This is a genomic window from Actimicrobium sp. CCI2.3, from assembly GCF_035019065.1.
Lineage (GTDB): Bacteria > Pseudomonadota > Gammaproteobacteria > Burkholderiales > Burkholderiaceae_D > Actimicrobium.
In genome coordinates this window covers 1-57,671 of record NZ_JASJWR010000016.1, presented here as the reverse complement: position 1 = coordinate 57,671, position 57,671 = coordinate 1, and the positions used below count along the sequence as shown (strand labels likewise).

The following is a 57,671-nucleotide window of genomic DNA, read 5'->3' as shown; positions in this document are numbered from 1 at the left end:
GACTTTGTCAGCGGCGGTCTGGGCGTGCAAAGTTACTGGACCGGAGCAGCCGACGACAAGGACGCCGCACTGATCAAGGTCGATCCGGTCATGGCACCGTTGCCTAAATATCTGAATGCGCTCGGCATGCCGGGCATGACGGCGTACTTTGGTCTGACCGAAGTTGGCCAGCCGAAGGCCGGCGAAACCGTGGTGGTATCGGGCGCTGCCGGTGCGGTAGGACAAACTGTCGGGCAAGTAGCCAAACATCTGGGATGCCGCGTGGTCGGCATCGCCGGCGGTGCCGAAAAATGTGCGTTTGTGGTGGATGAACTGGGCTTCGATGCCTGCATCGATTACAAGAACGGCTCGGTCCGGGATGGCCTGAAAGAGCACTGTCCGAAAGGCGTCGACGTGTATTTTGACAATGTCGGCGGCGAGATCCTCGACACGGTCTTGACCCGGATCAACCTGAAAGCCCGCATCGTCATTTGCGGCGCGATCTCGCAATACAACAACACGACCGCCGTCAAAGGGCCGGCCAATTACCTGTCGCTGCTGGTCAACCGCGCCCGCATGGAAGGCATCGTCGTCTTCGATTACGCGGACCGTTATCACAAGGGAGTCAAGGCCATGGCGCAATGGATGCAGGAAGGAACATTCAAGACGCGCGAAGACATCGTCGTCGGTCTCGAAAGATTCCCGGAAGCGCTGCTGATGCTGTTCACCGGCGGAAATTTTGGCAAGTTGATCCTGCAGGTGGCCGACGAGAACTAAGCCTCAAGGTGCATCGTCATTTCAAACGCGGCACCTCGAATAGTAGGCTGCCCCAGAAGCTATCCCAATCGACCTCGTCGGTCTCGGTCGCCGCGATCATGTGAACGGTGCTGATCATCCACGCTCCCGGATAGGGCAAGGTGTAAGTGACCTCGCCGTTGTTGTCGCTGATGGCGCGAATCGATAGGGTCTGGTCACCGTTGTGATGCCAGGCGCGCAATAGTGCGTCGGGCAGCGGCTTGCCATCAAACAGCAGCTGGAAGCGCAACGGTGACCCCGGTGGTAGCGCGAGCGGATTATTGAGCGGCACCAGTTCCAGCCGCTGCCCGGTCCGGATCGCGAAGGTCGCGTCGGACTTGCCACCGGCCTGCATCAGGGTTTTGGCATGGCGGCGGAAACGTTCGCGTCCTTCCCGCCCCAGCGTGCCGGCTGCCTCGCGCTCACGCACGATGCTGTCGAGCCCTTCGTCATGCAAGTAGGCATTGAACTTGTCAGCGGGCAGCGTGATCGTTGCGGTGTGGCTGTCGAACGCTACCAGGTGGGTGCCAGCGCGACCAATGCGTACCGGAACTTGACCGATCGGATTCACCGAGGGCACCAGACCCATCAGGTCCTCGCTGCCGGCGGCCGAATAATGACGCAGCACCGCAGAGTGACTGGTCAGAAAGCCAGCCTGTGTGCCTTCAAAATACTCGCCGAAATAAATGAACAGGTGCGCACGCGAACCAACCTGTGGCGCGAGCGGTTCGGCACGCATCCAGAATTCATGGGCACTGGCTCCGCCAGAAATCATCATGAACAAGGTTGCAAAAACAGAGGTGATCCAGTGGCGCATGCGAGCTCGATTCGAGAAGGTGACGAAGTGGCAGGACGGACGGACTACCGCGCCCTTACCTCCCTATACGCACGCTACAACGATACGGATGCATGATCTGCACGGCGAGCATGATAAACTTCAAAAACTCGCCGATCGAGGCGCATTCTGCGAAGCTCTCAAGCCTCGCAAGTACCACCCATGAAGCCCACTCCCAAAAAAAATCCTGCACCATTTTCCACCCCGCCAGAGGATGCATCCTTCCCTGAAACCACCGCCGAATCACGACTCGAGTTGGCCATCGAAGGCAGCGGCACCGGGGTCTGGGACCGTAATGTCGTCACAGGCCGGATTCATTATTCGCGCGGCTGGAAAGCCTTGCTGGGTTATGCAGAAACCGATCTCACCGACGGCATTGAAGAAAGCTATACCCGCATCCATCCGGATGACCTGACCTACGTGCAGACCGAAATGCAGTCCCATTTTGATCGCCATACCGACAGCTATGCCGTCGAACATCGACTCCGTTGCAAAGATGGCAGCTACAAATGGGTATGCAGTCGTGGCAAGGTCACCGAGCGGGACGAACTCGGCCATGCCTTGCGCATGACTGGTACCACGACCGACGTCAGCCAAATCCATGCTCTGGCAAACCGGCTGCAGCAAAGCATCAACCTGATCACCAACCTGACCAATGCCATTTCCGGCATGGCCTACCATTATTCTGTTGCGCTCGATGGCACCGCAGCGTACTGCTACGTCAGCAACGGCATTGACGAGATATATGAACTCACACCTGCGCAAGCCACCTCCACTGGCGCGCTGATCGATGCACGGTTGCACCCGGATGACCTGGCCGACTGGCAGAGCTCGTTACAAGCCTGCATCGCCAGCTTGCAGCCCTGGCATCACGACTACCGCGTGATTCTGCCGCGTAAAGGCCTGTGCTGGCGCAATGTCCATGCAAATCCGTCCCGGCAATCCGATGGCAGCACGCAGTGGCATGGATTCATCACCGATATCACCGAACGCAAGCGTCTCGATATCGAACTGCAGGAATTCGCCACCACCGATTTCCTGACGCGCCTGCCGAACCGCAGGCATTTCATGGCACGCATGCAGGAAGAACTCGCCCGCATTCATCGCGGCCAACCGGGCAGTGCGGTCCTGATGTGCGATCTCGATCACTTCAAGAAGATCAATGACACCCACGGGCACGCCGCTGGCGACATGGTGCTCAAGCACTTCGCCGGTGTCCTGCAGGAAGAATTACGCAAGAACGATATCGCCGGTCGCATCGGCGGCGAGGAATTTGCCGTGGTGCTGTCCGGCGCAACACTGGTTTCGGCCACGCTGTTTGCCGAGCGAATGCGTCAGCGCATGGTCAGCCAGACCCTGACGATAGCGGGCCAACCGCTTGCGGTCACCGTGAGCATTGGCATTGCCGTCATGCTGGCCAGCGATGCCCATGTCGAAGCCATCCTGTCGCGCAGTGATAGCGCGCTGTACCGAGCCAAAGACGCCGGCCGCAACTGCATCGAAACCCACTGTGGCTAGCCACCCGCCGGAAAGTCCACCGAGAACGTCGTACCCCGGCCATTCGGTCCGGCCGACAAGTGCATCTGCGCGTCATGCGCCAGCACGATATCGCGCACGATGGCCAAGCCGAGGCCGCTGCCGGCAACGGTTTCGTCGAGCCGATAGAAACGGTTGAAGATCAGTTCACGCTGCGCCTCGGCGATGCCAGGTCCGTCATCCTCGACCCGGAACAGCACCGCATCGGTCTGGCGGCAGCAACTCACCGTCACGGTACTGCCGTGGGGCGAATAGCGGATCGCGTTGTCGATCAGGTTATCGATCAGGTCACGCAACAAAAATGGATCGGCGCGCAGCCGGGCCGGCTGCAGTTCGAAGCCAAGGTCAATCTGCTTGCGCATCGCCTGCTCGACAAACACCTGCACCGTGTCTTCGATCAAACGCTGCAAATCAACTTCCTCGAAACGATCTTTTTCAAGCCGGCTTGGCTCGGCCCGCGCCAGGGCCAGCAGCTGGTTGGTATGGCGCACCATGCGCGCAGTGGCGGTCAGCATCAAGGTCGCCGATTGCGCGGTTTCATGTCCTTCCGGGTGACGCTGCTGCAACCACTCCAGCTGCATCTGCAACGCCGCCAGTGGCGTGCGCAACTGATGGGCGACGTTGGCCAGAAATGCCTGCTGCGCCGTAGCACCGGCCTGCACCTTGCCGAGCAGCGAGTTGATGGCATCCACCAGCGGTCGCAGCTCTTGCGGTAACTGCGCATCGCTGACCGGTGCCAGCGATGCCAGCGTAACGTGACTGCGTGCATTGAGGTCGTCCTGCATTTTTTTCAGCGGCAGCAAGCCGCGTGTCACGGCCAGCCACGTCAGCGCGATCGAGACGCCTGTCAGCAATCCCTCGAGCACGAACAGCGCCGCAAAAATCTCGGTCCGGATCAGGCTGCGCTTGCGCAGCGTTTCGCTGACGCTGATCGCCACGATCTGGGTGCCAACCTGTGCCTTGAGCACGATCATGCGCACTGCCTCGCCGCGCATCGTGCCGTAATAAGCTACCGGATCATTGAGTTTTTCCGGTGCCGGCACCGAGGGAAAATCCTGGTCGCCGGCAATCAGCTGTCCCGTTTGATTGCGCACAATGAAATAAATCGCATCGACATGATCGAGCCGCAATACCTGCTCGGCCTGCTGCGGCAAGTCGATCAGGATCGATCCATCGTTATCGCGCAGCCGTGGCACCAGCGCCCACGCCGCGTCGGCCAGGCTCTGGTCAAACGCCATTTGCGCCGGCACCCAGGCCAGCCGGTACGTCAGTGCGGCACCGATCAGGTTGATCGCCAGCAGCGGCACAATCAACCACTTGAGCAGGTTGATCCGCAGGCTGCTGACAGGACCTGTCACGATGCGACCGGTTCCAGCAAATAGCCAAAGCCGCGGATGGTACGGATGGCGATATTGGAGGGGGCGATTTTCAGGCGAATGCGCGAGACATAGACTTCGACTGCATTGAGCGTCAAGTCCTCGCCCCACGGCAGGATCGCGTCGATGATCTGCTGCTTGGAGACTACCCGCGAGGCTTGCTGCATCAGGTATTCGAGCACCGCCCATTCGCGTACCGAGAACTCGATCACCTGATTGCCGATGTGCGCGCGCCGGGTGAACGTGTCGAGCGTGAGACCACCGACATTGAGTTCAATCGGCTTGGGTGCGCTGCGACGCACCAGCGCTTTCAGGCGCGCCACCAGTTCCAGCGTCGAGAACGGTTTGACCAGGTAGTCATCGGCGCCGAGTTCAAAGCCGTGCACGCGATCCTGAATCGCATCGCGGGCTGTCAGCAATAGCACCGGGACTTGCATGCCGTGCAGTCGCAAGCGCCGCACCACTTCAAACCCGTCGATGCCGGGCAGACCGATATCGAGCACCAGCACGGCAATTTCCGCATGCTTGATGGCCAGTTCCACCGCGCTGCCATTGTCAACTACATCCACCACCATGCCATGCGAACGCAGCGCGCGCGCAATGCCATCGGCCAGTATCGAATCATCTTCCGCCAGCAAGACATGCATCGCCGTGTCACTTCAAAAAAAAAGGAATTGTCAGCTTGCCGTCAGCTTGCCGTCATGGTCCTGACAGGACCGGCCGCTAGTCTACGGCCATCAGTTATTTCATGCATTTTTTTATTTACGGCCCCCTGATTCAGGATTTCCATGCGCCCTGCCACGACCACTATCACCACCCTCACCGCAACGCTAATCGCCCTGTTGCTGACTGCTTGCGCAACACCGGTTCACCATGCGCCATCCGGGTTGTCACACCGGACCGTGTCAGGCACCGTCGTCAGCTTTTATTTTGCCGACACGCCGGCGCAGGAATTGCCGCCCTGCCTGGCGCGGCGCTCGCCGGCCGAGCGCGCCGCCCATCGCTATGTGCGCATCAGCACGCCACGTCTGGGCCAGATGCAGAGCACCGTGGCGGAATGGCCGGATGGCGTGCAACTGGTGCTGAACCAACCGGTTGATGTGTGGCCCGAGAACTGCGCTGCCGGACAGTTAGGCCGACTGGCGCGGGTGGTGCCGATGCTACCGATGCTGCCGGTGCAGCCATGAGCCAGTACCAGTGGAAGCGACGCGCCCTGCCCCGCGCTGCATTAAGTCTGCTGCTGGCACTGCTGCAAAGCAGCACCAGCTTTGCCAGTAACGGCAACCTGACGCTGGACGAAGCACTGCACACTGCACACAGACAAAATCACGACTTGCGTCTGGCCAGCATTGCCATCGCCAGCGCCCGTGCCGCCAGCGTGATGGCGGCTGCGGCACCCAATCCGATGCTGACTCTGCAAACTATGGGCATCAATCCGCATACCGGCATCGGTGCCGGTGGCCTGCGCGACAAGACCGTCGACAGTACCGTGCGCATTGATCAACTGATCGAGCGCGGCGACAAGCGTGCACTGCGCACGCAAAATGCACGGCAACTGGAAAGCGCTGCGCAACATGATCTCGACGACGTCCAGCGCCAGCTCGGCATCGCCGTCAGCCAGGCTTATTACGACGTGCTCGCCGCGCTGGAAAAACAGGCGATCACACGCCAGAGCGCCGCGCTATACGACGCCACCGTCGCCGCAGCACAAAAGCGTCTGAAAGCGGGTGACCTCGCCAGCGCCGATGTCGCACGCCTGCAGATCGATGCACTGCGTGCGCAAAACGACGTGCTCCAGAGCAGTGCCGAACTGAATCGTACGCGCGAGGTGCTGGTGCTACTGCTCGGTACTCGCGACGATCCGGCCGGCCTGATACCGACCGATCCGTGGCCAGCCATGCCGTTCGACGGCAGCCTGTCAGCGCAGGCGACGGACGCGCTGCTCGCACGCCGCGCCGATGTGCTGGCGGCGCAGGCACGACTCGATGCGGCCGTCACTGCGCACAAGCAGGCACTGGCCTTGCGTACCCGCGATGTCTCGGTCGGTGTCCAGTTTGAACACTATCCGGTCAGTGCCACCAATACACAAGGCAGCGGCAATACCGTCGGTATCGCGCTGCAGATCCCGCTGTTCGCCCGCTATCAGTACGACGGTGAAATCCGCATGGCCGACAGCCTGCGCGACAGCGCCGAAGAAAACCTGCTGCGCATCCGCGACCTGGCCCGCAGCGATCTGGCGCGTGCTCGCTCCGATGCGCAAGCCGCCTTCGAGCGCATCGCACGCTACGACAACGGCTTGCTGGCGGCGGCTCGCAAATCGGTCGACGCCACCGAATTCGCTTTTTCCCATGGCGCCCTCGGCGTGATGGATGTCCTCGATGCACGCCGGACCTGGCGCGCCACGCAGCTCGATGCGCTGGCGGCACGGGCCGACTATGCCAAATCTCTGGCGGCCTGGCAGGCTGTCACCAATGAAAGAACCGCACCATGATCCAGTCCAGCCACGTCATCAAGGCCGCAGTGTGTGCCGCCGCCATCGCTGCCGCCATCGCCGGATATCGCTATGTCAATGCCGCTGCGGAACCCGCGCCCGTTGCTGCACCAGTGCAGCAAAAAACGCCGGGCGTGATTGAACTCGGCGCGTCGGCACCGCAACTGTCGTCACTGCGCATCAGTACCGTCAATGCGGAAGCCTTGCCGCTGTCCGAACCGCTGACCGGACGCGTTACCTACAATGAAAACCACACCACCCGCGTCAGTTCGCCAGTGGCTGGCCGGGTCACCGGTCTGCATGCCGAGATTGGCGACACGGTCGCGCGCGGCGCTTTGCTGGCCACGCTTGATGCACCCGACCTGGCCACCGCCGACGCCGACTGGCGCAAAGCGCAAGCCGACGAACTGCGCAAGAAGCTCGCGCTCGACCGCGCCCGCACCTTGTTCGACGGTGAAGTCATCGCCCGCAAGGACGTCGAATCCGCACTGGCCGATCAACAGCAAGCCAGCGCCGAAACCCGTCGCGCCGGTTTGCGCATGAAAAGCCTGCATGCCACCGGCAGCGAAAATGGCCAGTTTCGTCTGACCGCAGCGCTGGCCGGTGTGGTCGCTGATCGCCAGATCACGCCGGGTCTTGAAGTGCGCCCCGATTTGCCGAACCCGCTGTTTGTCATCACCGATCTGAACCAGTTATGGGTCATCGTCGATGTCCCCGACCGCAGCGCCACCGGACTCACCCCGGGCCAGGCCGTCACGCTCGATACCGATGCCTGGCCGGGCCAGCACTTCGCTGCCCGTATCGATCGCGTCGGCCTGACGCTGGACCCGGGCACACGCCGCGTGCAAGTGCGCTGCACCGTGAGTAATCCGGACCACAAGCTCAAGCCGGAGATGTTTGTCCGGGTCGCCTTCCTGTCCGGCGATGGCGCGAAGCAAGCCATTCCGTTGCCCAACACCAGCCTGTTTGCCGATGGCGTGGCCAGTTACGTGTTCGTCGAAAAACAGCCTGGTACCTTCGAGAAGCGCCGCGTCAATGTGCAACTGCGTGGTCGCGATACCAGCTATGTCGATGGCGGTTTGACCAGCGGCGAGCGGGTCGTTACCGACGGTGCCTTCCTGCTCAATGCCGAAGGAGCCGGCGATGCTCGCTAAGCTGGTTGACTTCGTTCTGGCGCAGCGCGTGTTCGTGCTGATCCTGACGCTGGCACTGACGCTGTTCGGTTATCGGGCGCTGACCAATCTGCCGATCGAAGCGTTCCCGGACGTGCAGGATGTGCAGGTGCAGATCGTCACGCAATTTCCCGGACAGGCTCCGGAAGAAGTCGAACGCGCCATCACGTTGCCGATCGAACGCGAGATGAGCGGCGTGCCGCACCAGACCCAGTTGCGCTCGGTGACATTGACCGGCCTGTCGGTGGTGACACTGACTTTTGCCGATGGCACCGATGATTACTTTGCGCGACAGCAGGTGCTGGAGAAGCTCGGTAACGTGACACTACCGACCGGTATCCAGCCCAGCCTCGCCCCACTGACCACGGCGGTTGGCGAGATCTATCGCTACATCGTCGATGCCCCGGCCGACATGGATGCCAACGCGGTGCGCGCCTTGCAGGACTGGGTAATCCGGCCCGGTCTGCGCATCGTGCCGGGCGTCGCCGACGTGGTCAGTTTTGGCGGCACGGTCAAGGAATACCAGGTACAGATCGACCCGGCCGCGCTCAAGCGCTACAACGTCACGCTCGATCAGGTCAGTCAGGCACTGACCAACAACAGTGCCAATGTCGGCGGTGGACTGGTGCGACGTGGCGATGAAGCGCTGGTGGTGCGCGGTATCGGCATCTTCACGCGGCTCGATGACATCGGCCGCGTGATGGTCAGCGCAAAGAACGGCAACACGGTGCTGGTGTCGGATGTGGCCTCGGTCACCACCGGTTTCCGGCCGCGCTCCGGTGTGGTCGCGTACAACGATAACAACAGCGTGGTCGAAGGCATCGTGCAGATGACCAAGGGCAGCAATGCGGCCAAGGTGGTGGCCGACGTCAAGCTGCGCATCGCAGCGATCAACGCCAAGCTGCCACCGGGCGTGCGTCTGAAAACCATCTACGACCGCACCGAGCTGATCGATCATACGGTCAAGACCGTGGCCGAAAACCTGCTGGTCGGCGCGGGGCTGGTGATTGCCATCCTGATGCTCTTTCTCGGCAACTGGCGCGCCGCGCTGATCGTTGCGACCGTGATCCCGCTGTCGCTACTGTGCGCGTTCATCATGCTCGATGCACGCGGCATTCCGGCCAACCTGATCTCGCTGGGCGCAGTCGATTTCGGCATCATCATCGACAGCGCGGTGGTACTGGTCGAAGCCTTGATGGTGCGCCTCGCGCTGCAAACCTATGATCCGGCGAGCGGCCTGTCGGCCACCGCATGGCGCACCCGCACGCTCAAGGAAACCGTGGTCCAGCTGGGTCATCCGATCCTGTTTGCGAAGGCCATCATCATCCTTGCCTTCATCCCAATCTATACGTTCCAGCGGGTCGAGGGCAAGATCTTTTCGCCGGTCGCTTTCACGATCAGCTTTGCGATGGTCGGTGCCATCATCCTGACGATGACGCTGGTGCCGACGCTGCTGGCGTGGACCATGCAGCGCCATCCGATGGCCGAACAGCATAGCAACTGGATGGCGGCAATACAGGCCTGGTACCGGCGCATGCTGACTGGCGCACAGCAACGCCGCAAGCTGGTCTTCGGTAGTGCCGCCGCGGCGCTGGTGCTGACGATGGTGCTGGCACCGATGCTGGGCAGCGAGTTTCTGCCCAAGCTGGACGAAGGCAATATCTGGCTGACGATCAGCCTGCCGAACTCCAGTTCGCTGGAAAAAACCCGCGCCATGGAACAGCAGGTACGCGCCATCCTGAAGAGCTATCCGGAAGTCAATAACGTGCTCTCGCACATCGGCCGGCCCGACGACGGCACCGATCCGAAAGGGCCGAACAACATGGAAATCCTGGCCGACCTGAAACCGCATGCCACCTGGAACTTCAAGGACAAGGACGCGCTGGTGGCTGACATGACCGAAAAAATCCATCACCTGCCCGGTCTGCCGACCAATTTTTCGCAAGTCATACAGGACAACGTCGAAGAAGCGCTGTCTGGTGTGAAAGGCGAAATAGCGATCAAGATTTTTGGTCCGGATCTGGCCATCCTGGCGCAAAAGAGCGAGCAGATTGCGGCCATCCTGTCGACCATTCAGGGTGCGGCCGATGTGGCTGCGGTCAAGATCGGCGGCCAGAGCGAACTCGATATCGTGATGGACCGCGAACGCATGGCCCGGCTCGGCATTAATGTCGCCGATGTCAATACGGCGATCCAGACCGCGCTGGCGGGCAATGCCGTCAATGTCTATTTCGAAGGCGATCGCCGCTTCGATATCGTGATCCGCTTGCAGGAGAACGCGCGCAATTCTGTCGACGATATCGCTGCACTGCAGATCAGCTTGCCGGGTGCAACCGGTACCGTGGCGCTCGGTGATCTGGCGCGTATCGATATCCGTCAGGGACCGGCGCGTATCAGCCGTGAAGCCGGCGAACGCAATGCCTCGGTCAAAGCCAACTTGCTGGGACGCGATCAGGGCAGCTTCGTCGCCGAAGCGCAGCAGAAAGTCGCCGACCAGGTGCACTTGCCCCCCGGTTATCAAATCAGCTGGGGCGGCCAGTTCGAGAACCAGCAACGTGCTGTCAAGCGGCTCGAAGTGATCGTACCGATCACCGGCCTGCTGATTTTTTCATTGCTGTTCTGGGCGTTCAAGTCGGTACCAAAAGCCTTGCTGGTACTGGCCATCGTGCCGTTTGCACTGATCGGCGGCATCCTCGGACTGGCCCTGGCAGGATTGCATTTTTCAGTCTCGGCAGCGGTCGGCTTCATTGCCGTGGCCGGCATCTCGGTACAGAACGGCGTGATCATGGTCGAGCAGATTATCGAGAACGGACAGGCTGGCCAGAACGGACTGACCAGTTCGATCGAAGGTGCGGTCTCGCGCTTGCGACCGATCCTGATGACGGCGCTGATGGCTGGACTAGGTCTGCTACCGGCAGCCCTGTCGCACGGCATCGGCTCCGAAACCCAGCGGCCGTTTGCAGTGGTCATTGTCGGCGGCATTGTGTCGGCGACGTTCTTCACGCTGTTGCTCTTGCCGCTGGCGTACGCATGGTTTTCCAATAAACAAGGCCAACAAGCCAAGAAAGAAGTTTGATATGTCATTAATAAGCAGCGTTAATAGCAAGCAGGCAGCTCCATTTACCGGTGGTCTGTCATGCGTCTGACCCGTTACTCGGATATCGGACTGCGCGTCCTGATCTATCTCGCCCGCAGCGGCACGCGGGAAAGCCCGGTGACGGTAGCCGAAATCGCCGGGCAATTCGCGATTCCGATCAATCATCTGATCAAGGTGGCTGGTCACCTCGCGCGCACCGGCTGGGTCGATGCCACCCGCGGACGCAACGGCGGCCTGCGCCTGGCGGCCGATACGATGACGCTGCAGGTTGGCGTGATCCTGCTCGAACTGGAAGGCAATGACGAACTGATTGATTGCGAAGGACTGGCTTGCCACCTGCGCAATGATTGCATCTTGCGCGATGCGCTGAAGGCCGGCTTGCAGGCGTTTTACAGCACCATGAATACCTACACGCTGCACGACCTTTGCGCAGGCCAGACCGGTGAACAGATCGTCCGGATGCATCGGAGTTTTCTGTCTCAGTAATTGCTGTCGGCAGGATGTTGCTCTGCTGGTTTTTTTGACATCGCCCCTGCCGATTGCATTGGTGATGCCCGTCAAGAAAACGCGCAAAAAAAAACGCTGCCGGGAGGGCAGCGTTTTTTTTGCGTGCAAGCTGATTACAACTTGGTTGACTACAACTTAGCTGACTACAACTTGGTCGACTACAACTCAGTCGACTACAACTTAGTTGCGTACGATTTTCTTGTACTCGTTGGTCCGTGTGTCGAGCTCGATTACATCATCCTGGCTGACAAACAGCGGTACCTGAATCGTATGCTGATTGGCTTCGATGACGTTTTCCAGACGGGCTTCTTTCAGGACGTTGCCTGATGTGTTGCCCTTGACGGCTGGCTCGGCGTAAATGATCTGGCGTGCGATGGTGATCGGCAATTCAACCGAAATCGCCTTGCCTTCGTAAAAGACCGCTTCGCATTCCATGCCGTCTTTCAGGTAGTGCAATGCATCGCCCAGGTTCTCTTCTTCGATTTCATACTGGTTGTATTCCTCGTCCATGAAGACGAACAACGGATCAGCGAAGTACGAAAAGGTGACTGGCTTCTTGTCGAGGACAACGACTTCAAACTTGTCGTCACCGCGGAAAACGTTTTCCATCGGCGCGCCGGTCAGCAGATTCTTGGTTTTCCATTTGTAGGTGAAGCCGGTACGGCTCGACCCGTTGACATCAGAGCGAAGCACGATGAAAGGCTTGCTATCCACCATGATGATGTTGCCAACACGAATTTCTTTTGCAGGTTTCATAGAGATGGTCGTAAAAATTAAGTTGTATGAAAATCATCAGGCGCCACAGGGACACCGGTGCCGCAGGCTCACGATTCATCGAAAAAAAACGCTATCGGGCGACCGCGGATTGTACCTTGTTTTCTTCGGCGGCAGACCGAACAGCGACGGCAAACTTCAGCAAATTGGTTGCCAAATCACCGTGCAGTTGCATTTCCTGCTGCCAATCCGTCGCAGCCCGAGCAATTGCTGGCAGGTCTGCAAACAATCGCTGCCACAGCACCGGCCAGTCTTGTGCGATGTGCGCGTCTTCGTGCGCGGCGTCGTTCCAGCGCAATGAGGCGGCGATCAGGCTAGTGCTTGCCGGCGCATAACGCTGCAAAAATGCGCGTAGTTTGACGTGGTGCAGATTCTCGTCCTGCGGATAGATATGCCAGACAAAGGCCCGGCCGGCCCACTGGGCCCGCACGAACGAATCCTCACCGCGCACGACATTGAGGTCGCAGGCCCACAGCAATTTGTCATAGTCCGGTTGCGCCACAAACGGCAGTACCCGCACTGTCAACGAACCGCGCGTGCGGACCGCACCCGGCATCGCCCGCTCGCCGAGAAATGCTTCCACCGCATCGACCGCCACGCCTTCGGGAACCAGACAGGTGATGGCTGCACCGTGCTGCTGCCAGCTCTCGAACAGCGCTGCCAGCGGTGCATGCGGATAGCAAAATAGCGAGACCTTCAGTGCCGCCATTTCCATCGGCGTCACGCCTAGCGTCGCCAGGAAATGCCTGCTGATTTCCGGATCACTTTGAAATTGCAAACGCTGTTGCTGCAACCCGGCTTCGTGCAGCAGACCGCCGGTTTGTGCGGTGAAACCAGGGAAAAAGAAATGCTTGGTGATCGGCAGACGCGGATGCGGCGAGGGCAAGGTGTGGCAACCTTCGACCCATGCTTCGGCACTGAGCCCTTCGAGGTTCAGCCAGACCGGACGCGGCACGCACTGCGCCATCGCAGCGACATAGCCGGGAGGAAGTTCGCAGCCAAAAAATTCGATGACGAGCTCGGCGACATCACACGTGGCGAACACGCCGTCCTGATCGCGCCAGTGCTGCACCGTCACACCGGCGACCTGCTGCACATCGACATCCGTTTGTACTGCCGGACACAGACGCCGGAAACTGGTCAGGTCGTCGACCCACAAGGTGACGGCAATGCCGTGCTCCTGATGCAGTTGCCTGGCCAGGCGCCAGCAAATACCGATGTCACCGAAGTTGTCGACGACTTTGCAAAACAGGGCAAGCGATCGGGGCGGTGAGAGAGCGAGGTTCATGAGGGACGGTGGCAGTTCAGGACGGTGTCGGGATCGGTGCCGGAAAATACAGCACGCACTGCGCACATTATGCCTGTGCGACGGCTTATACTCCCGCCTCGCTCAACAAGGAAGCTGCCATGGAAACCATTCCGGAAATCCGCCCCGGTCAATCGATCGAACTGCTCAAGGAACTGCACATCCTCACCCGCGATGGCAAGCTCAACCAGGACAGCCGACGCAAGCTCAAGCAGGTCTATCATTTATATCAATTCATCGAACCACTGATGAAAGCCGTGCAGGCAACCTCCGGCGAAGGCGGTGTGCGACTGGTCGATCATGGTGCCGGCAAGTCGTATCTCGGTTTCATCCTGTACGACCTGTTCTTCAAATCGCTGACCGATGGTTCGCATATCTACGGCATCGAAACCCGCGATGAGCTAGTCAGGAAATCCGAAGAACTGGCCAGGCGCCTGCACTTTCCCGGCATGTCATTCCTGAACCTGTCGGTGGCCGACTCGATTGATTCGCCGCTGCTGCCGGAGCACATTGACATCGTCACTGCGCTGCACGCCTGCAATACCGCGACCGACGATGCCATCCATTTCGGCCTGAAAAAAAAGGCCAGGCACATGGTGCTGGTGCCGTGCTGCCAGGCCGAAGTCGCTTCGGTGCTGAACCGGTTGAAAGGCAAGGCACTCGGCAAGAGCGCCTTGACCGAATTGTGGCGCCATCCTTTGCACACGCGTGAATTTGGTAGCCAGCTCACCAACGTACTGCGCTGCCTGCAACTCGAAGCCCATGGCTATCAGGTCAGCGTGACCGAACTGGTCGGCTGGGAACACTCGATGAAGAACGAACTGATCATCGCGACCTACAAGGATTTGCCGCGCCGCCGGCCGGCCGAACGCCTGCAGGAGGTGCTAGGCTCGGTCGGACTGGAAGAAATGAGCGAGCGCTTTTTTGTGTCACCCGCCGCCGCCTGACAGGACCGCTTCGATACCCTTGCTACGGCCATCAAAGAACTGATGGCTGTTGCGCCCCTGCTCCTTGACACGGTACATCGCCACATCGGCACTGCGGATCAGCGCATGGATATCGTCGCCATCCTTCGGGTAAGTGCTGATGCCGATGCTGGCAGTCATGCAGCAATCATGATGCTCGATGTGGATTGGCTGGCTGATTTTCTCGATCAGTTTGAGAGCGATACCGGCAAGTACCAGGCCATCATCAAAATCCTCGGCCATCACGACAAATTCGTCGCCCCCCAGCCGCGCCACCATATCGACTTCGCGCACATTCGCACGCAGCCGGTTGGCCACTTCGCACAGAACCGCATCGCCGATCTGGTGCCCCATTTCATCGTTGATGTCCTTGAAGCGATCCAGATCCAGAAACAACAACCCGACCTGGTGCCCGCTACGCGCCGCCCGTGCCAAAGCCAGTTCGAGCTCCTGCATGAAGCGCGCCCGGTTGGGCAGACCGGTCAGATCGTCGTGATGCGCGAGATAGCGGATTCGCTCATCGGAGCGTTTGTTTTCAATCGCCAACCCGATCAGGTCCAGAACCGGTGGCAACAGCGAGCGTTCCAGCTCCGAGGGACCGCGCGCATGCCGGTAGTAGAGCGTCAGCGTAGCCAACGGATCCGCCTGGCGACCGGGAATCGGCCAGAAACTGCAGGCCCGTACGCCTTGTTCGCGGGCGATCGCGAGGCAATCCGCGTAGGCTGGATCGTGCTCCAGGTCCGTCACGATCAACGGTAATTGCCAGCCGGACTGCGGGGCCGCGTTCGCACTGGCCGCCTGACGCAGCATGGTGCGGCTGAAGCTTTCCGGTACGGCCGACCTGACATGCCAGGTCTGGCTATCGTCCTCGTCATGCAGTTCCTCGATCGTGCACAAGACGTCATCGAGCAACTCTTCAAGCAGTTGCATGATGGCTGCCAGCGTCACTTCCAGCTCGGCACCGCCGGAAATCAGTTTCAGGATTCTGTTCTGGCGCGTGATCAGATCGTGATTACGCTCGCGCTCGGTGATGTCGCGCAGGAAGCCGATGAACAATTGTTCGCCGTCGATGCAGGCTTCGCTGAAAGCAATTTCGAGCGGGAATTCGTGGCCGTCAGCATGCAATCCGACCACGTTGGCCGCGCGCCAATTGAGGTGCTGGTGCCGGGTTTGTAAATAGCGCTGCACGCCTTTGTCGTGCGCTGCATGCAGGCGAGCCGGTTGCAGCATGCTCAGATGCTGACCAACGACGTGCTCCGGCGCGTAGCCAAACAAGTCCTGCAAGGCAGGATTAGCGTAGCGAATCACCGATGCGTGCGTCATCATCAGAATCGCATCGGTGCTGGTCTCCCATAGCGTGCGAAAACGTGCCTCGCTGCTCGACAGCGCAATATCGCGTTGCATGTTGTCGAGGCCGAACGAAATATCGCGGGCAATTTCTGCCAGCAGGTCGACGAGTTGCGCATCGAAATAATCCTTCTCGGACGCATACAGCACCAGCGCACCGATAGTCGCATTGCCTTGTTGCAGCGGGAAGACGGCGGCCGCGTGGAAAGCATGGGAGATGGCCAGTTCGCGCCATGGCAATGCGGATGGATCATTGAGAAAGTCATTGCTGATGACGTTGCTGTTTTGCCGGATCGCCCGGCCCAGCGGACCACATCCGGCAGGAATGTCGGGGTTGACGCTAATCGACGTATGCTCGATATAGGCACGCTCCACTCCTTCCGCGCAGGCTGGCTCGAGACGCCGTGTCAGCGGATCGATTAGGGCGATCCAGGCCAAACCAAATTCGGCACACTCGACCACGATCTTGCACACGGCGGCGAACAGCCTCTGCGGCGTCGTGCTTTCGATAATGGCGTGATTGCAGCGACTGCGCGCGTCATACAGGCTGGTCAGTCGCTGCAACTTGCGTTCAGTTAGGCACGCCTCGGTGACATCCTGCAAAACCACGTTGGCGCTCAGACCGCCGGCATGATTGACAAAGATCGCAGACGAGAACGCCACTTCGATGGGCACCCGATCCTTGCGAATCATCCTGACATGACCGTGACAGCTGCCAGTACGTGCGCGTTGTTCCAGTAGCGCCTTCACCCGCAGGTCCGTGGGGTCCAGTAGATCTGCGCGGCCAATCTGCATCAGCTCCGCTTCGGTATAACCGGTAATCTGGCACGCCGCCGGATTGGCAGACAAGATATTGCCGCCCAGTTCGGCCAGCAGGATGCCGTGCTGGCTGGTCGTGAAGATGGAACGGTAGCGTTGCTCGCTCTCGGACAGGACCTGTTCGGCATGCTTGCGATGACTCACATCCATGAAGGAGGCGACCATGCGCAGGGCCCGTTGCGCTGCATCGCGCTCGAGTACGCGACCGCGCGCTGCCAGCCAGACCCACTGGCCGCTGGCACCACGCACCCGTACTTCGGCATCATAAAATTGACTCACGCCTTTGAGGCAGAGCACGATCGTCTTGTCAAGATCTGCCAGATCATCCGGATGCATCATTGCCCGCAACTCGGTTGCCGTCAGACTGCCCTCTGGACTGCTACACCCCGTGAGCACCGACCACTGATCACTGTAATGAATCCTGTCCTGCTGCAGTTCCCACACCATGACAATCAGACCAACCGATTCGGCCGCGATGTTGAACAAGGAATCCGAGCCGAAAGAAAATGGCGCCATCAGGTGTTATCCACGGTGTGCAGCGATGAAAACCCAGGAGAGCGATCGCCGACAACAGCATTGCCAGATAGTCGATCCGAAGCGAGAACCTAGAAGAGCTTGGTCATTGCCGTGTTGAAGAATGCACGCATGTATTTCTGCCGTCAAGCCGTTACAGCAGTTCCTTTTAGTACCCCATTTTTTATAACCATCGCTTTCCTGCAGGGATAGTTTCGCCCAAATAAAAAAGGGCAGACCCGCCGTGCGATCCACCCTTTCGTACCACCAGGCTGCTGAATTTATTTCGGCTGCATTTGCCCGCCCAGTGCGAACACCAGATCATCCAGCATTTTGGCCAACTCGCCGGTCATCAACATCATGTCGCCATCGAAACGCTCGTCGTCATCCCGTGCGCCGGTGTCGGCACTTTCCTTGATGATGTCGAGCGGCGTGATGCGCTTGACCGTCAGCGACTCGGTCAGCACGAAGGAAATACGATCATTCCAGGTCATGGCCAGACGCGTACATTGCTTGCCGTCCGCGATGTGACGCTGGACGTCGACCGGCTCGATGGTTTGCTTGACGTAGCGCACGGTCGCCTTGCTCTCGCCACCCGCACGCAGCTCGGTATCCTGATCGACCGTGAACCCTTTGGGCGCGTCGGCCATCAGCCACTCGGTCATCGCGGCTACGGGTGACTGCACGACATGCAGGCTTTCCATCGGCAATTTCTCGATCCCTTTGATGAGCAATTTGAGTACTTCGTCGGCCTTGCCTGCTGTCCCGGCGTCAATGACCAGCCAGCCGTTGACGGGATCAATCCAGGTCCAGGTGGTGCGATTGATGCTGAATGCACGCGGCAGCAATTCATCGGTGACCTGTTCCTTGATCTCTTTCATTTGCTTGCGGCCCGGCTTGAAACCTTGCTGCTCTTCGATCTCACCGGCCCGCGCTTTCGCTACCTGATTGATCACGCTGGCCGGCAATAACTTCTTTTCAGTGCCCAAGGCGATGAGTAATTGCTTGTTGACCGTGTGGACCAGCATGCCGTTTTCGCGCGGCGAAATCCAGCCCTGGGTTTGCATGTCGAGGCTCGTGCATGGCTGGAAAGTCTGGGGAGCGAGCGCTGCTTCAAGCCGCTCGGCATCCATATCCCAAGGAGCAGGAAGACGATAAATCTGGAGATTCTTGAACCACATGGCAGCCTGACAAAAAGGAAGTGATTCTACACGCGCGCCAAAAACCGCCGGGCCGTTTTTGCGAAACCGACGTTCCTGGCTACCTCCTGCAATAACACTGAGATAAGGCAGGAATTCGCTCAAAGCGAGACGGTATAATGCGGTTTCGATCCTGCCAGACACACTGTCTGAGCAGCAACAATGCGTTAAGCCCCACCACTTTCCCCATGCAAAAAAATCAGACTGGCAAGCCGATAGACATCAAGATTTCGACCGTTGTCGCCATCTCGGCGATCCTGCATCAGACCGATCCGGCGAAGCTCGACGCCGCAATGCGCGACATGACCGGAGGCGAAGCCGATTTTTTCGACGATGAGCTCGCCGTCATTGACATCGGTGACCTCGACCTGACCGGCACGCGACCGGACTGGTCCGTATTGGTCGGCTTGCTCAAGTCGTATCGATTGCATGCCGTGGCGGTGCGCAACGCGCCGCCTGGCATGGAAGCCGATATCCTGGCCAACGGTCTGACGCTGGACCGCAGCGTCAAGCCACGCACAGCCGCAACGCCGGAACCGGCGCGACCTGTCGTTACCGCTGTCGTTACTCCTCCCATCGCTGCAGCCGCTGCCATGGGCACCATGATTGTTGATACGCCGGTACGTGCCGGGCAGCGCGTCTATGCGCGCGGCTGTGACCTGATCATCACGGCAGCAGTCAACAACGGTGCCGAAGTTATCGCCGACGGCAGCATTCATGTCTACGCGCCTTTGCGCGGACGTGCACTGGCCGGGGCCAGCGGAAATGCCGATGCACGTATTTTTACGTCGCTGATGGAAGCCGAACTGGTATCGATTGCAGGCATCTACCGCACCTTCGAAAACGGCTACCCGCAAGGATTAGCCAACCACGCCGTACAAATTCGGCTTGTTGGTGATCGTCTCGACGTACTATCGGTAAATTCATAATTCATATCGTTTCTGAAAGGAGCCCATTTGTGGCAAAAGTCATTGTTGTAACGTCCGGCAAAGGTGGAGTTGGCAAAACCACGTCTAGCGCAAGCTTTGCCTCCGGGCTCGCCCTGCGGGGTCATAAAACCGCCGTCCTCGATTTTGATGTTGGCTTGCGTAATCTCGATTTGATCATGGGATGCGAACGACGAGTTGTCTATGATCTGATCAACGTCATCAACGGTGAAGCCACATTGAATCAGGCATTGATCAAGGACAAACATTGCGAGAATTTGTTTGTGCTACCTGCGTCACAGACCCGTGACAAAGATGCGTTGACAGAAGACGGCGTCGAGCGCGTTCTGAAGGATCTCGATGGCATGGGATTCGAATATATTATTTGCGATTCGCCGGCGGGTATCGAACGTGGCGCAGTGATGGCGCTGACCTTTGCGGATGAAGCCATTATCGTGACCAATCCCGAAGTGTCTTCGGTGCGCGACTCTGACCGCATCCTCGGCATCATCCAGGCCAAATCACGCCGTGCCCAAAATGGCGGCGAACCCGTCAAGGAACATCTGCTGATCACCCGCTACGTCCCGAAGCGTGTCGAATCGGGCGAAATGCTGTCCTACACCGACGTACAGGAAATCTTGCGTATTCCGCTGGTTGGGATTATTCCCGAATCAGAATCCGTGCTGGCGGCGTCGAATCAAGGCAACCCGGCTATTCACATTGAAGGCAGTGACGTGTCCCAGGCTTATCAGGACCTTGTCTCGCGCTTCCTCGGCGAAGACGTGCCGCTGAAATTCACGACCTATGAAAAACCGGGTTTCCTGCAGCGTATTTTCAGGGGGAAATAAATGGCTCTCTTATCCTTCTTATTTGCCAGCAAGCCTAAAACGGCCAGTGCAGCCAAAGAACGATTGCAAATTATCATTGCGCGCGAGCGCAATGGCCGCTCCGGGCCGGACTTCTTGCCGGCACTGCACAAGGAATTGATTGCGGTGATTTCCAAGTACACCAAAGTCAATGCCGACGACATCAAAATTTCGCTGGATCGACAGGGAAATCTGGAGGTGCTCGATGTCAACGTGGTACTTCCCGATGCCGCCCCTGGGGCTTGAGGCATTCGCCCTTTATCCCGCAATGCATCAGCCTGACTGATTAGCCGAGACAATTCATTCGTTGTCTCGACTACATTTTGCAAGGCACTTGTTCGCACCAAAACGCCGGCCTGATTGGTGCAACGCAAACAAATGAAAAGTCAATGCGTTGCAAAACAGAGACAGTCCTGTGGTTGGTTGTTAACGCCAGCCGCCAACATAGGCTAGACTTCGGCCTGTTGATTGTTGCGTTGCCATAAAGCAGTGCGGATCACTCAAAAACAGTTTTAACGATAGTGCAACTTACTTGAGCGAGATCAGTCTTATCTGACGGAATGATTGGCAAAGTATCTAGTCGCTTAGTCATCAAGATGTCATGGCGGATCTCTACACTATTGTGGGATTGTTATGGTAATTCCCCGACAACTTTTGTTTTCACTACTAGGAAATTTCACAATGAAAAAATCGCTACTCGCACTCGCCATCCTCGGCACCATCGCTGGCTCGGCAGCAGCCCAGTCATCCGTGACCGTCTATGGTGTTGTCGACATGGGTATCTCCCGTGATGACAATGGCACAGCCACAACGACAGCACTGAACAGCGGTATCCAGTCGGGCAGCCGTTTGGGCTTCCGCGGTGTTGAAGATCTCGGTAACGGCCTGAAAGGTCTGTTCACCCTGGAAACAGGTCTCAATGTCGACACCGGTGGTTTCGGTCAAGGCAATACAGCATTCGGCCGTCAATCGTTCGTTGGTCTGCAAGGTGACTTCGGCGCCGTCAAACTGGGTCGTCAGAACACCCTGCTGCGCGACAACCTCGACGCACTTGATCCATTCCGTATTGGTCTGGCCGGCGATGCAACTCGCTTCTTCAGTCAAGGCGGCACAAACGACACGACCAAGTCGGCAAACGGTACTCCTGGTGCCATGGGCCTGAACAGCGGTCGTATGAACAATGCCATCAAATACGAAACACCAAACCTGGCCGGTTTCTCAGGTCAATTTGAATACGGTTTCGGCGAAGTCGCTGGTAACAACACCACCGGCCGTCAAATCTCAGGCGCCTTGCAATATGCAAACGGCCCTGTGATGGTTGCATTGGTCCACAACGTTTCTGACATCGCTGCAATCAGCGCGTCAGCTGTTGGCGCAACCCCAGTCATCGCTGCTGTTCCAACCGACAAAGTAAAAACCACCCTGCTGGGCGGCACTTATGACTTCGGTATGGTCAAAGCACACGCTGCTGCTGACACCGTCAAGAGCGATGCATCGATCGCTACCCGCCTTGATCGTCGCGACTACATGATCGGCGCAACCGTTCCTTTCGGCGCAAGCACTTTCCTGGTGGACTACACCAAGCGCACGAACAAAGTCCTGAGCAATGCTAATTCGGACCAAGTTGCTCTGGGTTACACCTATGCGCTGTCAAAGCGTACCAACCTGTACACATCGTATGCACGTTTGTCTAACGACGGCCTCGCAAACATGAATGCCGGTGGCCTTGGCCAAACCGACAACCTGTTCAACGTCGGCGTTCGCCACACGTTCTAATTGCTTGCAGGCGCAAGCCTGCTGCAATGCATGGTTGATTGAAAGGCACCTTCGGGTGCCTTTTTTTATTGCCCGGTAGAATAGTGGCACTTTCACTTCATCGCACACAATGCATCTCGATCCGGAATCAAGCTGGTTATTGCATGGCGTCGACTTCACCTCGGCACCCACGCGTCGCAAAACCATTACCATCGCCTCGGGGCATTTGATTGCTGAAACCTGGCACCTTGAAAACTTGCAAGCACTCCCCGACTTCGCCAGCTTCGCGCAGTGGCTGCAGCAACCCGGGCCATGGCTGGGGGCCTTTGACTTCCCATTTTCGTTACCGCGTGAACTCGTTGAACACCTGCACTGGCCTGTCACATGGCCGGCACTGATGACGCATCTGGCATCTCTGTCCCGATCCGAAATGCGTACGACGTTCAAGGCATTCTGTGATGCCCGTCCGGTAGGAGGCAAATTCGCTCATCGGGCAACGGATATTCCAGCCGGATCGTCATCCTCGATGAAATGGGTTAACCCGCCAGTTGCCTACATGTTGCACGCCGGCGTGCCGCTATTGCGAACTGCCGGTGTGACGCTGCCCGGTATCGATGCCGGCGATCCGCAGCGCATCGCGCTGGAAGGCTATCCGGGCATGCTGGCGCGTTCGATTACCCGCGCTTCCTACAAGAACGATGATCGTACGAAGCAAACGCCCGCACGCCATGACGCACGTGCGATGATTCTCGACCATCTTGAACGCGGCGATCACCGCTTTGCCATCCAGCTCGACGCCGGACCGCATCGTGCCGCCCTCCTTGATGACGCCAGCGGCGACTTGCTAGATGCAGCCCTCTGTGGCGTGCTGGCCGCCTGGGCATGGCAGCGCCGCGACTCACGTTTCGGCTTGCCAGACTTTGATCCGCTCGAGGGCTGGATAGTGGGTGCCTGAACAGAAACAACCGGTATAACGAACTGAGAGAAACCCAAAATGAAGATAGCGATTTATGGCGCGGGTGCGGTGGGAGGACTCCTTGCCGCACGACTGGCACAGCAAGAAAATGGCCATCAGCTCAGTCTTGTTGCCCGTGGCCGAACGTTGGAAGCCGTTCGTGAGCATGGGCTGCGTATCGAGGACAGTACGGGCATCCGTCACATCATGATCAGGGCGGACGATACGCCTTCCCGGATAGGTGTCCAGGATATCGTGATTCTCGCCGTCAAGTCGACGGCGCTCGCCGACGTGGCAACCCGGATTGCGCCCCTTCTCGGCCCCGAAACCTGCATCGTTACCGCCATGAATGGCGTCCCGTGGTGGTTTTTTGAACAACCGGCACGCCCCTTTTCAGGCTTGCGCCTGCAATCACTGGACCCTGACGGGCTCCTCGCGCGGGCAATGCCGGTGCAAAAACTGATCGGCTGTGTCGTGCATCTGTCGAGCAGTGCACCGGAGCCCGGCTTGATCCGTCCAGGTTTTGGTAACCGTCTGATCCTCGGCGAAGCCTTACCGAGCCAATCATCACGTCTGTCCGCTCTGGTGGCCCTGCTCGCCAATGCCGGTTTCGATGCCGAAGCCAGCACCGATATTCACCGCGATATCTGGTACAAATTGTGGGGCAACATGACGATGAATCCGCTCTCGGCGATGACGGGCGCCAGTGCCGACAAGGTGCTTGACGACCCGCTGGTAAGAGATTTTTGTTTGAAGGCGATGGCGGAAGCCGCTGCCATCGGGAATCGGATCGGCTGCCACATTGAACAAAGCGGGGAAGAAAGAATGCGATTGACACGCCAGCTCGGCGCATTCAAGACATCAATGCTGCAGGATGCGGAGGCCGGACGCGCTCTCGAAATTGATGCGCTGGTTGGTGCGGTACGAGAAATCGGCCTGCAAGTGGAGGTGGCGACGCCTGCCATCGACGCGTTGCTGGGACTGGTACGCTTGTACGCCAGAAGCCACGCGCTCTATCCGCAGTAGTTACTCCAAAGGAGCCGCGATATCTATCGGCAAGCCTTCACCATCCATCATCCAGTTAGCGATCAAGGCCGTACCCGCTGAAAAGCATAGCAAGGCAAGTGTCGCTGTCGCTATGAACGAGACGACAGAGCGGGTTTTGTCCGATGGCTTCATGAAGTTACTCTCCGGGAGATAATGATCAACAATGTTAATCATCTGTCATCCCGGTGTCGTACGATGTGCGCCAGCCAACATAACCACCAAGAAATTTCAGTCAGGCACGACCGACGATCGACGCGGTGGCGATCAGTTCATCAAGCAACGCCATTGAGACCAGACCCGATACCGCAAAAGGATTCAGTTCAGGCAATTCGGAATACTTCAGCAACACCGATGTATTCAGCTTTGCCAGGTTGACCTGCCCCATGGTCCAGCCAGCAAAACGCCGCTCGGTAATTTCTTCAAAATGCAGAATCTGGACGCCCGTGTGACGCGGATCTTTGAGGATATGGCTATACAAGGCATTGACTGCGGTCCGACTGCCTTCCAGGACCTGGATAAAAATATCCCCGCTAAAACACAAAATACCAGTCAGGCCTTGCGACGGATTATTCCGACGAGACTGGGCCATGATGGAGTTGACCAATTCGGTCGAGTTCTTGTCGACCGTGCGACTTGCATACAGTAAGCGGACTAACATGGCGATTCCTCGATTATTTTTTGACGTTGCGGAGCGACAGAAATTCACGGCGCAAATTTGGGTCTTTCAGGAATGATCCGCGCATGACGCTGTTGATCATTTTGGAATCCATATCCTTCACGCCACGCCAGTGCATGCAGAAGTGATCGGCCTCCATCACGATGGCCAGTCCGTCCGGCTGAATCTTGTCCTGCAGGATATCGGCCAATTGCACGACCGCCTCTTCCTGAATCTGTGGTCGACTCATGATCCAGTCGGCTATCCGGGCATACTTGGACAGACCAATCAGATTCGAATGCTCGTTGGGCATCACACCGATCCAGATACGTCCGATGATCGGACACAAATGATGCGAGCAAGCGCTGCGCACGGTAATAGGACCGATGATCATCAACTCATTGAGATGAGCTGCGTTCGGAAATTCCGTCAGTGCCGGCATCGGCACATAACGCCCACGAAATACTTCATGGATGAACATTTTGGCGACCCGGCGCCCCGTATCCTGAGTATTGTGATCGCTGTCGGTATCGATTACCAGACTCTGCAGTACGCCGTGCAGCTTGCCTTGCACCTCTTCCAGCAAGGCGTCCAACTCTCCCGGCTTGATAAAGTCGGCAATGTTGTCGTTAGCATGAAAGCGGGTCTTGCTCGCGATAATACGTTGGCGGATGGTCTGCGACACGGGGAGCGCGACAGGTGTTTTTACTTCATTTGAGGGAGTCGTTGGGTTCATTGTTAGCTGAATGAAAAAAAATCGACCCGGGCTGGAAGCGACGGCTCCCAATACCAGGGAGGTCTATGTTATCTGAATTGCGCAAAGTGCGCGTCAGGCAAGACTTGCGGTTAAAAATGAAAAGCCACTATCCAGGTTTGCGTCGCCAATGTCGAAAACCACGACAAGCGAGTCCATCTGTTCCCTGTTCCCCATACCCGCACCAGCCTCACCGTGCGGCAGCGATGATAGCGTTCAATGGTGAAACTGAAACGGTCAGTCATCGGTCGGCGGGTTCCCATACATTTCAAGTTCGGTCAGTGGCTTGAAGTCACCGCTGTCCCGCATTTCCTGAATCAACGCATACACATATGCCACCGAATCGTAGCTGGCTTTCGGAATCGGATTGTCGGGTTTTGCGGTCGCATACAGGGTGCGGGCTAACCAGACGTGACGGATCACAGGGATTTTGAGTTCGTGCGCGCGCGCTATCATCAACTGAGCGGTCTCGTCCTTGCCCTTGGCCAGCACCACCGGAACCGCTGGGGCATCAAAATCATAAAACAGGGCGATCGCAAAATGCGTAGGGTTGACGACCACCGCATTGGCGTTTTCAGTACGCGCGGCCGGTTCTTCATTGGCCCACTCCTGTGCCAGCTGCTTGCGCGTGCCCTTGACCAGCGGATCGCCCTCCGACTCCTTGTACTCGCGCTTGATCTCATCCATGCTCATCATCAGCGACTTGGTATGAAAAAAACGCTGAGAGACGAGGTCCACCAGCGAAAAACTGAAGCAGATACCAACCGCGATCTTGAAGATCGAAAATAATAATTCGACAAAACCGTAATACACGTCTTGTGGAGCGCCCCCCGATAACTTCAGAATGGTTGGCAACTGATCCTGAATGATCACAAACATCACGTATCCAATCAGAATGGCTTTGCCTAACGAGACCACCAGTTCGACCAGCTTTTTCTTGGAGAACAGTTGCATCATCCCTTGAACGGGATTGAGTTTGTCCAGTTTGGGTTCGAGCGCTTTAGCCGACAACAAAATGCCAAACTGTCCCCAGAACGCCATGATGGCCACCACCGCGCCAGTGATCGCTACGGCACCGAAAATGACCAGTATCAGCTTGCCAGCACTGGTGACCATTTCCAGCATGGCCGGGACGAATGGTGAACCGATGCGCTGGAAGGCCAGATCGAACAAGCTGTCAATACCGGCGTGCCAGAGCTTTTCAGTGACGAATGCCAGCAACCCGATGACAAAGAAAGTGGCCAGTCGCGCCATGTCACGACTGACGGGCACCTGACCTTTTTCGCGCGCATCCTCGATTTTTTTATCGGTGGGTTGTTCGGTTTTTTCGCTCATCTACCCTCCTGCAGGCGTCGCTTGCAGCAAGAGCGGAATCAGATCGAGTACGCCTGAAAAATCGTAGGAAATGTAGTGCGCCAGCGTCGGCCAGTACACCAGCAAAATGAACAGTCCGAGCAGGCTTTTGATTGGTGAAGAAATGGCCGATACTTGCAGGTTGGACGCAAAAATACCGATCACGGCAATCGCAAAATCAACCAGTACCAATGGAATCAGAACCGGCCCGCCGTAGACAGCAAGGTGCCAGAAAAACTCGCCGAAACGTTTCAGGACGACATCCATATGTCCGAGTTCAAACGGTGGAATCAGAGAGAACGCCGGCCACAATCCATAACTGTCGATCATGATCCTGACCAGCGCTGTCATCAGTCCAGCCTGAATCATGACAATGACAACGGCCTGTACAAGCATTGCACCGAGCGCGCTGGCATCTGAATCTAATGATGCGTTGTCTGCCATCACCTGCGTCGATGCACGTTGCGTGTCGAGAATGGATCCGAGTGACTGCAAGGCCCAGATTGGCAGCGCCAGCAACACGCCGAGCATCAGTCCGATGCCGGCGTCCTTGAATCCCAGCATCACCGCCATGATGTAATCCACCTGGCCGGTTTTGACAAAATAATAGGTGGGTAACCAGGCTGGCAACGCGATCGCCAGCGCAATGGAATTACGGGCAAGGCCAACCAGCGTACGGGTACCGAATCCCGGAAGAATCGCCAGCACGACAAACGAGCGCGGCATCACCAGCGCCATGGCAACCAACGCATTTTGCAAATCCAGCAGCAGCGATGATTCCATCATTGAAACGCGTTGCTAGCGGCCGGCGATCGGGATGAGCGCGAATGCCGCATTCATCATCTGCATCAATTCACTACCGATCCAGCGTCCCATCAGCGACAGCGTAATCGATACACCCATCAGCTTGACGACGTAAGGCAGGGTCTGATCCTGAATCTGCGTGACAGCTTGAATCAGCGAGATGAAGCTGCCACAAAAGACCGCCGCCAGTAACGGCGGCGCCGATAACATAATGATCATCCACAAGCCCTGCTGGAAAAAATTCAATGTATCGGCCATGCTGGCTACTCCTTTTAGTGGGAACGGTGGCAGACAAAAGGTTCAGTTACGCATAGGACATGGCAAGCGCATTGAGCAGCTTCCCCCAGCCATCCACCATCACAAACAGCAGCAACTTCAATGGCACCGTGATGGTCTGCGGGCTAACTTGTTGCATGCCCAAAGCCATCAGCAAATTCGACACCAGCAAATCGATCACCACAAACGGGATGTAAATCAAAAAAGCGACTTCATAGCCGGTCTGAAGCTCCGACACGACGAAGGCTGGCACCAGCACCAGGACATCCGTCGATTTCGCTTCTGCGGCGAATTCCTTGGGCCAGAGTTTCTTTGCACTCGCAAGGAAAATTTCCCGCTGATCGGGCTTGCAGTGCTTCAGCATGAAAGTGCGCAAGGGCTCAAACGCCACCTGCGCATCGGCCAGATTGTGCTTGGTAGAGTTTTGCTCCAACTCCATCTCGGCCACGCGACTGCTGATTTCCTGCACGGTGGGTGACATGACGAATAAGGTCAGCGACAACGCAATGCCATAGATCGCCAGTGTCGGCGGCACCTGCTGGACGCCAAGCGCATTGCGCGTCACCAGCATCACCAGCGAGATTTTCAGGAACGATGTCGTCGTCACCACCACCAGCGGCACCAGTGCCATCACCGCCAGCAGGATCGAAAATGAGACGACATCAAACTTGCCGGGACCCACGTTCAGCTCCAGAAAGTGATTCGAATCCCCAACTGTCCATTGACCTCGACCAGCTCGCCCTGACCCAGGGTTCGTCCGCCAGTCGAAATGCCGATTGCCGCCGGTGAGCCACCTTCAATGGGCAGCACGCACCCTGCCACCAACGTGCGCAAGCCCCCAAGCGTGGTGTGGCAACATCCCATATCGAAATGCAATTGCAAAGGCAAGGTATCGAGCCCGGCGGTATCGTTCGCGTCGGCAAGCGACGGGCGGATAACTAGGGAGTCGGTATCCACGATTGTGCCAAGGGCATCCATGCGCGTCTCCAGACTGAGTAAGGTCATGCCCGCGGGTGCGGAATACATGACTGATAATTGCCAACTACCAATGCAGACCAGACCAGTTCCGCTGCAGTCAAACCAGCAGGATTTCGGAAGCACCACATCGCCAACCACCAGGGCAGTCAGCGTAGAGCGATCCAGGTTATGGGTACCAATGCGCCAGGGGAACGTCAGCGGCAGATCAAGCTGATGTTCAATATCCCGCCCGATGTGCAACCAGGCTCCGCGTGCAAGAAACGCCAGCCAGCAGGCGGCACTGGCCTTGGCCATGACAGAAAAGGCATGTTGACCGCCGCGCAAGCTCAGACACAAGGTGACATCTTCAGTACCAGGAGCAAGGCAGCCACGGCTTAACGACATGATGTCCTGCAATGGTGTGCCAACCAGTCGACCCACGACTGACGCGTTAAGCCACTGCGATTCCAGCAGTTCGACGGCACTTTCACCGAGGTCAATACCAGTCAGCGCCATCAACAGTCGTACCCCGTCACTCAACTCGATATCGCCGGCAGGACCATGCAGCACCAGCGCGCGGTAAGGGTCGGCATCCATCGCCGGCAACTTGCTTAATTGCAGCTCAAGCATCGCATCGGTCCCGAATTGTGTCAGCTTTGCATAGCGCCCCGCCCCCACTACTCTGCTCAGGACTGCCTGTGCGGAGCTGATACGAACGGTTGTAGCGTGATGAATGACATCAATCTTGAACGGCAAGACAGATTCAGGAGGGACGACTTCTGATTCTTCCGAGGCAAGGATGTCTGCGGACAGTGCAACCGGCGTACTTCGCTTGCTGACCGCACGCTTGCGCGGAGGGGGGTCGGTAATACTGTCTTCGGACTGGCCACCACTGTGTGCAACATCGATACCGCTGGAACGCGGTTTGCGTTGGCGTTTGGGCTTGAGGTCTGATTGAACTGGTCCTGAATCGGCTACCAATGTCGCTGCGGGTTCGCTTGGGGGCATGGAAATGTCTTTCAGGCAGCGCGGTTACAGGACGGACAAATTAACGTCCTTTCCTGTACGTCGTCCAATTCGTTGCTCCAGTTCCTTTTTTTTTCGTTTTATCTGCTCGTTCAGATCGTCCGCATCACTACTGAGCAAAAAGCGCAAGCGATTCGCCGTCACTGTCACGGCGACCGACAGCTTTTTGCCAGTCGGCAAAAGGACTTCAAACAGACCGTCGTTCGCCGATAGCGGTGCCAGTTGGTCGGCCAGAGTGTCCGTCTCGAACTCATCCGATTCATCAGCCGAACTCACAGCATTCCAGGAATTCCCACCCTCCTCATCCTGTCCATCGTGCTCCCGCCCTGCTGCAGCCGTGACAGCAGCCATGCCTCGCACCCCGCAGGATGAATCGTCGTAATTACTCGAAGCGGAGGCGGGTGATTTTTCCTCGTCGCGTCGGCTGTTCTTCGCGCTCCTGCCTTGCTCGGCGCTGGATTTTTTCAAGCGTGCAGCGAAGGCCGAAGTATCCTGTGTCGACGCGTACGACTGCACAGGTTTCGGGGGAGGAGGGGCATTGGGCTTGCTTTGTATGCGGTCCGTGCTCATTGTTTACTCCGGTGGATTATTTTTCTCGTGCAGTATTTTTTGCAACATACCCAGCTTTTCGCTTCGTAAATGCCCTGCTCGCACCAACTGCTTGAGCAAGAAGTAGCCGTGCCCGGCTTGCCTTGCGCGCTGCGCAGCTTCTCGCGCCTGAATATGGATTTGCTCGGCCTCGAGCTTCTTGCGTTCATACGCACCCTTGGCGGTACGAAATTTTCCGCTCGAAATTTCCATCCGAAAAAAATCAGCGCGCGCGTCAGCCCAGAAATCCCGGGCGTGCTGCTGCGCATCGCGCCAGTCCTGTTTGACCTGTGCGACTGACTCACGCAATTCGCGCCAGGTTGAGCGGGCCTGCAAGCACTCCCACTCCATCCGTTCCAGCCGGCGCTTATGCACGCCAATCAGCTTGGGCAGGCTTTTATCCTGACGTTTTGGCTCCGGAATATCTACCGGTTCACGCCGCAATCCGGCCCCTTCGAATAGTCCGGAGGCGTCATCCATACTCACTCTGCCAGGACGTCAAGTTGCTTGAGCATCTGATCGAATGGCGTCAGATGGCGCGTATCCTGCCGCAAAAATTTCAGTTGCTCGGGTCGCAGCCGCACCGCGACATCTGCCACCGGATCACCACCAGGCTTGTACTCGCCCAACCGAATCAGTAATTCCATCTCGTCGTATCGTGCCATCAGCTCACGAAACCGGGAGGCTGACTTGCGCTGCTGACTAGTGGCCACGTTACTCATTACACGGCTGATACTGGCCAGTACGTCGATGGCAGGATAGTGCCCCTGCTCAGCCAGCTTTTTCGTCAGGACGATATGTCCGTCGAGTAGAGAGCGCGCTTCATCGCCGATCGGGTCCGAGGTGGTCTCGCCATCAACCAGCACGGTGTACATCGCCGTAATGGAGCCCTCCATCGTGTTCCCCGCTCGCTCGATGAGGCGCGGAAGCATGGTGTAGACCGACGGGGTAAATCCGCCGCGCGCAGGGGGCTCGCCGGCAGCCAGTCCGATCTCGCGTTGAGCACGCGCAAAGCGGGTTAATGAATCAATGAGCAGCAGGACATTCTTACCACGCGAGCGGAACGCTTCGGCAATCGCCGTGGCACTGAATGCCGCCCGCGAACGCTCCATCGATGTCCGGTCGGAGGTGGCACACACGATGATGGTCTTGCGCACCAGTTCATCATCGAGTTCATGTTGCAAGAATTCATTGAGCTCACGACCACGTTCACCGATCAAGCCAAAAATGATGACGTCAGCTGCGCACCCGCGTGCAATCGACGCCATGAGGGTCGTCTTGCCACAACCCGGACCTGCAAACACGCCGATACGCTGGCCTTTTCCCATGGTCAGCATGCCATCAATTGCGCGCACACCGGTTGGCAGTACCGTCGTGATACGTGGCCGGTCGGTTGCTTTGGGGGCATCGCGGATGACTGGCACGGACACGCGCCAACCCGGCTGTTCCGGCGGCATGATGGCCGTACGGAACAACATGCGGCCAAAGCCATCAAGCACGCATCCCAACAAATGTTCCCCCACCTCGATTGAATGACTGCATCGCAATGGCGTGATCCGGGTACGGTTCGAGACGCCTTCCAGAGGACTCAATGCCGATAGCAGTGCCGCATGGTTATTGAACCCAACCACCTCGGCCAGCAGTTCGATATCCGACTCAGGATTCGACAGGCTGCAGAGTTCGCCTATTTGCACCGGTGGCATGTGTGCTTCAATAACGGTGCCCAATACTCGAGCGACCTTGCCACAGCTCGTGAATCCAGGTTTGGAGGGAAACTCCGTCAACCATCGCGCTCTGTCAGCGGCAAGGCGGGCAATGGTGCGATCCATGTCGGCCAATTCATCTTCATCGGGACCCGCGTTCACCAGATCACCTCGATCTTGCGCTTGCCCATGAAAGTCAACCGGTTGTCTTTCACGGCAATCAACCGGACGCCAAGGAACTCGTCCCCGACATAAAAACGGTCACCATCACCAGTGACGATACCGGCGTTTGTTCCGCTGACGACTTGCCGGATTGTGAATGGCAGCATGGATTCGGCACTCCCTACTTTGGCATTGATCGGAAAAGTGATCTTGTGCTCGATGACAAAGGCTTTCAGAATGCGCTCGAACCGCGCGCTTTCTGCATCGTCCAGATGAGCGCGCATCGACCAGCCCAGTTCCTTGAGATCCATGTCGAATTGCGCATACAGGTCGGCATCTTTCATGCGTTTGCGAAATGCGGACGCCAGTGCTTCTGGCGTCAATTTGGCAGGATCTGACGTGACAGGCACTTCCGTGTTGGTACTTGCTACCGCCTGCGGAGGAGCCGGATGAAGGACGGCGCTGATTTTGCCTGGACGCGAGGGCAACATCGGCAACGCAGGCTTGCTCGAGTAGGCATAGAACACAACAGCCGTCAGCATCACCAATAATGCAGCAGGCGCAACCAGCCACTTGGGCCAGCGCTTCGCGACGCTCGCTTTGACGGGCCCATCCACCTCGGGCTCGACGATTACCGGCATTGCATCGCGATCGGGGGCAGTCTCGTCGGCAAGGTAGGTGTCATCAAGCGCGGTGTCATCAAGCGCGTCACTTTCTTCCGTATTGACTTCGGCGAAGTCCTCGGATGTCTGATCAAGTTCTGTTTCAGGATCAAATTCCAATTCCGGCTGCGGCATCGGCGGCAGGGACTGCCACGCTGCATCACCGGGAGAAATCACCAGCCAGGTTTCTCCAAGGCGAAAAAAAACGCCGCTCCAGAGATCGAGCAGTGCTTGCGGCACCAAGCTATCGGCACCGAAAATCTCTCCGGCGTCAGCTGTCAGGAGCCAGCCGCCGTCAGATTGCTCCAGAGTGGCATGATGGGGAACGATACCAGGATCGACGAGTACCACATCGGCATCTTCGTGCGCACCGAACAGCAGCGTTGTACCATCCAGCGGCAGCATGGCACCACGATGTAATCCATTCAGGATGCGAAGTTCGATATCCATGATCTTGCACTTGTCATTAGACTTTGATTAATGATGAGTGCAAAAGTTATATCAATGGTTCCGTTCACAATTCGATCATCCCCAGTGGCTGGACACGCGCATGCTGGGTCAACTCCGAAAACGAAAACACCGGTACCGAAAAGAATTCCTCCTCGATTAATTTGCGTACTGAGCGCCGGATGTCCGCGGCGGTCACGAGGACGGGTGGCATGGATGCCGAACCGCCTGTGCCGATCAGTTCGCCCAACCGATCCAGAATCGCTTGCTCGGTCTCGACTTCGAGCTCCAGGTAGCTTCCCTGACTGGTTTGCCGGATCGCACCGCGCAGCAAGTCCTCCATTTCGGGCGACATCAGAATGACCTCGATCAGCCCGTTTTGAGCCACCTCGTAGCATAACTGCCGCTTCAGTGCCAGCCGAACGTAATCCGCGAGAATGTCCGGATCGCGTTCTTTTGAAGACCAATCCAGTACGGTTTCAAGAATCAGCCGTGCATTGCGCAGCGAAACACCCTCGCGCGCAAGGCGCTGCATTACCTCGGTGAGGCGCGGCAAGGTGACGGTACGCGCCAACTCCTTGCCAAGTTCGGGAAAACGGCGATCGGCAAACCGCATGAATCGCTGTACTTCGTGAACACCCATGAACATCTGACAGTTGCGCATCATTTCGACTTCGATATCAGAGGCAAGAACAGTTTCCCAGCTTTGGTACACCACACCGGCCTCTTCCAGAGAATTGTCCTCTGGCACCCTCACCCAGGTACGGTGCCGGCGGGTACCCGCGACACCATCGTCGCGGGCCTCGAAACCCAGCTCGGTTAACCGCTCGCTTGTTTCAATGGTTGCGCCCCATCCCAGCCGAATCTCGACATCCACCAACGGCACTTCTGCCATCAAAAAATGAATCCGGTCCGCAGGCATGCTGTCTCGATATTCAAAATCAATCGTATGCATGTCGGGAATGCCGCGCGAGCCCATGACCGTGTTGCGCATGATCCGGATGGCATCAGTAATCGTTTCGGCTTCCGGTCTGCCTTCCATGCTTTTGTGCATTCGCACGATGAACGGTTTTGTCGATTCAAAGGTCGTCAGGTCGACCACTTTCGGCTTGCCAACCACGCGATTCATTTCTGCGGCACGTTTTTTGGCCTCTTCCGCGCGCGGCTTGAGCAGAGCTAATGCACCTCCAGTACTGAGCAAGGCAGCCAGCCCGAGAAAAATCACCGTTGGCATCCCCGGAATCATGCCGAACAAAACCATGATGACACTCGCCGTGACCATGGCCTTTGGTTCGGCAAACATTTCCGCAACAATATCCTGGCCAATGTTGCTCTTGCCAGCACCGTCATGTTCGCGATTATCATCGGACACACGCGTAGTAATCATCCCTGCCGTCAGAGAAATCAGCAGTGCCGGTATCTGTGCAATCAACGCATCGCCAATACTGAGAATCGAGTAAAGCTTGCTGGCATCACCCACTGTCATGCTGCGCTGGAATATCCCTATCGAGATTCCACCAATCAAGTTCACCATCACGATGAAAATACCGGCAATGGCGTCACCCTTGACGAATTTCATCGCGCCATCCATTGCGCCATGTAACTGGCTTTCCTTGGCCAGTTCGGCACGTTTGCGCCGCGCATCGTCTGCCGTCAGGAACCCTGCCCGTAAATCGCTATCGATCGACATTTGCTTGCCGGGCATGGCGTCCAGGGTAAAGCGGGCGGCAACTTCAGAAACCCGCTCCGATCCCTTGGTAATCACAATAAACTGCACCACGGTCAAGATCAGGAACACCACCAGACCGACGACAAGATTGCCGCCAACGACAAAATTGCCGAAGGTTTCAACAATATGTCCGGCATTTCCTTCCAGTAAAATCTGACGCGTCGTCGCCACTTCCAGCGCCAGCCGAAACAAGGTAGTTAGCAGCAACACTGCCGGAAACGTCGAAAATGACGTCGGTCCCACCATGTACATCGACACCACCACCATTAAGCCAGCCACACATAAATTGACGGCAATCAGAATATCAAGCAACCAGATCGGCATCGGCAATACCAGCATGAATACGATGGCAATGATGAGTGCCGCCGCAAACAGTTCGGCACGTTTGGCTGCCTTTGCTGCAAAGTCGTTGAGGGCCAGTACGAGATTATTCATGCTCGTAACCCGCTCCAGGATTACCTGGGGGATGAGCCCGCCGCATAATCAACTTGGTCCAGGATGTGTCGCTGGTATTTTTTAATGCCTGAACCATGAACTCTTCCAGCGGTGCCGCCAACTCCACCGCAGCGTACGACGCCATCAATGCAAAACGCTGGTCCTCCGGCCATAACGCCGCACAACCACAGGCCAGCTGGTACGCGTCCTCCAACTGGCCAGTATTTAGATGCCCCCACACTAATCCGATTGCCAATAAAGCTTCAGGAGGGAACGTCACGCGCTTTTTTCGCACCATCATGATTTTGATTCCTCTCGAACACTCGCCAGCTGTAAATCTGACATGTGTAGCTGGTGCAACCTCAGCCGCCCCTTGATGCTTTTTTCAACGACCGTGATGGCTGCCAGCGCTCTCCGGCGCGGCTCTCCTTCCTGTGTCAATCCATGCTCGAGAAATTTCTTTTGCAGCGCACGCATTTTCGGAACGGGATCGCCGCTCCAGGCAACGCTGCCTGCCGTCAACGAGACGCCCAATAGGGATGTCAACACATCAATACCGCGGCTATCATGGCGTCCGACAAGATTGATCGACGCGTCTCGTTCGTATTCTTTTAGCTGGGAAAGTGATACGTTCGACTGAGAAATCTCCACACCCAACGTCACAATTTCACCAGTTTCCAGGGCAATCTGGGGAGCGCTACCAGGCGCTCCTACACGAGAGATACTCATGGCATCAGCAACGCAACCGCGTTGTCGAGTGCCGCCTCCGAGGGTGAAGGTGCCGTATCCCGTGCGCCATACTCCATACGGAGTAGAACGAAAAAGCTGCCATCGGCAAACTGCGATGGCATCCACTGCGCAAAGCGGGCAGGCATCTGGTACCTCCGTTTAAGCACGCTCTCGATGAACCCCGGACGCAATTGATCTCGCTGATAGCCGAGACCAACAACCACAAAACCTGCATCAGGGTAAGCAAATATCGCCAATCCGTTATCCAGTGCAATCCGAGCAACGGCCTTGGCGTTGAGTGCGGTTGAAACAAGGGAAAAGGCGATTTTTTCAAGTTCAACGGCCGATACGAACGTCGTCATCACTTCCTCCTGAGGGGCTAGAACAATTTGGCAATGCGGGCACGTTCCCGGCTTTCCGTATGGGACAGCAAACTTGATCCACCGTATTCTTGAGTTGGTTTGTGGTGCGACAACTCATCGAGTTTCCCCAGCGTTAGTTGCCTTTGCGGAAGTGCATCAAGCGACCACATTGTGGTTGGGAGCGAGGTCACGGCAGAGCGCACAGTGCGATAAACAGCCGGTTTTTTGCCAGGACTGACCGTATTCATGTCCACTAATTTGGCTACGAATGGCTCTGCAGTGCGATCGTCCAGTAACGGCACTTTCAGCATCAATCGACTCGTCTCGGCCACTGACGCTTTTGGCTGAAGTCCGAGGCCGGAGAATTTTCCGCGCATATCGAGACCAATCGCACGACTTGAAATCAATGCGTGATAAGCATTGCCAAGTGAGAGAGAACGCCAGCTTTGCGGTCCTGGCCCGTCGCGAGAACGCTTGCGTGATTCGGCACCCACCGCTCTTTTCACATCAAGTAACGCAACATCGACGCGATCCTTTCCAAACTGACTTTCAAGATTGTCGAGCAAGGTCAGCGGTTTGATTGACTCACCTTTGTTATCAAATTTGAAGCCGGTAATAAGAGCCGTCTCGTCAGTGAGTTGACGCCGACTATTGCCCGAAGAATCACGCAGGACAACGTCGACATCAAGACCAGCATGGATCGAATCGGAATGCCTTTTTTTTAAATCTTCCAAGTCCTCTTCCGACGATGGCCCTCGGCCACTTAGATCCAGATGCTGTCGCAAGCGATTCATTTCTGCGTCTTCGAGCTCTCCACGTGTTGCTGGCAACTCGGCAGGTTGTTGCCCATCCTTCGCAGCCTGAAGACCACTATCTGACTTTTCTTCGGACTTTGTTTCTGGAACTGGCATACCCGAAAGCTTGCGTTCGCGACCCGCCGCAGCGCGCTGGGCCAGAGTCCGGTTGGGGCCGTGGGACTGTTGATGTGCCGAGTGTGTTGCCATCGCCAATTCCTGGAATGCAGCGATTTCTGTCATTTCCTCTGTCGCACGAGAACTACGAACCGGCTGACCAATGTTGGTCTCGGAACTAACTCCGTTTTGACGGATTTGCTGCGATTGAGTGATGGCGACCATGGTGTTATGTGGTGCCCGCAGGAGTGGAGTTCCTTAAACATTAAGGTTTCTCCGAAAAAACATTTTGATGTTTTAGACGGTTTCCATTTTTATTTACCATGCGCAAAAAATTTCGCAATCGTTACAAGCACTTGCCCTACGGAACTATTTGGCACGACTATTGCGCTACAACCCGGGGCAGTTCATCGATCAAAAATTCCGGGAATAGTAATGATTGCGCCAATCAAAAAACGAGCTAGCGAGATTTCGAATAACAATTCGACGTCAACAACGTGTGCGCAAAAATCTGAAATCCACGTCGACCAATTATTCAATAAACATTACGTCAACCTTGTGCGCTTCACACAGCGATACGTACGCAACGTCGATGATGCCAAGGATGTAGTTCAGGCAACATTCATTGAAGCGATTCGTTGCTCAGATCGTTTTAACGGTAGCTCATTGCCATCAACATGGCTATTCGGCATAGCACTGAATCTGGCGCGGGATCATGCACGAAAACACTATGCGGCATCGATCAGGATGGCCGATGAAAGCTTGATCAATGATCTGTTGGATATGTCAGCCAATCCAGCCGATTTGATTGAAAACCGACAGCTTGCTAACAATATTGCAACAATGATCTCGAAGTTACCTCAACGCCTGCGCGACACTTTTGAGTTGGTACTGGAACACGACGCCAACTATGCCGAAGCAGCCGAAAAAATGCAGATCCCGATCGGTACCGTCCGCTCTCGCATTTCCCGCATACGACAACAGATCCACGTCCTGGTCGATTGAAACAACAGCATTCACACCACCACTGCTCAAAGAGACCGTTCTGAGATGGAGCCATCTCAATCGGGTCGATACAAAAAATGAAATTTTCCGACGGTGTCGGAGCCATTTTTAGAGTGTTTCTTTGACAATAAATGTCATTTAAACAAAATATCCTTTCTTTATAACCACTTAGCAAAAAAACAATCTTTGGCATGGCAGTTGCAATAGATCTCTTAAACCGTGCCCCTTCCGGCACGTCACTCAGGAGATGGCGATGATTACCTTACTCGAGCAACCACTACCCGCAGTTGACCAGTCCGAAACAGAAAAAGCGGTACAAAGCCTTAGCATTGAAGATATCGATCACTTATTCAGGCAGCATTATTCGCACCTCGTTCGCTTCGTACAGCGTTATGTTCGTAACATCGAAGATGCAAAGGATGTTGTACAAAATACCTTTGTTGAAAGCGTACGGTGTGCCGATCGCTTCACCGGAGCCTCGAAACCATCAACCTGGCTGTTTGGCATTGCCCTTAACCTTGCACGCAACCACGTACGGCGCAACTATGCCGCTGTCACCAGACATGCTGATGAAAGCATGATCGACGATATGGTCGACATGTCAGGTGATCCGGCTGACCTGATAGAGAATCAGCAGTTAGCGGAGCGTGTCGAGCAGATGTTATCGGCTCTTCCCAATCGCATACTGGAGACTTTTGAAGCCGTCCTCGAGCATGAATCCAGCTATGCCGTTGCCGCAGAGCAAATGCACATTCCAATTGGTACAGTACGATCCCGCGTGTCGCGCGTCAGGGAGCAAATTCGACAGATTATTAATTAATTGACACTCACTTATTGGTCATGCGTCCTGTACGAGACGTGTTTTTCAGCTTCTTACGAGCACCGGATTCCGAGCGAGATTACCAATCAGTAAAAAATAATCGTTCAGCATGCAATTTCAATTGGTCCCGACGAAGATCAAATGGCATAATGCGGCTTCAGTTGGAGGTGTGGCCGAGCGGTTGAAGGCACCAGTCTTGAAAACTGGCGAGGGTGTGAGCCCTTCGTGAGTTCGAATCTCACCGCCTCCGCCACTCAGTTTTTAAAAGCCCGCACGTTCATCCGAATGCGGGCTTTTTTTATTGTGACGCTGAATCACCGCTCAACGCTCACCGGCAATGGAAATAAAGTGCATAAATGCATTATTTGACTCACCATTTTTTTAACCGTTTGATGGCGTACCTGTTAATCGGGAGCGTTACCCTGCTAACGATGCTGGACGAAGACGCCGCCATGCTTGCGTTTATGCTCAGCTAGCAAAAGCTGAAATACTGCAGCCGTTAAATTTTTCAAATGGTAGTCAACCACAAGAAAAAACGGATCATTTCAACGAGCTCTCCCAGTTCGTCAGCAAGCGCCCACCCAGCGGCGTCATTCCCATTGTTCGCTGAATTTGTCAGCCGAATTGGCCAAACCAAGTGCCGATTAGTCAACCCTCCACATCAAGGATCAAGGGGCAATCGCCGCATTCTGCAGCCACCAATGCTTGAGCATGTCATCGATCCGGAATAGCCAGGAGCGGGTCGTAATTTTGGAACCACTGGACTGCATCAGCCACTGATGGCTGCATCGCGATCGTCGCGTTCGAAAGAAAATTCCTACATCGGATAGGCCAGATGCGCAGAGGGGCGACTTCGTCATGGCATATCAGTCCGCACAGGAACTATCACCCCCTCCACACGATCGATGCCTAACGCAGAAAGCTGACCTTCTCCAATCAACGAGAAGACATCCAGTCCCAATAAATGCAACTTCACGGAGTACCCACATGAAAAATTACTTCTACCTGCTGTGTGCGCTGGCGTGCACCGCAGGTACCGCACAGGCGTTTGACATTGCCCCCTTCCAGCTCAGAGACAGTCTGACCACGGAGGATGCACAGACAATGTTACGACGGTACGCAACCCGTCCCTCACAGATGTGGCATGAGCCTGATCCTGCCAATATTCCGCCTGGCCCTGAAGGTGACGCTATCCGCGAAGGTATTGACCTCATGCGTCATACGTCGCAGCGCGTCGGCAATCGTGCACCGGACGAAAACAAGCGATTCAACTGGAACAGCCTTGACTGCGTCAGCTGTCATCAGGCTGGCCCTTCCGGACTGCCAGGCACCAAGAAATTTTCCCTGGCACTGGTCAATGCAGTGAACGACTATCCGCGATTTGATATCAAATCCGGCAAGATTATTTCACTTGAACAGCGAGCGCTGGGCATGTTTGGTGCCGCACCGGTAAAGCTGACAGTCGACACGCCAGAGTTCAAAGCCATCATGGCCTACCTGCACTGGTTGAGCAGCGAGGCACGACCCGATCGCGCCATGGAAGGTGTCGGATTGATGCCGATAAAGGCGCTCCATCGCGCTGCCGATCCGTTACGGGGCAAAGCGCTTTTCATCAGCAAATGCGAAAGCTGTCATGGTGCCGATGCGCAGGGAAAGCGCCAGCCAGAATTTGAAACAGGTGCGGGCTATATTTTCCCGCCGTTGACAGGCAATGACACCTATGACAATGCCGGCCATATGTTTGCCATACCCTTACTGGCCCGCTATATTCGCGCATCCATGCCCTTTGGCACGCAGGCAGATAAGCCACAACTGACGTCTGCGCAGGCGTTGGATATCGCCGCTTACATCAATGACGATGCCATGCCACGCAGGCAAAACCCCAATCGCACCAAGCTCTATATCGACACCGCATTACGTCCGCAAGGCTTTGCGATTCCCGAACATTTTGCCGGCCAGCCAAAGGCATATCAACGCGCAAAATTCGGCCCATTCAACAACGTCAACGAGCATTATTAAGGAACGATCACTTTTATTTACAGTGGCGTTGTCTCACTTCAAACCATAAACCGGCAGTTTCCCCAACCCCTGCCGGATTTTTCTAATGACGGACAGTATGAAATCGGGCTGTTCAAGGCTGCTTGCATTGAGCCCGGGGACACCGACGCAGAGCGCCACCTGGCGCACGTCGATCCCGTTTTAAAAAGCGACCGTCAGCGATAGCGTCAAGTTATGGTTTGCGCTACGAAAGCCAGCCGGTTTGTAAAGCGGCGTGCCGTAGCTCAACTCGGATTGCGCAGCTTGCCATTTGCCACGAATGCCCAGCACGGCACCGGCGAGCCGATCGCCAATGAGCGAAGCGGCGCTGGTGCCCCAGACACGCCCGGCATCGATGCCGGCATAAACCTGCGACTCCACCCCGGCAAGCCACTGCACGGGACGCGCCAATTCATTGCGTGTCACGTATCCGCTCTCGGCCAGCAAGACGCTGTCACCGTCGAAGCCGCGCACCGTAGCGCGATTGCCGATGGCGATCTGATCAGTCGCCAGCGTGGCGTCTGCGGTTTGCTGCGCGCGCAACTCTGCGCTGAACTGCACCGGTTGCTGCCCCAACTGGAACGACTGCCGATAACGTCCCGAAGCAATCCACAGTGCGGGACGCAGCGTGGGACCACCCTGCGTCGCGCCGTTGAGATCGTCCGGTGCAAACTGCCGGGGCATGCTATGCCGGTAACCGGCTTGCAGGTCAACGCTGGCGTTATCCAGCAAGCGCCGGAACGTAACACCCGTTTCAACATTGGTGGTGCGCTGGCGCTGCGCGACAAGCTCGACCTCGTCGAGATAGCTGGTTGCCCGGCGCAACTGCAGGCTCGCATAGGCACCTGTCTTGGACGAACTGGTGCGCAGCAGCGTGCGATGCCACTTTGCCTCAAGGGTGCGACTGCTGCCGCTGGAGAGGAATTGCGCGGTAGTGCCCTGCACGACTTGGGCGAACTCGCTGCTGCTATTGGTGAGACTGAACGTGTTGTAACCCCAGGGGATGCTGTAAGCGCGCGCGACATTCTGGCTGCGGTGACGTGCGCTTAGCCCATCGATATTGCTGCTTACCGACAGCGACAGCAGGTCATTGAGACCCAGCGGATTGTCGAGCCCGAGATTTCCCGAAATGTGCGGCTTGCCCAAGACAGTCGAGTCGGCATTGTCCACGTTCGCCCCGCCATGCAGCCGCTCACGTAACGTCGCGTCCTGACGCCGGATCAGTAGCGTGCTGGTGTCGGGCTGCTGGCCGGGGTGCAGTTCGGTGATGACGTGCTGGCTTGCCAGCCGCTGCATCTGTTCGACACCCTGCTCCAGATCACGCATATTGAGCACATCGCCCGTGCTGGTCGCAAAGGCATTGCGCCAGGTTCCCCAGGCGGTATCGGTTGCCGACTCAGTTGGCTCAGCGGCTGCGCTTGCTTTATCCGCATCCTTTGCCGACACCATCCGGATGACGCCGACACGCCCGGCATGCAGCCGCACCTGCAACGTACCCTCCGCCAGATTCTGCGCGGGCAGCGTCACGGTCGTGGTCGCATAGCCAAATTCGGTCAGTTTCGCATCCAGTACCGACGCAATTTTGCTCAGTCCGACGGTACCGACGCAGCGGTTCAGATACCCCTGCGCACTGTCGAGCAACCAGCGAAACTGGCGATGACTCTCGCCGCTCAGCACGATGTCGCGAATCAGGAAACACGGGGTTTCACTGGGCAGAACGGTGTCGAAGCTCACGGCGCGGGACGGCTGCAGCACGTCGGTCGTCGGCGCAAGCCGGGATTGCTGCACGCGACTGCGCTCTTCCTCTCGACGCAAGCCTTCCTGCGCGACAGAGACTGGAAGACTACTTTGCGCCAGCGCGACACCGCAGACCAGCTGCAGCGACACACATCCGAGCAAGGGTATCCCGTGATGCAGTCGATAAACAGTGGAGAAAATGATCACGTTGTTCTTTCGAGTAGACGAAAGTGCGCGAGATGAGATCAACTCGCCATGGCATATCCAGTGAATGGATTTCTTCTAGGAAATTAACCAAAAATATTTGGCTTATTAATGATTTCCGGCATGGGCGCGGATTTGACTTGCCGTGCATGCACGATTCGTCGGCAAAACACAACGCATGGCGTAACCATTGCTCCTTGCCGGACTTGAAGTACATCGACGCTCTGTTCAACCCACAGAGGCATAACCTTTTGGCGCAATGAAATATATCCTGTGATTTTTTAGCTTTTTTGCAAATGCGCCTGCTCCAGCTATTGCCCTCGTCGCACTTTACAACCAAAGGTTCATTCAGTAATCCGAAACCCCGCAAGGACGATTTTGCCGATCGTATGGCCGCTCTCGATCAGGGCGTGTGCCGTCGCACATTGACGGGCATGATGCGTCCCAAGTGGAGCATCATCGTGCGGCTGTAACGAAGCCCCTGTTGCAAAAAAAATGTAGCATCGCATACGTAACTGCAGGGACCTGCACGAACCTGCACGAACCTGAACGCACCCCAACCTCACCAGGCAGGTAACTATCATGGGCAATAACAATGTCATTCGGAGTGTGATCCACCACGTCGTGTTGAACGAGGCCAGCAATGCATAAAGGAGTGGTCTACGCCTTTCTGGCAGCCGCCCTGTTTGGTGCCAGCACACCGTTTGCCAAAGTATTGGTTGACGAGGTGGCACCAATTACTCTGGCGGGTCTTTTTTACGTCGGCAGCGGTCTGGGACTACTGGCCTGTTTTATTGCCCGGGCGTTCGCCACACGTGGCAACACGGCAGACCGGCCAGCCATGTTGACCGCGGCAGACTTGCCATGGCTGGGCGGTGCCACCGTGTTCGGCGGCATCGCCGGGCCGGTCTTGCTGATGCTCGGACTGAGCATGACCCCGGCCTCCACGGCGTCGCTTTTGCTGAACATGGAAGGGGTGCTGACTGCCTTGCTGGCGTGGTTCGTCTTCAAGGAAAATTTCGATCGCCGCATCTTTGCCGGCATGTTGCTCATCGTGGTGGCAGGCGTCCTGCTGTCGTGGGAGCAAATTCCCGTGCTGGGCGTGCCATGGGGATCGCTGGCCATCGTTGCGGCCTGTCTCTGCTGGGGTATCGACAATAATCTGACCCGCAAGGTGTCGGCCAGTGACGCCTTGCAAATTGCCTGCATCAAGGGACTGGTGGCGGGTTCGGTCAATGTCGGCATCGCCTTGGCGCTTGGCTATCGATTACCGCCGATATCGACGATGCTGACTGCCGGCGTCATCGGCTTTTGCGGATACGGCCTCAGTCTCGTCCTGTTCGTCCTGGCGTTACGGCACCTCGGTACGGCACGCACCGGCGCCTATTTTTCAGCAGCACCATTTGTTGGCGCGGTCATTTCCCTGCTCATGCTCGGAGAAGTGCCAGGGGCCGTATTCTGGGCAGCGGCCGTGCTGATGGGGGCCGGTATCTGGCTACATCTGACCGAGTCCCATGGGCATGGGCATCTGCACGAGCCGTTATCGCATACCCATGCGCACGGACATGATGCGCATCATCAGCATGCGCACGATTTTGTGTGGGATGACAAGAAAACGCATGTTCACCCGCACGATCACACCGCTCTTCGACACGCGCATCCCCACTATCCGGACATTCATCATCGGCACAGGCACTAAATCGGGACCTGGTATCTGCGGACGCTCGCATTCAATAGCAAACTATTGGCCAAGAAAACGGTGAAATCTGTCCTCGTCTGGAGGAAACCCTTAACGTGCCATTTTTCCGAATTCTGTGGATGCCCTTGCGGAACGGGGGCGCAGCAATGCGCCGCTCCTACTCACTCAACGACGTCGTGTCGGTTTCCGCCAGCAGCGCCATGTGTACCGCATCATCCACGCTCAACTCGGACAAGGCGGCTGGATCCAGCCCGACAATCTGTGCCCGTAGCAGCACATGTCGCGCGGCCGTTTTCAGGCGGGCAAACAGCAGTTGTTTGTGCTGTGCGCGCAGCGCGGCATGGAAATTAACCAACGCTTCGATAGTCGAGCTGTCCAGATCGGGAGACTCTTCGAGACTCAGAATAATGGTACGCACGTCCCCGCCGGTGCGGGTGATGGTGTTTTGCACCTGGGTCAGAATGCGTTCGGCATTGGCAAAAAATAGCCCTGTCTCAGGTCGCAGAATTAGCATGTGCGGGATACGGTGCGCGTCGGGCCAGGCGTTGCAGTCAACAAAATCATGGCTGGTGCCGAGTCGCCCGAGCACACTCACCGACGACGCGGACAAGCGCTGCAGCAGCATCAACAGACTGATCGCAATCGACGCAAGCAGCCCGTCGAGTACGCCGAACGCCAACACGCACAGTACGGCCAGCAGGACGATCAGACGATCGCGTCGCCACGTAAAGTAGGGACGGAATACCGCCAGCCGCAGCGTGTGGCTGACGGCGTAAATGACAATAGCGGCCAATACGGGTGTCGGCGTCAGTGCTACCTGCGGCAGCAGCGTCAGCACCACAACAAGTAAGGTAACGACCGCAGCGAAACCTGCCAGTCGTGACACCGCACCAGCGGCTTCATTGGCCGACGTGGCGGAATAGCCGGCACCCACCGGCATGCCCTGAAACAGACCCGACAGCAGATTGGCCACGCCTAGTGCGAGCAGGTCGCGGTTGGGAGTCACTGCATCGCCATGCTTCATCGCGAACGTCCGGATGGAACTATACGATTCGGCGTACAGGATGAGCACCATGGCCACCCCGAGTTCTGCCAGTCGCAGCCACTGAGGATACGACAGCAGCGGTACCGACGGCGCGGCAAACTGCAGGCTGATGTCCCCGACCCGGCCAATGCCGTAATGCGCCAGATCAATCCAATGACCGGCGACGATGCCAAGCGTGATGACCAGCACGCCACCCGGCAAGTGCGGCAGACGCGCGAACAGTATCAGCAATACCAGCGCGCAGAGCGCCAGCAGTGCGGCGGCCCAGTTCCACGTCGCGAACTGGTCGCCCAGATCGATCAACTGACGCACAATATCGGTGTGATGAAGGCTTGCGCCGAGCACGCTGGCACATTGCTTGAAGACGATCACCAGCGCCAGCCCGAAGGCAAAGCCGCGCAAGACCGGCTTGGCGATAAAGTCGGAGACGCTGCCAATACGCGCCGCGGAAGCAGCGGTAAACAACAGGCCGGTGACGAGTACCAATCCGATTGCGGCAGTTAGTCGCAGGCTCAGGTCAACACCGCCCACCGATGTGGCAGCGGCGGCCAGCACGGCGGCCGACGACGAGGTCGCCGAGACGATCGCGAAACGACTGGTACCGAGCAACGCATAGCAAAGCAGGCCAGCGAACAGCGCAATGACACCCGCCTGCGGCGGCAAGCCGGCGATACTGGCATAGGCGACGGCTTCCGGCAGCAGCAAGCCAGCCAGCGACAGGCCGGCCAGCAGATCGGGCCACGGCAGCCGAGGCACCGACATCAAACCAGTTCGATCACGCCGGTCCACCCGGGCAGATAGCGGGCCTGTTGGGCTCCGGCTAGTTGCACCGCTTGTTTGAGGGCTGTGTCAAATTCGGTATCGAGCAGATCGCGGGAAAATTGTGGGCGGAAGAAGTCGGCCCACATGAACTCGCAAAACGGTGCGGCGTCTTTGGCATAGCCGCCGGCACGCCGCACTTCGCCTGCCAAGCTGCGATACGGATCATCATTCAGCCGGCTCAGTTGGGTCGGTATCGCATCGAAGCCGAGACGTACCCCGTCACTGTCGAACGGATGCACCCACTGGTGAAAATCCATCGTCCGCCAAAACGTGGCCAGGTCAAGAAACGACAAATCCTTGAGCAGAGACAGACTGACGGTTTTGACGTCTTCTTCGATCAGCGCCAATCCGAAATGATGATGATCGACGATATAGAACTTGCCGTCGGGCCCGGCAATCGCTGGAAAGCAATGGCTCTCCAGTGCGGCAGTCCGACCCTTTTTGTTGAGGCTATTCCAGTGTTTGCGTTTGAGTGCCACCTCGCGTTTGCCGACGGTAATCTGGGTCGGACGCAACTTGTCGAGGCGGGCGGTGATCAATTGTGGATGATTGCTGTTCATGGGACACCGTTAGGTACAAGAGGAGCGATAAAAAAGACGAAAAAGGATTGCCGGCAGAATTCAAAAATCGCGCACGCCAAGATATTGCGCAAACAGAAAGTGCCGTAGTAAAAGAATCATGGGGTGCTCCGTCGACTTTCAAACAACCTAGCACTTTTACTTCGCATTTTAAAGATAACGCAACGTTACTTCGCCCATAGGCAAAGTAAATGTGAATACTCAGGAAGCGTGGATTCAGGAAAAATAATGACTTGCCGTGGGCAGCATGCCTGCACAATGACTTCGATCGACGGGTGGCGCTAGGCATAATGAAATGATTGCTTGCTTGAGTTCACTCATTGTCACTACAACTTGTTGTGAGCGGAGTCATGGTTTTCTTTGCGCGTATGACAGTGCGCCCTGCCCCACACCCAGGATCGCCGTGATGGTGTAGCTTCCCGACATCAGCCCGGTCGCATAACCGGCGCGAGACCGACCAGCTTGGCCCCGAAAAAGCAGAAACCCAGTTGAGACTCCAGACAATCCATCCGATGGTAACGAACGCCAGCCCGCCCTTGTGCAGACCTGAGAAGAATTGCGGGCCAACCTTCAGTTCGCACGCTTGATGTCCTCGAGGAGAAGTTGCGCCAGATCGCGGCTAACGCCGTGGCGAATCAAGATGCGCTGGACCACAGTTTCCTAACGGTTCATGGGCAACGGATAGGAAGCGATCTGCCAGCCGCCCATGCGCACCCGTTCCGACAGGTCGTAAAGCTTCCCGGCGCTTGCGCCAGGCCCACTTGAACGCGAGACCGCCGAGCATGGCCGCCTCGCTCGATCCCGTAGTCGAGCAGCCCACCGTTTTTTGCGATTGTTCAGCGTGCCAAAGATCGGCAAGGATGTGGACACAACGATTTTCGATTTCGGCGGTTTGGGGATATTCATCCTTGTCGATCATGTTCTTGTCGATCGCCTCGGTCATGAGCTGCTTGACCTCGTCTTCCACCCAGGTAGTGCAAAAAGTCGCCAGATTCTGACGGGCATTGCCATCAAGCAAAAGCTCATCCCGGATAAGCGCATAGGCAGCGCGGGGTTCTGTGCGACCTTTCGGGAGCCGATACTTGGGGAGGCAATCTTGCGAGGCTCTCGTCGCATAAATGTCCAGCAGGCTGGACTGGTCACTGGGATCAATGTGATGAATAGGCATTTTGTGGTTCCTCGGAGGAGATGTTTGCTGTTAGCGAGCGCTGCGTCGTTTCACTGCGAACATTTGCATGCGTCTCAGATGGCTGTCTGTGCGTTGGCACGCAATCCCGGACTCGGCTTCTGCGTGGCTGACGACAACCAGGCAAATACTTGAAATTTTATTGCGAGTGCCCTGTGCCCTGTGCCAGCGGACACTTTTTATGACGATTACGTTACGCGAGTCGGCCAATCTGCCTAATTTCAAGATGTCGTCATGTTGTCAGTAACGAACGGTAAGGTGTGTCCACCATTCGACTGGATGGCTAAATTGACAAGGGTAGCTTCATGCACATCATGGCCAGCAAACGTTCACTTCTTTCCCTTCTAATCCTCCAGGGGTATGCAGCTACTGCACTAGCGCAACAGCCGCCGTCACCCGTATCGGCGATCGAGACGCTGGTCATCGAGGCCCAGCGCAGCTCGAATACGGTTGCGCGCGCAGTTCAGGAAGAGGCACCGAATCTGGTCAACATCATGACCGTGGAAGAAATGCGCAAGCTGCCTGATGTCAACATCGCCGAAGCGGTGCGGAGGATTCCAGGTGTATCGCTGGAGACCGATACCGGCGAGGGTCGCTACATCAATATCCGCGGCATTGACGCCGACCTTAACAGCACCACCTTCGGCGGCCTGCGTCTGCCGCCGTCGAATAACGCCTCGCCTTTTGGCGGTGGCCGCGCGGTAGCTCTGGATGCGATTCCAACCGGACTGGTTGGGGCGATCACCGTGACTAAAACCAACCTGCCGGAACAGGATGCCGAAGCACTCGGCGGCACCATCGAGATCACACCCAAGACAGCGCCGCGTAACGGCAAATTTTTCTTTGACGGTCGTGTCGGCAGCGGATACGAATCCCTCCGTGGCACTGGCATTACCGACTTGTCAGTATCAACAGGTGGGCGTTTCGGTGGCAGGACGGCCGACAAAGGCGAGCTCGAAGGTTTTGGCGACAAACCGTTCTCGGTCGTTTTTACCAGTTCCTACTACGAAGACAAGCGCGGCGTCGATGATGTCGAGCCGGCCTTTCTGGACGATGGAATCCACTCGCCGCTGACCTATGCTGGCTGGGATCAGCGCCATTACCAGTACAACCGCAAGCGCCATGGCATCGGTATCGACCTGGGTTATCAGCCAGACCGCAACAACAGTTATTTCGTCCGGGCCTTTGATGCCGGCTATACCGAGACGGTGCTGCGCAATCGCCTCACCATCACGCCGGATGGTAATCCGGTCGTGGCTGGTGGCGGCTTTGTCGATGGCATGACAGCCAACGGGTTCGACAAGACCTTGCGCGATGAAAAAGAGCGCATCAATAACAAGGTGTTTGCCATCGGTGGCAAGAACACGATTGACGACAAGGTGCTCGATTACCGGCTCGGCTACACGCGCGGCTCGTACACCAAGTACTACGATTACAACTCGGATTTCAACTTCACTCCAGCCGCAGCAACCATCAACTACAACAATTCCGGCAGTGGCAATACGCCGCGCTTTGCGGTCAACGGTGCCGATTACCTGAACCCGGCGAACTACACGCTGGCCAGTTTCCAGAACAGCACGCAGGATATCCGCGACCATGAAGCGTCAGCCGCCACCAATCTGAAATTGCCGGTCAAGTGGTCCAATGCCGATGAAGAGTCGATCAAGGTCGGCCTTAACGGTCGCTGGCGCAATCGATCGGCGACTGGACAGCCTTATTCTTACACGGCAATTCCGGCGATTCCACTCACCGCAGCTTCCGGCGGCGGCAACGTCAATTTTTACGGCGGCGCTTACGACAACGGACCGCAAATCGCTGCGGGATCGCTGCAAAATATTCTTGCTGCCAACCAGAAGATCTCGGCCAACAATGCCATCAACAGCGCGCTGCAGACGCAGAATGACAAGGAAGATGTCTACGCAACTTATGCGCAGTATCAGATGACCGACGGAAAACTTGGCATCATCGGCGGCGTCCGCTTTGAAGACACTCGCGCGCAATACGGTGCCAATGCCAAGGGTGTCGATGCCAACGGCAATGCGTTCGTCAGTCCGGTCAATGGCACGTCACATTATTCGAATTTCTTCCCTAGTCTTCAACTGAAATACGAGCTGATGCCGTCGACGCAGATCAGGGCTGCCTATTCCAGCACGATCGCGCGACCAGGCTTCAACCAGATCACCCCCTCACTGAACATCAACCCGTCAGCCAACCTCGTTACCCAGGGTAATCCGAACCTGAAACCGATTACTGCCAACGCTTTCGACCTCTCCTTCGAGCACTATCTTCCCGACGCTGGCATTCTTTCGGTCGGACTTTTTGACAAGGAATTCAGCAACTATATTGTCGGCAGTACGACAGACCAGACCTTCCCGAATAACGGTCTCTTTGCCGGATTTGTTGGCGTTGCCCATGTGGTTTCCTATAGCAATGCTGCCAAGTCGCATGCGCGTGGACTCGAGTTCAATTACGAGCAAAAATTCAAGTCGCTGCCAGAGGCCCTCAGCGGTCTGGGTGCCGGTCTGAACTACACGTTCGTCTCATCTAGCTTCGAAATCCGACCTGGTGAATCGTCCAGCCTGCCATCAACGTCTCGTCATACTGCCAACGCATCAGTGTTCTACGAGCGCAATGGGCTCAATATGCGTCTTGGTGGTTATTACCTGTCGCGTAATTTGTGGGCAATTGGCGGCAGCAGCGCGACAGACGTGTTTTCCGAACCGCGCTTCTCACTTGACCTTGGCGGCTCGTACGCAATCACCAGACAAGTGGCACTGTATTTTGCGGCCAAGAACTTGACGGATACCCCGCTGACGTTTTCCGAAGGCAGCTCCAATCGGGTGATCCAGCGTGAGTTCTACGGTCCGACCTACCAGCTTGGTTTGAACATTACCTATTAATCCGAGGATCCTCCCATGAACAAAACGATATTGATCCTCGCCATGCTGGCGGCCTCCGCGGCAGCCAGTGCGGCACTGGCTGCCGACCCATCCTATGCAGTTACCCGCCGGCTTGACCTCGGTGCACCCTCCCGTTGGGACTACACCGCCATCGACCAGGTTCGTCAGCGCCTGTACGTGACCCGCGGCGACCGCGTCGATGTGCTGGCCCTGCCGGCTGGCACCCCGGTGGGGTCGATCGCTTCAACGCAAGGTGTGCACGGCGTTGCTTTCGCCCAAGATTTGAGAATTGGCTTCACCAGTAACGGCAAAAGCAATACGGTCACCGTGTTCGAACTGGAGTCGCTCAAACCCATCGCCGAAATCGCGGTCAAAGGCCAAAACCCGGACGCCATTCTGTACGTACCAGAGGCCGGCAAGGTCTATGTCTTCAACGGTAAAACAGCAAGCTACGACGTCATCGATGCAAAGATCCTGCAGCTCATCGCCAGCGGTGTGACGACCGGCAGGCCGGAATCAGCCGTCAGCGATGGCCAAGGTCGCGTCTATTTCAACATCGAAGACCACCCTGGTATCAACGTGATTGATACGGCATCGGACAAAGTGGTCGCGACATGGACATTGGCAGGCTGCACGGAGCCGACTGGTCTGGCCATCGATCCCATCAACGCGCGCCTGTTTTCGACCTGCCAGAACCGCATCATGGCAGTGACGGACAGCCGCACCGGAAAACGGGTGACGCAGTTTGCCATCGGCGAGCATCCGGATGTCGCAGTCTTTGATGCCTCCTCGAAAACCGTGTTGAGCTCTGATGGTGGTGGGCAAGGTACGCTATCGATTACGCATCAGGACGGACCTGACCATTACACCGCGTTGCCAAACATGGCTACCGTAAAGGGTGCCAAGACGATGGCGATGGATAGTGTGACTAAAACGGTCTATCTGCCCAGCGTCGTGGCAGATAAATTTGTGGTGCTCGTGGCTGAGCACGCCAAATAAGACGATCCGATCGTTGCCGGTGAGAGTAGATGTACTGTCTTAAGATGCAGGGTTGGTTTGATTGGGCCTACTCACCATTAATGACCGTAAATCAACAGAATTGAATTGGCGATGCAATCTGGCCCGGCGGCAGGCTGGCGAATTCGCTGCTGTCGGCTATCGCCAGCAGCACTTCGCGTTCTATCCCGCCGAGCTTATTTGTCGAGGTATTACGACGCGCCGTTCGACGCCGGTCATGGCTATCAGCACCACCTTCGCGTATCCAGCGTTGCAAGGTTCGGATGCTGATCGTCGCTTCGGTGCAAGCCAGTGCATGGCGCACACCACCGAACACTGCCATCAGTGACCAGCGATACGATCAACTGGCGGTCCAGGTGCTGATCAGTCGTCCGCCTGATCGCCCCAGATCGCCTGCAACTTTTTGATAGCAGTAGCAGCGCTGCCGCTTCGGCCAACGCTTTCTTTTTGCGAAGCAATTTTTTCTCCAACTGCTTGATCCGTAGACGTTTGACCGACCTCGCATTAGCCTTCTGACAGACTTGCCGCCAGGCCGCACTCTGTTCCACGAACAAGCCTTTGCGACGGCCGTATTCGACCAGGTCGGTTTCGTTCAGGGCCGCTGTCTCCAGCACCACGGCAAACTTATCCTCAGAGCACCAATCCGCCGCATTCCGGCCATCACCCGGCACCGGAATTCCCTGCACTTGGAATTTGAGCGCGCAAAAAAAAGCCCCGATTTCGGGGCCTTTTTGTCGCTTAGTGCTTAATTTTGAAGCTCATATTGGCGGAGAGGGTCGGATTCGAACCGACGGTACGGGAGACCCGTACACTGGATTTCGAGTCTTGACGATAGGCAAATAAAAACGGTAACTTATTGATTTTATTAGTCTATTTTTTTGTAAATACGTGCAATTTGTGCCAAATGCGCTCGAAATTCCCCATATTTCGACCCACAACATTGGCCCTTCATCACGCTACTCCTGAAGGGGCGATCTTGATGCTTGCGTAATGATCAGATTTACTCGGATAGTACGCACATTGGCCGCATGCAGCCACTACCGATAAGCGGCCAATAGCCTGCCACACTTCCTTGCATGCGTACCGCGGGCGACCCGAGACATCGTTCAGATGTCATCGCTGTCGCGTCCCGATATCGCTATGCTCGCGGCTATGAAGGCATCAGAAATCGGGCGTACGTACTGCGAGGAACGTAATTTAGTCGACACCGTAGCACTGGATATTGGCACAGCGCTGTCCTGCCTTGCCGCCGCCGCTGCACGATCCTTCTTGTTCGCCTGATGGCGACCAGTCGCACAGCCTACACCGGCACCAATCACTGCGTGCTTGCCAGCGACATGACCGGCCACGCAGAGTGGCAAATATTGGATAATCAGTGCTGTTGCTTTAAATGTTGTTTCCCTTCCCTGACAACCAACAGCAGCATTTAACTGTCGTAGAGGCGGTTATTTTTTTGCGCTCGGCATGGGAGTGCTCTTCGGAAATTTTCGTGGCCGAATGCGAGCAAGGTCGATTTGGAACGCGAGTCGCTAGACCTATTTGGGGGGGAGTGTGCACATAGCTGCAATTTGCGCCACACGACGGATTTTTGTAAAAACCGATGAAAAGTCTATTCAAGAAGTTCATAAAGTCATCAATTAAACTGTCAAATCATACTTAAAAACCAGAAAAACGACGTGCAAACCGTCACAATTTGAGGTGCAGTGGAACGAAAAGTCGGGTTAAGGAGTTGGCACAACCTTCGAGTATTGACACAGGGTCTCCCGACTGATGCCGAACTCACACGCGAACGTTGATTTCTGCTCGCCGACACCAGTAAGGCGACGTAACTCTATAACCTCGGTCTCTCCCTGTCCGGTTTTATAAATAGATGAGTTATGGTCGTTATGCCGAGCGCGACTTGTATCGCGACTGTTGCTAACGTTGGGGGTGGGCTGTCAATACGCCATCCCGCTGTATTCAAGGTGAGTGCATCAAGTCTTCGGCAGACAACGTTGTCTCATCTTCTGTCGAATGTATTGCATCAGGAAATCGTGTCAACGCATTGCGTATGAACTGATTTTCATAATGGCGATTTCGGCGGCTTTTTTTCGCTATCGCGCGCTTGCCGAGCCGCTTGTCAACAATGACCTCATCAAGTCGACTCAGATCGTCAAGACTGCCAATATCGGTCGGGGAATTTCGTTTCATGACAAGGCGTGCATAACTTTGCTAGAAGTGATCAATAACAATATCAACCTAATTTCTGATTATAGTAAACGCGGGTTGGTTATGGGCGGCATTTCAAGCTTGGACACAATATTACCGCGGCAAGATGCATCATGGTAACAATAGTTCACCTACCGATAAGTTTACTAAATTAGCAATCGACGCCGGAACCGCCGAAATTTCCGTCACCGTGACAATAACGAAAATAAAAAACCTATTTTCGGTGCATCATGCGTAACGTTCATAAAACGAGTGTTTGTTGAACATTTCTTAACAGACTGTCATTTTCAGAAGACAACTGCATCAGATCATTGAGCTGACCACAGTCAATGCTTCCGACTCCTGAATGTGACGTGTCAGAAGTCCTATGCACAAAATGCCGCGAGAGGCCGAAAGTGCTCAGAAGTTACAAACACGGCGCGACGAACAAAGCAAGAACCCCCGCAAATTCCGGCAATCAACCGACAAGTTGCCATAATTCGATCTGCCAGGCGTCTGAACGTTCGCGAGGCTGCTGTACGGCTCAAGATCGGTAAGGCCCCTCTATACGTCGCTCTATAAGCAACGAGTGCATGCGGCTCCTGACGTTACGTGCAGTCGTCTTCTGAAAATGACACTCGCAAAAACGCCTGAAATGAGTAAGGAAAATCAGTATAGATTTCAATGTCAGGTTCCGAGAGTCTCCGACAAGTTTCCTTATTTTTAGACCGCATGTACTACATCCAGTGCTCCGGTCAGTCGTAAAAAGCGTGAACTGGCGGCGGCGGATTACAAGCTGGTCGCACAGTGCGTGAGCTGATTTGCAAATAATATGAGCTCAAAACGGCGCTGATTGCGAGCTGGACCATTTTCGATTGCAAGCCGCTATGTCTTGTCGTCATCGAACTGGGAGGAACCCCGTCGAAATCCACGGTACTGGGGTAGCACGCACATAGCTGAAAATCCCGCCACATCGATAAGAACGGCCAGAAACGGCACTTTTTGTTGCGCAAAGGGTCGTTTGCGCAATGAATTTCCAGGTTATATCGTTGCCCTTGCGGAGCATTACATAAGTCTGCTGCTCAATTTAATAGTTTTTCAACGAGCTTATGCAACAAGTACGTTGCGTGGCGGTTTTTTCAGCTACGTGCACACCACCCCTGCTAACAGCAATGGGAATAAAACTAAACCTACTTTTTTTATAGAACAAATCCAACTAGAAACTCAATCAAAGCTTGTTGCTTCTGTCGACAAGTTTGCATCTTCCCTTCCAATACATTTGCATTCGAGTTTGATTTATTTGGATCGTTCCATTTTGCCGATCCAACTTGAATTCCCAGTTGTGCTGACCTTGGTGACGAGCCCAGATTAGGTTGGGATCTTTCGAAATGTCATTAGCAGGTTTGCCAACTGCTTCTCTGATCCACGAGTACTGGTTATCAATGAACACAGCACTTTGCCCAACAGTTTTTACGATGGTAAGAACTTTTCTGTTGTCATCGTAATCAAAAAGAATTGCGCCCTCTGGGCTATCAAAAGCATCTGCGATCTTGCATTGAATCTCACGAGCACTTGCAATTGTTATCGTTGATGCTGCTACACACAATCCAACGATCAATTTGAGTTTGTTAGTCATTTTTTAGTCCAGATAGGGGATGTACGCCGGAACCCTCGAAAATTCCGTTGGGAAGATTTGCGGCGATTTTGAGTGACAGAAATTCTTTTATTCTCAATTTTCGTTCCCCAGTTCAATCTGATACTGAATTACGTACCTGATTTAACCGGGACGGAGAGGCTAGCCACGAAGCCTAGTCGCGCTTGTCAGAAATCAGATGTCTCCCGTCAACTAATTTGGACAAATTCCGCCGGTTGAGGCGCAGTTCATCGGTATATCCGAGCTGAATTTGGCGTGACAAAATTTTCGGGGATTCCGGCGTAGATCCCCAGAACGATGGCTGCGATCACGCTTGGTTAAAGATCGTGCGCCAGCCCGCACGCGGCTTGTTTGGATTTAAATTGAAATGTTAAAAATAAAATATTTAAAACACCATTTCCACAACTGATTTAAACTATACCCCAGTCATGTAAAGATTTATTTTGGTAGTAAAGATGAGGATATGTAGCGGAATTAGAAGCTATCAATGTTGCTCTTAATTCGCTGGGGTTATCATAAACCTTTCCACGACAAAAAACTTTGCCGTCTATTTCAATAGTTGCAGTAAATGATAATTTATTCCGATCAATACCACTGACCGTTAATGGCAAACCCAACCCTGGGGTTGTTTGCAATAAAATCAAACAATGTGAAGTTATAGGCATGTAAAGTTCCCAATTATTATTTGCGTATTTAGATTACTAAGGAAGTGCTGATTCAATCTATTTTTGAATGTCAAGCACAAGGCAATTTATTTATTTAATTGGCACTGAAATTCACGAAAATGATTTAATTAGCGACTCCCTAAAAAACATAAGCTAATTTTTACCTTCAAAATGGTAATAATTATGCGTGTGATACTTTTGTATCATATGAAGTTAAAATTGTACTAGGGAACCACTGAATAAAGCCGAATCCAAGAATGGAAATGGCTGACTACGCTTCCAGCAAATTTTATTTTCGAAAA

52 protein-coding genes and 1 tRNA gene (1 of these 53 running past the window's edge) are annotated in these 57,671 nt (G+C 56.0%); 21 read left to right on the top strand and 32 right to left on the bottom strand.

Translation table 11 applies throughout. The features are described from left to right. Window positions 1-756 carry the 3' portion of an NADP-dependent oxidoreductase gene (locus QN370_RS10725; RefSeq protein ID WP_322125507.1) on the top strand. Its footprint begins 291 nt before the window's first position, so only the last 756 of its 1,047 coding nucleotides appear in the window; the start codon falls outside the window, past its left edge; it ends in the stop codon at window positions 754-756. Window positions 757-772: 16 nt separating this feature from the next. Here QN370_RS10725 and QN370_RS10720 read toward each other — a convergent pair whose 3' ends face one another. After that, complete coding sequence (locus QN370_RS10720) at window positions 773-1,591, bottom strand: DUF4198 domain-containing protein (protein WP_322125506.1); 819 nt, start codon at window positions 1,589-1,591, stop codon at window positions 773-775. A 180-nt stretch (window positions 1,592-1,771) separates the two neighbouring features. Here QN370_RS10720 and QN370_RS10715 point away from each other — a divergent pair, with 180 nt between their 5' ends. Continuing rightward, window positions 1,772-3,127, top strand: a complete 1,356-nt coding sequence (locus QN370_RS10715; protein ID WP_322125505.1) for a diguanylate cyclase — start codon at window positions 1,772-1,774, stop codon at window positions 3,125-3,127. Here the strand turns inward: QN370_RS10715 and QN370_RS10710 are convergent. Next, the gene (locus QN370_RS10710) at window positions 3,124-4,503 is read right to left on the bottom strand and encodes a sensor histidine kinase (RefSeq protein WP_322125504.1); all 1,380 of its coding nucleotides are present in this window, start codon (window positions 4,501-4,503) and stop codon (window positions 3,124-3,126) included. The two genes, QN370_RS10715 and QN370_RS10710, sit on opposite strands and share 4 nt — an antisense overlap. After that, a complete protein-coding gene (locus QN370_RS10705; RefSeq protein ID WP_322125503.1) occupies window positions 4,500-5,168 on the bottom strand; it encodes a response regulator transcription factor in 669 nt (222 codons plus the stop codon). The genes QN370_RS10710 and QN370_RS10705 overlap by 4 nt, the downstream gene beginning before the upstream one ends. Window positions 5,169-5,309: 141 nt before the next feature. On the opposite strand from QN370_RS10705, the gene QN370_RS10700 reads away from it, so the two are divergent. Genes QN370_RS10700 through QN370_RS10680 form a run of 5 tightly spaced genes read left to right on the top strand, consistent with a single transcriptional unit; the run spans window position 5,310 to window position 11,767 of the window. Continuing rightward, window positions 5,310-5,708, top strand: a complete 399-nt coding sequence (locus tag QN370_RS10700; RefSeq protein WP_322125502.1) for a hypothetical protein — start codon at window positions 5,310-5,312, stop codon at window positions 5,706-5,708. Continuing rightward, on the top strand, window positions 5,705-7,012 hold the full coding sequence (locus QN370_RS10695; protein ID WP_322125501.1) for a TolC family protein: 1,308 nt from the start codon (window positions 5,705-5,707) through the stop codon (window positions 7,010-7,012). Before QN370_RS10700 ends, QN370_RS10695 begins: the two co-directional genes overlap by 4 nt. After that, entirely contained in the window at window positions 7,009-8,166 is a 1,158-nt protein-coding gene (locus tag QN370_RS10690) for an efflux RND transporter periplasmic adaptor subunit (RefSeq protein ID WP_322125500.1), read from the top strand. The genes QN370_RS10695 and QN370_RS10690 overlap by 4 nt, the downstream gene beginning before the upstream one ends. Continuing rightward, on the top strand, window positions 8,156-11,260 hold the full coding sequence (locus tag QN370_RS10685) for a CusA/CzcA family heavy metal efflux RND transporter (protein WP_322125499.1): 3,105 nt from the start codon (window positions 8,156-8,158) through the stop codon (window positions 11,258-11,260). Before QN370_RS10690 ends, QN370_RS10685 begins: the two co-directional genes overlap by 11 nt. 60 nt (window positions 11,261-11,320) lie before the next feature. Continuing rightward, window positions 11,321-11,767 (top strand): Rrf2 family transcriptional regulator, encoded by a 447-nt coding sequence (locus tag QN370_RS10680; protein WP_322125498.1) that lies wholly within the window; start codon window positions 11,321-11,323, stop codon window positions 11,765-11,767. A gap of 201 nt (window positions 11,768-11,968) precedes the next feature. Here QN370_RS10680 and QN370_RS10675 read toward each other — a convergent pair whose 3' ends face one another. Together QN370_RS10675 and earP are read right to left on the bottom strand one after the other, a co-directional pair. Further along, the gene (locus QN370_RS10675) at window positions 11,969-12,544 is read right to left on the bottom strand and encodes an elongation factor P (protein WP_322125497.1); all 576 of its coding nucleotides are present in this window, start codon (window positions 12,542-12,544) and stop codon (window positions 11,969-11,971) included. 91 nt (window positions 12,545-12,635) lie between these two features. Further along, window positions 12,636-13,850, bottom strand: coding sequence for an elongation factor P maturation arginine rhamnosyltransferase EarP (gene earP, locus QN370_RS10670; protein ID WP_322125496.1), 1,215 nt, complete (start codon window positions 13,848-13,850; stop codon window positions 12,636-12,638). A 119-nt stretch (window positions 13,851-13,969) separates the two neighbouring features. On the opposite strand from earP, the gene QN370_RS10665 reads away from it, so the two are divergent. After that, complete coding sequence (locus QN370_RS10665; protein WP_323581719.1) at window positions 13,970-14,815, top strand: SAM-dependent methyltransferase; 846 nt, start codon at window positions 13,970-13,972, stop codon at window positions 14,813-14,815. Here the strand turns inward: QN370_RS10665 and QN370_RS10660 are convergent. Together QN370_RS10660 and QN370_RS10655 are read right to left on the bottom strand one after the other, a co-directional pair. Then, window positions 14,798-17,515: a diguanylate cyclase domain-containing protein gene (locus tag QN370_RS10660; RefSeq protein ID WP_322125495.1), complete on the bottom strand. Its 2,718-nt coding sequence runs from the start codon at window positions 17,513-17,515 to the stop codon at window positions 14,798-14,800. The two genes, QN370_RS10665 and QN370_RS10660, sit on opposite strands and share 18 nt — an antisense overlap. A 278-nt stretch (window positions 17,516-17,793) precedes the next feature. Next, window positions 17,794-18,693 carry a recombination-associated protein RdgC gene (locus QN370_RS10655; RefSeq protein WP_322125494.1) on the bottom strand — a complete coding sequence of 300 codons (900 nt, stop codon included), beginning with the start codon at window positions 18,691-18,693 and terminating at the stop codon, window positions 17,794-17,796. 206 nt (window positions 18,694-18,899) lie between these two features. Between QN370_RS10655 and minC the strand changes: the two genes are divergently transcribed. From minC to QN370_RS10625, 6 genes are all read left to right on the top strand, one after another. Further along, window positions 18,900-19,640: a septum site-determining protein MinC gene (minC, locus tag QN370_RS10650; RefSeq protein WP_322125493.1), complete on the top strand. Its 741-nt coding sequence runs from the start codon at window positions 18,900-18,902 to the stop codon at window positions 19,638-19,640. Between the two features lie 29 nt (window positions 19,641-19,669). Further along, entirely contained in the window at window positions 19,670-20,485 is an 816-nt protein-coding gene (gene minD / locus QN370_RS10645; RefSeq protein WP_322125492.1) for a septum site-determining protein MinD, read from the top strand. Further along, window positions 20,486-20,749, top strand: coding sequence for a cell division topological specificity factor MinE (minE, locus tag QN370_RS10640; RefSeq protein WP_322125491.1), 264 nt, complete (start codon window positions 20,486-20,488; stop codon window positions 20,747-20,749). Window positions 20,750-21,184: 435 nt separating this feature from the next. Further along, the gene (locus QN370_RS10635; protein ID WP_322125490.1) at window positions 21,185-22,279 is read left to right on the top strand and encodes a porin; all 1,095 of its coding nucleotides are present in this window, start codon (window positions 21,185-21,187) and stop codon (window positions 22,277-22,279) included. A 109-nt stretch (window positions 22,280-22,388) separates the two neighbouring features. Then, window positions 22,389-23,213, top strand: coding sequence for a DUF429 domain-containing protein (locus QN370_RS10630; RefSeq protein WP_322125489.1), 825 nt, complete (start codon window positions 22,389-22,391; stop codon window positions 23,211-23,213). Between the two features lie 39 nt (window positions 23,214-23,252). Continuing rightward, window positions 23,253-24,239 carry a 2-dehydropantoate 2-reductase gene (locus tag QN370_RS10625; RefSeq protein WP_322125488.1) on the top strand — a complete coding sequence of 329 codons (987 nt, stop codon included), beginning with the start codon at window positions 23,253-23,255 and terminating at the stop codon, window positions 24,237-24,239. Here the strand turns inward: QN370_RS10625 and QN370_RS10620 are convergent, their stop codons facing one another. The 17 genes from QN370_RS10620 to QN370_RS10540 all read right to left on the bottom strand — a co-directional run bounded on the left by QN370_RS10620 (window position 24,240) and on the right by QN370_RS10540 (window position 38,038). Further along, window positions 24,240-24,392 carry a hypothetical protein gene (locus tag QN370_RS10620; protein WP_322125487.1) on the bottom strand — a complete coding sequence of 51 codons (153 nt, stop codon included), beginning with the start codon at window positions 24,390-24,392 and terminating at the stop codon, window positions 24,240-24,242. Between the two features lie 100 nt (window positions 24,393-24,492). Continuing rightward, window positions 24,493-24,918: a BLUF domain-containing protein gene (locus QN370_RS10615; RefSeq protein WP_322125486.1), complete on the bottom strand. Its 426-nt coding sequence runs from the start codon at window positions 24,916-24,918 to the stop codon at window positions 24,493-24,495. A gap of 13 nt (window positions 24,919-24,931) precedes the next feature. Continuing rightward, window positions 24,932-25,651 carry a GTP cyclohydrolase I gene (gene folE, locus QN370_RS10610; protein WP_322125485.1) on the bottom strand — a complete coding sequence of 240 codons (720 nt, stop codon included), beginning with the start codon at window positions 25,649-25,651 and terminating at the stop codon, window positions 24,932-24,934. A 255-nt stretch (window positions 25,652-25,906) separates the two neighbouring features. Then, the gene (sctU, locus tag QN370_RS10605; RefSeq protein ID WP_322125484.1) at window positions 25,907-27,004 is read right to left on the bottom strand and encodes a type III secretion system export apparatus subunit SctU; all 1,098 of its coding nucleotides are present in this window, start codon (window positions 27,002-27,004) and stop codon (window positions 25,907-25,909) included. Further along, entirely contained in the window at window positions 27,005-27,808 is an 804-nt protein-coding gene (gene sctT / locus QN370_RS10600; RefSeq protein WP_322125483.1) for a type III secretion system export apparatus subunit SctT, read from the bottom strand. 12 nt (window positions 27,809-27,820) lie between these two features. Beyond that, window positions 27,821-28,084 (bottom strand): type III secretion system export apparatus subunit SctS, encoded by a 264-nt coding sequence (sctS, locus tag QN370_RS10595; protein ID WP_322125482.1) that lies wholly within the window; start codon window positions 28,082-28,084, stop codon window positions 27,821-27,823. Between the two features lie 46 nt (window positions 28,085-28,130). After that, entirely contained in the window at window positions 28,131-28,784 is a 654-nt protein-coding gene (gene sctR, locus QN370_RS10590; protein ID WP_322125481.1) for a type III secretion system export apparatus subunit SctR, read from the bottom strand. 2 nt (window positions 28,785-28,786) lie between these two features. After that, a complete protein-coding gene (locus QN370_RS10585; RefSeq protein WP_322125480.1) occupies window positions 28,787-30,067 on the bottom strand; it encodes a FliM/FliN family flagellar motor switch protein in 1,281 nt (426 codons plus the stop codon). Between the two features lie 24 nt (window positions 30,068-30,091). Further along, window positions 30,092-30,655, bottom strand: a complete 564-nt coding sequence (locus QN370_RS10580) for a hypothetical protein (RefSeq protein ID WP_323581718.1) — start codon at window positions 30,653-30,655, stop codon at window positions 30,092-30,094. Between the two features lie 3 nt (window positions 30,656-30,658). Next, on the bottom strand, window positions 30,659-31,153 hold the full coding sequence (locus QN370_RS10575; RefSeq protein WP_322125478.1) for a hypothetical protein: 495 nt from the start codon (window positions 31,151-31,153) through the stop codon (window positions 30,659-30,661). A gap of 2 nt (window positions 31,154-31,155) precedes the next feature. Beyond that, a complete protein-coding gene (locus QN370_RS10570; protein ID WP_322125477.1) occupies window positions 31,156-32,538 on the bottom strand; it encodes a FliI/YscN family ATPase in 1,383 nt (460 codons plus the stop codon). Beyond that, on the bottom strand, window positions 32,535-33,650 hold the full coding sequence (locus tag QN370_RS10565; RefSeq protein WP_322125476.1) for an FHA domain-containing protein: 1,116 nt from the start codon (window positions 33,648-33,650) through the stop codon (window positions 32,535-32,537). Before QN370_RS10565 ends, QN370_RS10570 begins: the two co-directional genes overlap by 4 nt. 64 nt (window positions 33,651-33,714) lie before the next feature. Continuing rightward, window positions 33,715-35,811 carry a type III secretion system export apparatus subunit SctV gene (gene sctV / locus QN370_RS10560; RefSeq protein ID WP_322125475.1) on the bottom strand — a complete coding sequence of 699 codons (2,097 nt, stop codon included), beginning with the start codon at window positions 35,809-35,811 and terminating at the stop codon, window positions 33,715-33,717. Continuing rightward, on the bottom strand, window positions 35,804-36,112 hold the full coding sequence (locus tag QN370_RS10555) for a hypothetical protein (protein WP_322125474.1): 309 nt from the start codon (window positions 36,110-36,112) through the stop codon (window positions 35,804-35,806). Before QN370_RS10555 ends, sctV begins: the two co-directional genes overlap by 8 nt. Then, the gene (locus QN370_RS10550; RefSeq protein ID WP_322125473.1) at window positions 36,109-36,540 is read right to left on the bottom strand and encodes a hypothetical protein; all 432 of its coding nucleotides are present in this window, start codon (window positions 36,538-36,540) and stop codon (window positions 36,109-36,111) included. The genes QN370_RS10555 and QN370_RS10550 overlap by 4 nt, the downstream gene beginning before the upstream one ends. Next, window positions 36,537-36,902, bottom strand: coding sequence for a hypothetical protein (locus QN370_RS10545; RefSeq protein WP_322125472.1), 366 nt, complete (start codon window positions 36,900-36,902; stop codon window positions 36,537-36,539). The genes QN370_RS10550 and QN370_RS10545 overlap by 4 nt, the downstream gene beginning before the upstream one ends. A 17-nt stretch (window positions 36,903-36,919) precedes the next feature. Then, a complete protein-coding gene (locus QN370_RS10540; protein WP_322125471.1) occupies window positions 36,920-38,038 on the bottom strand; it encodes a hypothetical protein in 1,119 nt (372 codons plus the stop codon). Window positions 38,039-38,248: 210 nt separating this feature from the next. On the opposite strand from QN370_RS10540, the gene QN370_RS10535 reads away from it, so the two are divergent. The 4 genes from QN370_RS10535 to QN370_RS10520 all read left to right on the top strand — a co-directional run bounded on the left by QN370_RS10535 (window position 38,249) and on the right by QN370_RS10520 (window position 41,657). After that, the gene (locus tag QN370_RS10535) at window positions 38,249-38,818 is read left to right on the top strand and encodes an RNA polymerase sigma factor (protein WP_322125470.1); all 570 of its coding nucleotides are present in this window, start codon (window positions 38,249-38,251) and stop codon (window positions 38,816-38,818) included. A 253-nt stretch (window positions 38,819-39,071) separates the two neighbouring features. After that, window positions 39,072-39,638 (top strand): RNA polymerase sigma factor, encoded by a 567-nt coding sequence (locus tag QN370_RS10530; RefSeq protein WP_322125469.1) that lies wholly within the window; start codon window positions 39,072-39,074, stop codon window positions 39,636-39,638. Window positions 39,639-39,801: 163 nt separating this feature from the next. Then, window positions 39,802-39,891 (top strand) — tRNA-Ser (locus QN370_RS10525). A gap of 605 nt (window positions 39,892-40,496) precedes the next feature. Further along, window positions 40,497-41,657, top strand: coding sequence for a c-type cytochrome (locus tag QN370_RS10520; protein WP_322125468.1), 1,161 nt, complete (start codon window positions 40,497-40,499; stop codon window positions 41,655-41,657). Between the two features lie 180 nt (window positions 41,658-41,837). Here the strand turns inward: QN370_RS10520 and QN370_RS10515 are convergent, their stop codons facing one another. Next, window positions 41,838-43,619, bottom strand: a complete 1,782-nt coding sequence (locus QN370_RS10515; protein WP_322125467.1) for a ShlB/FhaC/HecB family hemolysin secretion/activation protein — start codon at window positions 43,617-43,619, stop codon at window positions 41,838-41,840. Between the two features lie 640 nt (window positions 43,620-44,259). Between QN370_RS10515 and QN370_RS10510 the strand changes: the two genes are divergently transcribed. Further along, window positions 44,260-45,315, top strand: coding sequence for a DMT family transporter (locus QN370_RS10510; RefSeq protein WP_322125466.1), 1,056 nt, complete (start codon window positions 44,260-44,262; stop codon window positions 45,313-45,315). Between the two features lie 157 nt (window positions 45,316-45,472). Here the strand turns inward: QN370_RS10510 and QN370_RS10505 are convergent, their stop codons facing one another. The 3 genes from QN370_RS10505 to QN370_RS10495 form a co-directional block, all read right to left on the bottom strand. After that, complete coding sequence (locus tag QN370_RS10505; protein ID WP_322125465.1) at window positions 45,473-47,122, bottom strand: SulP family inorganic anion transporter; 1,650 nt, start codon at window positions 47,120-47,122, stop codon at window positions 45,473-45,475. Then, window positions 47,122-47,742, bottom strand: coding sequence for a ParB-like protein (locus QN370_RS10500; protein ID WP_322125464.1), 621 nt, complete (start codon window positions 47,740-47,742; stop codon window positions 47,122-47,124). Before QN370_RS10500 ends, QN370_RS10505 begins: the two co-directional genes overlap by 1 nt. A gap of 637 nt (window positions 47,743-48,379) precedes the next feature. Continuing rightward, window positions 48,380-48,928 (bottom strand): pyridoxal-dependent decarboxylase, encoded by a 549-nt coding sequence (locus QN370_RS10495; protein ID WP_322125463.1) that lies wholly within the window; start codon window positions 48,926-48,928, stop codon window positions 48,380-48,382. Window positions 48,929-49,260: 332 nt separating this feature from the next. On the opposite strand from QN370_RS10495, the gene QN370_RS10490 reads away from it, so the two are divergent. Together QN370_RS10490 and QN370_RS10485 are read left to right on the top strand one after the other, a co-directional pair. Continuing rightward, on the top strand, window positions 49,261-51,846 hold the full coding sequence (locus tag QN370_RS10490; RefSeq protein ID WP_322125462.1) for a TonB-dependent receptor: 2,586 nt from the start codon (window positions 49,261-49,263) through the stop codon (window positions 51,844-51,846). Between the two features lie 15 nt (window positions 51,847-51,861). Then, a complete protein-coding gene (locus QN370_RS10485) occupies window positions 51,862-52,845 on the top strand; it encodes a YncE family protein (RefSeq protein ID WP_322125461.1) in 984 nt (327 codons plus the stop codon). 91 nt (window positions 52,846-52,936) lie between these two features. Here the strand turns inward: QN370_RS10485 and QN370_RS10480 are convergent, their stop codons facing one another. The 4 genes from QN370_RS10480 to QN370_RS10465 all read right to left on the bottom strand — a co-directional run bounded on the left by QN370_RS10480 (window position 52,937) and on the right by QN370_RS10465 (window position 57,369). Then, the gene (locus tag QN370_RS10480; RefSeq protein ID WP_322125460.1) at window positions 52,937-53,185 is read right to left on the bottom strand and encodes a hypothetical protein; all 249 of its coding nucleotides are present in this window, start codon (window positions 53,183-53,185) and stop codon (window positions 52,937-52,939) included. A gap of 1,637 nt (window positions 53,186-54,822) precedes the next feature. Next, on the bottom strand, window positions 54,823-55,053 hold the full coding sequence (locus QN370_RS10475; protein ID WP_322125459.1) for a hypothetical protein: 231 nt from the start codon (window positions 55,051-55,053) through the stop codon (window positions 54,823-54,825). 1,225 nt (window positions 55,054-56,278) lie between these two features. Further along, window positions 56,279-56,686, bottom strand: a complete 408-nt coding sequence (locus QN370_RS10470; protein ID WP_322125458.1) for a hypothetical protein — start codon at window positions 56,684-56,686, stop codon at window positions 56,279-56,281. 428 nt (window positions 56,687-57,114) lie between these two features. Further along, entirely contained in the window at window positions 57,115-57,369 is a 255-nt protein-coding gene (locus QN370_RS10465; RefSeq protein ID WP_322125457.1) for a hypothetical protein, read from the bottom strand. Window positions 57,370-57,671: the final 302 nt, after the last annotated feature.

Bases quoted from the DNA above. Each gene is read 5' to 3' on its own strand.
- QN370_RS10465 (WP_322125457.1), bottom strand. From the start codon at position 57,369: ATGCCTATAACTTCACATTGTTTGATTTTATTGCAAACAACCCCAGGG.
- QN370_RS10480 (WP_322125460.1), bottom strand. From the start codon at position 53,185: ATGGCAGTGTTCGGTGGTGTGCGCCATGCACTGGCTTGCACCGAAGCG.
- QN370_RS10505 (WP_322125465.1), bottom strand. From the start codon at position 47,122: ATGTCGGTGCCTCGGCTGCCGTGGCCCGATCTGCTGGCCGGCCTGTCG.
- QN370_RS10680 (WP_322125498.1), top strand. From the start codon at position 11,321: ATGCGTCTGACCCGTTACTCGGATATCGGACTGCGCGTCCTGATCTAT.
- QN370_RS10665 (WP_323581719.1), top strand. From the start codon at position 13,970: ATGGAAACCATTCCGGAAATCCGCCCCGGTCAATCGATCGAACTGCTC.
- earP (WP_322125496.1), bottom strand. From the start codon at position 13,850: ATGAACCTCGCTCTCTCACCGCCCCGATCGCTTGCCCTGTTTTGCAAA.
- sctV (WP_322125475.1), bottom strand. From the start codon at position 35,811: ATGAATAATCTCGTACTGGCCCTCAACGACTTTGCAGCAAAGGCAGCC.
- minC (WP_322125493.1), top strand. From the start codon at position 18,900: ATGCAAAAAAATCAGACTGGCAAGCCGATAGACATCAAGATTTCGACC.
- QN370_RS10685 (WP_322125499.1), top strand. From the start codon at position 8,156: ATGCTCGCTAAGCTGGTTGACTTCGTTCTGGCGCAGCGCGTGTTCGTG.
- QN370_RS10690 (WP_322125500.1), top strand. From the start codon at position 7,009: ATGATCCAGTCCAGCCACGTCATCAAGGCCGCAGTGTGTGCCGCCGCC.
- QN370_RS10700 (WP_322125502.1), top strand. From the start codon at position 5,310: ATGCGCCCTGCCACGACCACTATCACCACCCTCACCGCAACGCTAATC.
- QN370_RS10530 (WP_322125469.1), top strand. From the start codon at position 39,072: ATGATTACCTTACTCGAGCAACCACTACCCGCAGTTGACCAGTCCGAA.
- QN370_RS10575 (WP_322125478.1), bottom strand. From the start codon at position 31,153: ATGGATGACGCCTCCGGACTATTCGAAGGGGCCGGATTGCGGCGTGAA.
- QN370_RS10500 (WP_322125464.1), bottom strand. From the start codon at position 47,742: ATGAACAGCAATCATCCACAATTGATCACCGCCCGCCTCGACAAGTTG.
- QN370_RS10695 (WP_322125501.1), top strand. From the start codon at position 5,705: ATGAGCCAGTACCAGTGGAAGCGACGCGCCCTGCCCCGCGCTGCATTA.
- QN370_RS10585 (WP_322125480.1), bottom strand. From the start codon at position 30,067: ATGCCCCCAAGCGAACCCGCAGCGACATTGGTAGCCGATTCAGGACCA.
- QN370_RS10655 (WP_322125494.1), bottom strand. From the start codon at position 18,693: ATGTGGTTCAAGAATCTCCAGATTTATCGTCTTCCTGCTCCTTGGGAT.
- QN370_RS10715 (WP_322125505.1), top strand. From the start codon at position 1,772: ATGAAGCCCACTCCCAAAAAAAATCCTGCACCATTTTCCACCCCGCCA.
- QN370_RS10535 (WP_322125470.1), top strand. From the start codon at position 38,249: ATGATTGCGCCAATCAAAAAACGAGCTAGCGAGATTTCGAATAACAAT.
- QN370_RS10495 (WP_322125463.1), bottom strand. From the start codon at position 48,928: ATGCCTATTCATCACATTGATCCCAGTGACCAGTCCAGCCTGCTGGAC.
- QN370_RS10705 (WP_322125503.1), bottom strand. From the start codon at position 5,168: ATGCATGTCTTGCTGGCGGAAGATGATTCGATACTGGCCGATGGCATT.
- QN370_RS10545 (WP_322125472.1), bottom strand. From the start codon at position 36,902: ATGACGACGTTCGTATCGGCCGTTGAACTTGAAAAAATCGCCTTTTCC.
- QN370_RS10510 (WP_322125466.1), top strand. From the start codon at position 44,260: ATGCATAAAGGAGTGGTCTACGCCTTTCTGGCAGCCGCCCTGTTTGGT.
- QN370_RS10485 (WP_322125461.1), top strand. From the start codon at position 51,862: ATGAACAAAACGATATTGATCCTCGCCATGCTGGCGGCCTCCGCGGCA.
- QN370_RS10475 (WP_322125459.1), bottom strand. From the start codon at position 55,053: ATGAAACGAAATTCCCCGACCGATATTGGCAGTCTTGACGATCTGAGT.
- sctU (WP_322125484.1), bottom strand. From the start codon at position 27,004: ATGAGCGAAAAAACCGAACAACCCACCGATAAAAAAATCGAGGATGCG.
- QN370_RS10630 (WP_322125489.1), top strand. From the start codon at position 22,389: ATGCATCTCGATCCGGAATCAAGCTGGTTATTGCATGGCGTCGACTTC.
- QN370_RS10520 (WP_322125468.1), top strand. From the start codon at position 40,497: ATGGCATATCAGTCCGCACAGGAACTATCACCCCCTCCACACGATCGA.
- QN370_RS10660 (WP_322125495.1), bottom strand. From the start codon at position 17,515: ATGGCGCCATTTTCTTTCGGCTCGGATTCCTTGTTCAACATCGCGGCC.
- QN370_RS10490 (WP_322125462.1), top strand. From the start codon at position 49,261: ATGGCCAGCAAACGTTCACTTCTTTCCCTTCTAATCCTCCAGGGGTAT.
- QN370_RS10470 (WP_322125458.1), bottom strand. From the start codon at position 56,686: ATGACTAACAAACTCAAATTGATCGTTGGATTGTGTGTAGCAGCATCA.
- QN370_RS10565 (WP_322125476.1), bottom strand. From the start codon at position 33,650: ATGGATATCGAACTTCGCATCCTGAATGGATTACATCGTGGTGCCATG.
- QN370_RS10625 (WP_322125488.1), top strand. From the start codon at position 23,253: ATGAAGATAGCGATTTATGGCGCGGGTGCGGTGGGAGGACTCCTTGCC.
- folE (WP_322125485.1), bottom strand. From the start codon at position 25,651: ATGAACCCAACGACTCCCTCAAATGAAGTAAAAACACCTGTCGCGCTC.
- minE (WP_322125491.1), top strand. From the start codon at position 20,486: ATGGCTCTCTTATCCTTCTTATTTGCCAGCAAGCCTAAAACGGCCAGT.
- QN370_RS10635 (WP_322125490.1), top strand. From the start codon at position 21,185: ATGAAAAAATCGCTACTCGCACTCGCCATCCTCGGCACCATCGCTGGC.
- QN370_RS10620 (WP_322125487.1), bottom strand. From the start codon at position 24,392: ATGAAGCCATCGGACAAAACCCGCTCTGTCGTCTCGTTCATAGCGACA.
- QN370_RS10580 (WP_323581718.1), bottom strand. From the start codon at position 30,655: ATGAGCACGGACCGCATACAAAGCAAGCCCAATGCCCCTCCTCCCCCG.
- sctS (WP_322125482.1), bottom strand. From the start codon at position 28,084: ATGGCCGATACATTGAATTTTTTCCAGCAGGGCTTGTGGATGATCATT.
- QN370_RS10540 (WP_322125471.1), bottom strand. From the start codon at position 38,038: ATGGTCGCCATCACTCAATCGCAGCAAATCCGTCAAAACGGAGTTAGT.
- QN370_RS10555 (WP_322125474.1), bottom strand. From the start codon at position 36,112: ATGATGGTGCGAAAAAAGCGCGTGACGTTCCCTCCTGAAGCTTTATTG.
- QN370_RS10720 (WP_322125506.1), bottom strand. From the start codon at position 1,591: ATGCGCCACTGGATCACCTCTGTTTTTGCAACCTTGTTCATGATGATT.
- QN370_RS10615 (WP_322125486.1), bottom strand. From the start codon at position 24,918: ATGTTAGTCCGCTTACTGTATGCAAGTCGCACGGTCGACAAGAACTCG.
- QN370_RS10550 (WP_322125473.1), bottom strand. From the start codon at position 36,540: ATGAGTATCTCTCGTGTAGGAGCGCCTGGTAGCGCTCCCCAGATTGCC.
- sctT (WP_322125483.1), bottom strand. From the start codon at position 27,808: ATGATGGAATCATCGCTGCTGCTGGATTTGCAAAATGCGTTGGTTGCC.
- QN370_RS10675 (WP_322125497.1), bottom strand. From the start codon at position 12,544: ATGAAACCTGCAAAAGAAATTCGTGTTGGCAACATCATCATGGTGGAT.